Here is a 57302-nt window from a genome sequence, read left to right on the forward strand (position 1 = left end):
GAACGGTGCGCTCGCCGGACGCAGGTGACGAGCGCACCTTTCCGCCCTTGTCAGTCCCCGGTTCGGTGCGCTCACCCGGCCACGGCGCGCGAGAACACCGTTCCGGCGGATCATCCGCCGCCCCGGCCCCCGCGCAGGCTCCCGCGGCCAGCCCCCGACCGCGCCCCGAGACGGTCCCGCCAACGAGAACGGGGCGGCCGATCGGCCGCCCCGCATCCTGCGTCCATCCGGTCTCGATCAGCCCGTGATCGAGCGCACCAGCGGGGTGTAGCCGTTGGTCTGGCCGGCGTTGTTCGGGTGGTAGCTGTCGCTCGAGAGCGTGAGACCGTTCAGCCACGCGCTGCCGGAGCAGATCCCGTGCCCGACGAACGGGGAGACCGCGCTCTTGTAGGTGAACCCGGCCGCCGCGGCCCGGCCGGCGGTGACCGTGTCGATGGTGTCGACGAGGTTGTTCGCCGCCGTCACCTCCGCCGAGCTGATCCCGAGCGCGCTGAAGCAGGTGCCGCTGAACAGGCGCGGGTAGCCGAGCACGATCACTGTCGCCCCGGGGGCGCGCGTGTCGATCTGCGCGTACATCGCGTCGAGCAGCCCGGGCAGGGTCGTGGTCGCCCACGTGGCCTTGGCGTTGACGGCCGAGACGCAGTTGGCCAGCGTGCACTGGATGATCAGATCCGTGAAGCCGGCGTCGTTGCCGCCCGCCGTCACCGTCACGTAGTTCGTCGAGGCGTTGAGCGGGCCCAGCTGGCTGCTGGTCACGTCGGTCGTCTTCGCGCCCGAGCAGGCGGTGAAGCTGAGCGTGAAGCCCGTCGCCGCCGCGACCCGTGCCGGATAGGCGTTCGACGTCCGCATGCAGGCGCTGTCGAGGTCGTACGAGCCGGATCCGACCCCTGACGAGTAGCTGTCGCCGAGGGCGACGTAGTTGGTGGCCTGGGCCGCCGATGGGATCGCCACGGCGAGGGTGGCGATCGACAGGGTGGCGGCAGCGGTCAGCCGCCGCATGATGCGAGACATGGGGTTCCTCCGTTGAACAAGGTGTGGGCCACCCGTTGCACGGAAGACCCTGGTGTCCAACGAAGCTACCCCGGCCCGAAGCCGCACCGCAACGCTGATGGGTAGGCATGGGCAACCCTATCGGCGACCCCATCGGCATCCACACCGTACTTGCACACAAATAGCGCAAGCAGATGATGAGAGGATCGACAGCCGACGGCCGCGACCCGCCGCCGCAGCGCCGCCCCGAGGTCCCCCCGACGAGCCAGGCCTACCCCGCGCCCGGCCGGCTGCGGTGACGGCCACGGCGGACGTCGCCCGACGAGTCCGCGCCCGACCCCTGCCCTGCCCTGCCGACAGCCGCACGCCCGGAACTGCCCTCCACCACGAAGACGACCGGCGCCCCCATCTCTGGGGGCGCCGGTCGGTACTGCGGTAGAGGTGGAGACGGCGGGAGTTGAACCCGCGTCCGCGACTGCGCAAAGGGCAACGTCTACGAGTGTAGTCGGCGTATCTGGGTCTTACGCTCCGTCAGTCTCGTCGACCCACGTTCGGAGCGCCAGCCCTCCTGAAATGTCCCCGAATGCGCGAGGGCGTCGCGTTCGGGTAATCCGACTGAAGTGATACCGGGGATCCCCACCGTCGGCGAGCGGGGCCCGATACCTCACCAGCCTAGTTTGAGCTAGGCCGCGAGGGCGTACTCGTGAGAGTCCGCATGTGTGTGTTGTACCGGGGTTTTACGAGGCCTCCGGTACCTCGACTCGCAACCACCCCCGCGTCCAACCGCGTCGAAGCCTGTCGTCCCCGGGGTCCGTCCAACTGCGGACGAACACCCATAGTAGCGCGCCCGAGGCCGGCGAACGAGACGCCGACCGGAACCGCGCCGCGCGACCCCCACGAGCCGGCGGAATCCGGCCGGGCCGCCCCGACGGGGGACCGTGCGACCGCGCACAGGAGCCGAAACGGACTTGACGGTCCACTTGTTCGGTCGTAGCCTGACCGAGCGACTTGAAACGGACCCATGGGTCCACTTAGTCCGTTCGTTCCTCCCCCGTACCGATCGCCTTCCCGATGCCGCACGACTCGCAACGCCAACTGCTGCACCCGGCCCGGATCCTCTCGATCCTGGGCCTCGCCGCACTCGCCTTCTCGCTCGCCCAGACGATGGTCGTCCCGGCCCTGGGCACCCTCCAGGAGGAGCTCCACACCAGCGTCAGCGGGGCGACCTGGACCGTCACCGCCTACCTGCTCGCGGCGGCGGTGGCGACCCCCGTGGTCGGCCGGCTCGGCGACATGTTCGGCAAGCGCCGGCTGCTGATCGTGGCGCTCGTCGCCTTCACGCTCGGCTCGGTGGTCTCCGCGCTCGGCTCGTCGCTCGGGGTCGTCCTGACCGGCCGTGCCCTCCAGGGGATCGGCGGCGGCATCTTCCCGCTCTGCTTCGCGATCCTCCGCGACGAGCTCCCGCGGGAGAAGGTCGCCGTCGGGATCGGGATGATCTCGGCCGTGCTCGCCGTCGGCGGCGCGCTCGGGCTCGTGATCGGCGGGCTGCTGCTCGACCACGCCAGCTACCACTGGATCTTCTGGGTCGGCGCGATGCTCGGCGCGGTCGGCGCGATCGGGGCCTACCTCGGCGTGCCCGAGTCGCCGGTCAAGATCCCGGGCAAGGTCGACTACCGTGGCGCGATCGTCTTCGGGATCGGGATCGTGATCCCGCTGCTGGCGATCTCCAACGCCAACGACTGGGGCTGGGGCAGCCCCCGCGTGCTCGGGATGGTCGTCGCCGGGATCGCGATCCTCGCCGGCTGGGTCGCGCTCCAGCAGCGGACCGCCGAGCCGATCGCGCACATCCCCACGCTCCGGCAGCCCGCCGTGCTCTTCACCAACCTGGCCACCGTGCTCGTCGGCTTCGGCATGTTCGGCGCCTTCGTCGTCCTCCCCCAGCTGCTCCAGTCGCCCGAGGCGACCGGCTACGGCTTCGAGCTCGACGCGACCAAGTCCGGCCTGGTGATGGTCCCCGGCGCGCTCGTCGCGATGGTCGCCGCGCCGCTCTCCGGACGGATGAGCTCGCGACTGGGCAGCCACGTCCCGCTCGCGATCGGCGGCGTCATGGCCGCCCTCGGCCTGACGATGCTGGCCGCGTTCCACGGCACGATCCCGCTCGTCGTCTTCGGCTACGCCGTCTCCTCGGTCGGCATCGGGCTCGCCTTCGCCGCGATGCCGAACCTGATCGTGGCGGCCGTCTCGGCCGAGCGGACCGGCGAGGCGACCGGCTTCAACACCGTGATGCGCTCGGTCGGGTCCTCGATCGGATCGCAGGTCGCGGCCGCGATCCTCGCCGGCAGCGTCGTCGCCGGCAGCCCGCTGCCGACCGACGTCGGCTTCCGCGACGCGCTCGTCGCGCTGGCGATCGTGTCGCTGCTCGCCGGCGTGATCGCGGCCCTGATCCCGCGGCTCGTGCGCCGTGGGAGCGAGCGCGACGCGGTGACCGCGACCACGTCCGGGACCCGCGCGCCGGCCAGCGCGGGGCCCGCCCCGTCGGCCCCGTTGACCGGCGTCCGCCGCTGAGCCGCGGGGCGGCGGGCGCGACGGCCTACTCTCCCACGTGAGCGCCATGTCCACCCCGTCTGCCCCGCCCCCCGACGCGACCACTCCGGGCCCGCCCCCGACGGGGTCCGACGAGCCGCGGCAGCGTCGTCGCGACGCGGTCCGCAACCGCGAGCGCGTGATCGCCGCCGCGACCGAGATCTTCGGGGAGCACGGCCTCGACGCCCCGATTCCGGAGATCGCGCGGCGGGCCGGAGTCGGCAAGGGCACCGTCTACCGGAACTTCCCGACCAAGGAGCACCTCGCCGCCGCCGTCGCCGTCGACCGACTACGCGAGTTCGAGGCGGTCCTGGAGCGGGCCCCGCAGGACCCTGGCGATCCACTCGGCAGCTTCCGCACCCTGCTGATGGCGGCCGCCGAGCACCTCTCGCGCGACTGCGTGCTCGGGCAGGCCGTCGACGTGGTCGCCGACGACCCCGAGGTGCTCGAGTCCCAGCTCCGGATCCAGGCGATCGTCTCCCGCACGTTGGGCGCCGCGCAGGCCGCCGGCACGCTGCGGCCGGACGTGACCGGCGACGACATCACCGTGCTGGTGCTCAGCGTCGGCCGCGCGATCCCGCCGGTCAGCCACGGCGGTCGCACGGACCTCTGGCGGCGCTACATGCTGCTGGCCTTCGACGCGCTGCGTCCGGACGGCAGCAGCCTGCCGCCGGGCTTCGCCGACGACACCGAGACCCGCACCACCCTCCGCGCCGCCCGCACCCTCCACCGGCGCTGACGCGGTCCCGACCGGCGCGGCGCCGGCGTGCCCCGCCGGCGCGTACGGTCGCGGCTACGCCGCCGAGGTCGAGCCGCCGTCGCCGACCCCCGGGCCAGCTCCCGGTGGCCCGCCGTCGTCCGCCTCCGCATCAGTCTCCGCCAGGTCCTCCGGGGCCGGAGCGCCGACGTCCTCGTCCTCCTCGAGCCACCCCGCCCCGGCCGCGACCGCCGCCACCAGCGGGGTCGCGAGGAACGCTCCGACGATCCCCAGCAGCGCGCTCCCGGCACCGACCGCCAGCAGCACCGTCAGCGGGTGGAGCCGGACCGAACGACCGATCAGCAGCGGGTAGAGGACGTTGCCCTCGATCTGCTGGACGATCACGGTCACGATGATCGCGCCGATCATGCCCTCGACCCCGTTGGTCGAGAGCGCGACCAGGGCCGCGGTCATCCCGGCGAGGATCGCCCCGATGTAGGGCAGGAACGCGACGATGAACGTCAGCACCCCGAGCGGCAGCGCCAACGGGATGCCGAGGATCCAGAGCCCGACGCCGATCCCGATCCCGTCGATCGCCGCCACCAGCACCTGGCTGCGGACGAAGTGGGTCACGGCCGTCCACGAGCGGCGACCGCCCTGGTGCCAGGCCTCGCGCCGGTCGGCCGGGATGAAGCGCAGGAAGCCCCGCCAGAAGCCATCCCCGTCGATCAGCAGGTAGATCAGCATCATCAGCGCGAGGAAGATGCTGGCGGCGACGCTGGCCACCCCCTGGGCGGCGGAGAGCACGCCGCTGCTGAGCTGCCCGCCGATCGTGCCGATCGAGTCCTGGAGCTTGTCGGTCAGCGAGGTGGTGAACCGCTGGACGTCCGAGTCCTTCAGGCCGAGGTCGTGCAGGAGGCTCGGGAGCTGCTTGATCCCGTCCTCGACCTGGGTCGCCAGGTCCTGGGTCTGGCGGACGATGTCCGGCGTGACCCAGGTCAGGATCCCGACGACGAAGAAGATCGTCAGCAGCACGGTCACGATCGCCGCGATCCAGCGCGGCATCCGCAGCGGACCGCTCAGCCACTGCGCGAGCGGCGACAGCAGCGCCGACAGCAGCACCGCGATCGCGAACGGCAGCAGGATGAACTGGAGATCGCCCCAGACCCGCAGGATCCCGTAGCCGACGAGTCCGATCAGCCCCAGACGGAGGGCGATGAGGCTCAGCTGGTCGAGGGCCAGCCGCGGCGCGGGTTCGGACGGAGGCATGAGCGGGCAATCATGGCGGCCCGGGACGACAGATGGGCGGCAACGCGCCCGATCACCGTGCGAGCGTCGGCCTCGCCGGCCGACGGACCGGGCTGCGCCAGCGCGCCGGACGTCGTACACCGAAGCGGACGCGGCCGCTATCGTCGCGCCGATGTCCGCCACCGACCCAGAACCCGTCCGCCCCAACGCCCTGGACCCGGCCTGGGACGAGGAGCGCGTCCACCCGCGGATCGACGGCTACCGTGCGCGCCGTGCCCGCGTCGGGCGTGCCGCCGGAGCCCGGCGGCTGGGGGCCAGCGTGTTCGAGATCGGCCCCGGGCAGGCGGCCTACCCCTACCACCTGCACCTCGGCGAGGAGGAGCTGCTGGTGGTGCTGGCCGGCCGGCCGCACCTGCGCACCCCGAACGGCTGGCGGCGGCTCGCCGAGGGCGAGGTGGTCGCGTTCCCCCGCGGCGAGGCCGGAGCCCACCAGCTCGTCAACCGCGGCGAGCAGACGGTCCGCTTCCTCACCGTCTCGACCAACGGCGACCCCGACGTCGTCGTCTACCCGGACGAGGGCAAGGTCGGCCTCGCCGAGCGGCCGCCGGAGGGCGAGGGCGGCCTCTGGCTGTTCTTCGCGGAGGCTGAAGCGCGTCCCTACTGGGACGGGATCGAAGCGCCGTCGGGTCCCGACGACGGATCCGGCACGACCGACGGCACCGCGGTCTCGTCGCCGACCGGTCCCGCCTGACCGGGCTCGGGTCGGTCGACCCGCAGGACGAGCACCTCCCAGCCGGTCGGGACGTGCCGGGTCCGGCCCGTGACCCGCATCCCGAGCCGCTCGGCGACCGCCAGCGAGCGCTCGTTGTCCGGGTGGATGATGCTGATCACCTGCGCCAGCCCCAGGTCCCGCCAGCCGGACGCCAGCGCGGCCCGGGCGGCCTCGGTCGCATAGCCGTGGCCCCAGGCGTCGCGACGGAGCCGCCAGCCGATCTCGACCGCCGGCAGGACCTGCGGAAGGAAGCCGGGCACCGCCAGCCCGCAGAAGCCCAGCAGCGCCTCGTCGGAGCGCCGCTCCAGGGCCCACAGCCCGTGGCCGGTCCGGGTCCACTCGCGTCGCAGCCGGTTCAGCAGCTCGTCGCTGCCCGCCCGGCCGAGCGCCCCCGAACCGATGTGGCGCATGACCTCGGGATCGGCGTTGAGCGCCGCAAACGGCACCCGGTCGCCGGCCCGCCACTGGCGGAGCCGCAGGCGCGGGGTCTCCAACTCGCTCGGGGCAGGCACCGCCGCGACGCTACCGGTACGCCGCCGTGGTCGCCCGCGGACCAGGGAGAACGGCGGCCACCGGCGGTGATGGGAGGGGCGGTGACGGGAGGGGGCGGCGGTGACGGGGCGGGACGGTGACGGGGCGGGGGTCGCCGGTGACGGGAGGGGCGGCTGCTGATGCGGATTGACTGTCGTATAGACCCTAAATCCGCATCGGCTCGGTGCCCGCGGTCCCCGCCCCCCGCCAACCCGCGGCCCCGCCACCCCGCAGCCCTGCCAACCTGCCGCCCCGCCAACCCGCCCCCCAACCCGACCGCCGCCCCGCCACCCAGCCGCCTCCCCCGCCAACCGCCTCCGCACGACGGGCCCAACGAGCGTCCAGCGGCGCCGCGCCGTTGCTGGCGGAGCCGCGTCCGCACCCCGTAGGCTTGGGCCATGAGCACGACCGTCGAGCACACTGACGTCGCCTGGGACCTGGAGACCCTGGTCCATGGCGAGGGTCCCGACGGCGTCAAGCGGCTGCTCGACGAGGCCACCACCCACGCCGACGCGTTCGCCGCCGCCTACCAGGGCAAGGTCGCCGAGCTCGACGGCGCCGGGCTGTCGGCGGCGATCGGCGCGTTGGCCGAGCTGTCCGACCTGATCGGCCGCGCCGCCTCCTACGCCTCGCTCAAGTTCGCCGAGGACACGACCAAGCCCGAGCACGGCGCCCTGCTCGCGCTGGTCGAGGAGCGCGGGACCGCCGTCCAGACCAAGCTGCTGTTCTTCGAGCTCGAGTGGACGGCGCTCGACGACGGGCACGCCGAGCAGCTGCTCGGCGCCGACGGGCTCGAGAAGGCCCGCCACTACCTGCGGACCGTCCGCCGCGAGAAGCCGCACCTGCTGACCGAGCCCGAGGAGCGGATCCTGGCCGAGAAGGCCTCCTCCAGCCGCGGCGCCTGGGACCGGCTGTTCGACGAGCTGACGTCGGTGATCGAGGTCGACCTGTCGGAGGTCGGCGACGGCGAGACGACCACGGCGCCGCTCGACGTCGCGCTGTCGCAGCTGACCAACCCCGACCGCGAGACCCGCCGCAAGGTCGCCGAGGCGGTCACCAAGGCGCTCGCCCCCGGCCTGCGGACGCGCTCGTTCATCTTCAACACGCTGCTGCAGGACAAGGCCGTCGAGGACCGACTGCGCAAGTACCCGTCCTGGCTCGCCTCGCGCAACCTCGCCAACGAGGCCAGCGACGCGTCGGTGCAGGCGCTCGTCGACGCGGTCCAGGAGGCCTACGACGTTCCGCAGCGCTGGTACAAGCTGAAGGCCAAGATCCTCGGCGTCGACCAGCTCGCCGACTACGACCGGATGGCCTCGGTCACCGCCGCCGACGAGCAGGAGTTCTCGTGGAACGAGGCGACCGACCTCGTCTTCACCAGCTTCGACGCGTTCGCGCCGCAGATGGGTGACGTCGCGCGCAAGTTCGTCGGCGAGGGCTGGATCGACGCCCCCGTCCGCCCCGGCAAGCGCGGCGGCGCGTTCTGCTCCTACACGGTGCCGTCGCACCACCCGTACGTGCTGCTCAACTGGACCAGCCGCCGACGCGACGTGCTGACCCTCGCCCACGAGCTCGGCCACGGGATCCACGCCTACCTCGCCCGGGACCGCGGCCCGTTCGAGCAGACCACGCCGCTGACCCTGGCCGAGACCGCCTCGGTCTTCGGTGAGACGCTGGTCTTCGACCGGCTGCTGCAGGCGACGACCGAGCCGCAGGCGCGGCTGGGCTTGCTCTCGGAGCAGATCGAGGGCTCGATCGCCACGATCTTCCGGCAGACGGCGATGAACCGCTTCGAGCACGCGGTCCACACCGCCCGCCGCGAGGAGGGCGAGCTCTCGACCGAGCGCTTCGGCGAGCTCTGGCACGCCAGCCAGGAGGCGATGCTCGGCGACGCGGTCGACATCACCGACGGCTACCGCTCGTGGTGGTCGTACGTGCCCCACTTCATCGGGACCCCCGGCTACGTCTACGCCTACGCGTACGGCCAGCTGATGGCGCTCTCCGTCTACGGCCAGTACCGCAAGCAGGGGGCGTCGTTCGCCCCCAAGTACCTCGAGCTGCTGGCGGCCGGCGGATCCAAGTCGCCGGAGGACCTGGTCGCGATCGCCGGCCTCGACCTGACCGATCCCGACTTCTGGCGCAGTGGCCTGGCGCTCGTGCGCGAGCAGCTCGACCAGGCCGAGGCGGCCGCGATCGAGGCGGGCGCGATCAGCGCCTAGAGCGGCCCGTGGAGGCCGGCCCGCGGAAGCGGGCCGCCCCGCGTCCCTCGGGCGGCCCGGCGTCCTCAGGCGCCCCGGCGTCCCTCAGGCGCCCCCGCTCCCTCGGGCGCCCCGGCGCCCCGGCGCCCCGGCGCCCCGGCGCCCCGGCGCCCCTAGAGCCGTACCGGGGTGGCGGTCGCGGTCGACGCGGCCACCGCGTCGTCGCTCGGGGTCACGTCGGTGATCACGCCAGGATCCCGGCGGCGGAAGCGTGCGCGGAAGCCGCTCTCGCCCGCGGCCCCGGTCCGGAGCCACCCGCGTCGCGTCGCGGGCACGTCGAGCAGCGGGCCCTCGACCTCGGTGATCGAGAAGACCCGCCGGCGCGGCCGCCGACGCTCGATCACCGCGCCGAGCGCGGCCACGAGCACCAGCGCGCCGCCGAGGCCGCGGGTCACCCACGGATTCCCGTCGCCGTCGCCGGCACCGGCCGAACGCAGCCCGGCCGCCGACGCGTCGTCGGTGTCCTGGGTGCCGCTGACGACCGTGCCGGAGACCTCCTGACCTCCGTTGCCCGTCGTCGCCGGCTGCTCCTGCTTCTTCTTCGGGGTCGGGGCGGTCGTCTGCTCGCTGGTCGTCGAGCCGCCGGTGCCGCGCGCGCCCGAAGCCGCCCCCGTGGGGGTCGTCGAGCCGGCCGCTCCGGCCGTCGAGCCGGCGCTGCCGGACTGGGCGCCCTGGTAGACGTCGGCGCCGCTGCCACCCCCACCGGTGGTCACCCCGTCGCCCGAGCCGCTGCTGGTCGACCCGGTGCCCGCGCCCGCGCCGGCCGTCGAGGTCGGGCGGTCGCGCTCGGGCTCCTTGCGGGGCGTCGGCTTCTCCTCCGTCTTGGCCGGGGTGGCGGGTGCCCGCGCGACCGCCGCGAGCGGGAAGGTCCGGCGGTTGAGCGCCGCCGTCACCTGGGCCGTCCGCATGACCGAGCCGTCGACGCTGCCGTCCGAGGACCGACGCACGTCGCGCAGGTAGGTCAGCGCATCGGGGCCCCATGCGGACGGGTCGATCCCCGCTGCTCGCAGGCCCTGGAGCGCCCACGCGGTCGCCACCGGGTCGACCTTGCCACCGCGTTCGAGCGGGAAGCCACCGCTGCCGGACGCGTCGAGGTTCTCGCTCAGGAAGCCGTTGTTGGCCGCGTCCTTGGCCGCCTTCGTGCGCCCGACGGCGCTCAGGGCCTGGAGCACGACCCCGGTCACGTCGATCCGCTCCGGGCCGTCGGCGGTCTCCCCCCAGCCCCGCCCGAGGCCGTGGATCGACTCCAGCCAGTCGGCTCCGCGACCGGCGGCGGCCGACGCCTCGCTGCCGGAGGCTGCGGCCAGCGCCATCACGGCGAACGCGGTCGCGTCGACCCGCACCCCGTCGACCGCCGTCGCGAACGAGCCGTCGGGCTGCTGCCGGCTCTGGAGCAGCGCGACGAGGTCGATGCCGCCGACCGAGCGGCCGCTCTCGCCCGCGGCGCGGGCCACCAGCAGCAGTCGCGCCGCGTCCGCGGTGTCGTTGAGGGCGGCGGCGTTGCCGGTCAGGTACTTCCAGGCCGAGGTGCCCGTGCCGGGCTGGTCCTTCGGGTTGATCCCCGCCGACGCGAGCGCGAGCGCCGCCCACACGCTGGCGAAGGGATTCGAGAGCTTGTCCCCGGCCTTGGCCGTGAACCCACCGTCGCGCTGCTGCGCGTCCTGGAGGAACCGCAGGGTCGCGTCGATGCTGGTTCCCGAGGACGCCGCCGAGGCCGGAGCCGGACCGAGCGCCGGGACGCCGGGTGGTGTTGGGACGGCGGCCAACGTCACGACCGCGGCCGTGACCGCGAGCAGCCGGCCGGAGCGGCTGGCGAAGCGGGTCGTGGCGGGCGCGGCGTCGAACATCGGCGATCCGCGGCGGACCGATGACGACCGTCGACCGATCGCCCGGGTCACCGCTGGCACACCGACGGTAGCACAGGGTATTTGGGCGCCCTTAGTGGGTCCCCCCGGCGCACACCGTACCCCTCAGCGGTTGCTGTCGCGGATCGCCCGCTGCATCTCGCGCTGCTGGTCCCGCTCCTTCATGTCCTGGCGCTTGTCGGCGACGTTCTTGCCCCGGGCCAGCGCCACCTCGACCTTGATCCGGCGACCCTCGGGATAGATCCGGGTCGGGATCAGCGTGAGCCCGTTCTGCTTGGCCAGGCCGAGCAGCCGGTCGATCTCCCGCCGGTGGGCCAGCAGCTTGCGCGGCCGGTCCGGCTGGTGGTTGTTCATCGCGGCCGGCGCGTACGGGTCGATCCGGAGGTTGCGCAGCCACAGCTCGTCGTTGCGGACGTCGACGTAGCTGTCGCCCATCTGACAGCCGACCGAGCGCAGCGCCTTGACCTCGGTGCCCGCGAGCACGATCCCGCACTCCAGCCGCTCGAGCAGCTCGTAGCGGAAGCGCGCCTGGCGGTTGTTGCCGTAGTCGCCTCCCGACGGCTTCTTCTTGCCCTTGGCCATACGGACCGAGCGTACTGGCGCGGGGCCGCTCGCCGTCGTGCCCTCAGCCTGGTCAGCGCGGGACGGGGTTCAGCGAGACCCGCCCCCGCTCCGGCTCGACCCGGTCGACGGTCACCTCGATCGGATCGCCGATCCGCAACGTGCCGCCGGAGCGCGTCCCGACCAGGATCGTCCCGAGCTCGTCCAGCTCCCACCAGTCGCCCTCGAGCCGCCGCACGGGCACCAGCCCCTCGAACGCCTCGTCGTCGAGCGTGCCGCCCCCGAAGCGCACGAACGCGCCCGCCGGGGCCAGCCCGACGACCTCGCCCGAGAACCGCTGCTCCCAGCCGTGCTCGAACAGGACCTTGTGGAGCAGGAACGCCCGGGCGACCTGGTCGGCCGTACGCTCGATCTGCATCGCCTCGCGCTCGGTCGCCGAGCACCAGATCCCCAGCTCCTCGAGCCGACTCGACGAGCCGGCCGGGGCCGATTCCCCGGCCCCGACCAGCGAGAGGATCGCGCGGTGGGTGATCAGGTCGGGATAGCGCCGGATCGGCGACGTGAAGTGGCAGTAGTACCGCAGCCCGAGGCCCGCGTGGCCGAGGCCCTTGGGCTCGTAGCGAGCCTGCTGGAGCGCCCGCAGCACGAGGTACGAGAGACCGGCGCGGCCGTGGCCGGTGCGGCGGACGTGGGCGTCGACCCGCTTCGAGATCTCGGAGACCGCGGCGGCGGCCTGCTCACGGGTCGCGGACTCGCCGAGCAGGTCGCCGGCCGCCCCCGGGATCCCGAGCGTCGCCAGCTGCTCCGCCAACCGCTCGACCGACGAGACCTCCGGCAGCCCGTGGACCCGGTGCAGGGTCGGCACGTTGGCCTCGGTCAGCAGGCGGGCGACCTGCTCGTTGGCGGCGATCATCAAGTGCTCGATCAGCCGGTGGGCCTCGGTCGCCCGCTCGACGTGAATGCCGACCACGTGCCCGTCGTCGTCGAACCGGAACTGCGGCTCGCCGGTGTCCAGCTCGAGCGCGGTCGTGGTCTGCGTACGCCGCTCCTGGAGCGCCAGCGCAACCCGGCGGGCGACGTCCAAGGGCCCGCCCCACGGGTCCTCGGCCCGTTCGCTGCCGGCGAAGATCCGGTCGACCTGGTCGTAGTCAAGTCGCGCGTCGGAATGGATCCGCGAGCGGTAGACGGTCGCCCGCCTGACGCTGCCGCCGTCGAAGTCGAGCTCGATCGTGACCGCGAGCCGGTCGACCCCGGGGACCAGCGAGCAGGCGTCGTTGGAGAGCGCCGGCGGCAGCATCGGCTCGACGGTCCCCGGGACGTAGACGCTGGTCCCCCGCCAGCGGGCGTCGGCGTCGATCGCCCCGCCCGGCCGCACGTAGGCGGCGACGTCGGCGATGTGGACCCAGACCCGGCAACGGCGGGCGTCGTCGGGATCGACCTGCTCGGCGCTGATCGCGTCGTCGAAGTCGCGGGCGGTGACCGGGTCGATCGTGAACGTCGACAGGGCGCGCAGGTCGTGGCGCTCGATCTCGTCCTCGCCGATCGGGCCCGCGGCCACGCCCTCGGCCTCGATCCCGACCGCCCGCGCCACCCGTCGCGGCAGCCCGCGGTCGAGCAGCAGCGCCTCGAGCACGTCGCGCGCGACGTCGGGCGAGCCGATCTCGCGGACGATCCGGTGGCCCTTGGTCCGGCGACCACGCGCGGCCCGCGAGCCCCCGCTCGGCCCCAGCAGCACGATCCGGCCGTCGGCGGCGTCCTTCCCGCCGCGTCCGCCGCGGTCGACCGAGACCGAGCGGCCGCGATCGAAGAGCGGTTCGGCGACGACGAGCTTGCCGCGCCGGCGGAGCACGCCGACCACGGGGCCGCCCGGACCCTCGTCCTTCCAGACGTCGCGCGGCAGCATCGGCTGGCCGTTGCGGGTCAGCTCCGGCCCGGCCGCTGCTCCGCGGTCGCGGCGATCCCCACCCGAGCCGGCCCGGGCGGGCGGGGCACCGTCGCGGTCCCCGGGCCGTGCGTGACGACCGTCCTCCTGCTTGCGTCCCGGCTTCGGGTGCTTCGGCCCCTTGCCGCGGCTCGGCTTCTTGCCGCCCTTGCCCGCCGGTCCCTTGCCCTTCTTCGTTCCCCGGCCCTTCGGCTTGCCGGCCATCAGGAGGTCTGTTCCTTGGCGACCACGGTCAGGGCGCGGTCGACGCCCTCGTCAACCCGCGGCGTCTTCGGGTCGTCCTGCGCGACCACGTCCGGGGCGAGGCCCTGGCCGCGCTTGGTCCCCTTGCCTCCGAGGTTGCGTCCGTTGGGGGTGAAGTACTGGCCGGCGGTGATGTCGAGGGCACCGCCGCTCGAGAGCGGCACGACCCGCTGGAAGACGCCCTTGCCGTAGGTCCGGGTCCCGACGATCGTGGCCCGCTTGCGGTCCTGGAGCGCCCCGGTGACGATCTCCGCGGCCGAGGCCGAGCCCCGGTCGACGAGCACCGCCAGCGGCTGCTTCGGGAACTCCGGGTGCTTGCCCGCCGGGTAGGTCTGGGTGCCCAGGGTCCGGCCGCGCAGCGTGACCACGGTGCCGCCCTTCAGGAACAGGCTGGCGAGGCCCTGGGCCTCGTTGACCAGGCCGCCCGGGTTCGAGCGGAGGTCGAGCACGAAGCGGTCGGCGCCGCGCTTCTGGAGCTTCTCGAACGCCCGCCCGACCTGCTCGGCGGCGCCGTTGGTGAACTGCGAGAGGCGGACGACCGCGACCTGGTCCTTGCCCTCCCGCCGCATCCGCGAGGCCACGATCGGGATCTCGACCGGCTTGCGCTCGGAGGTGATCTCCAGCTGCTTCTCGCGACCGTCGACGGTGCGGACGATCCCCAGCTTCACGCGGGTGCCCGCCGGTCCGCGGACGTAGTCGGAGGCCCGGGTGCTCGGCAGGCCCTTCAAGGGCCTGCCGCCCGCCTCGACGATCAGGTCGCCGACCCGCAGCCCCGCCGCCTTCGCCGGCGAGTTGGGGTAGACCTGGGTGATCTTGAGCCCCCGCGGGTCCTGGGAGACGACCACGCCGATCCCGTCGAAGCGGTTGTCCTGGCTCTGCTGGAACTGGCGGTAGGCCTTCGGATCGAAGTAGTTCGAGAAGCGATCGTCAAGCCCCTTGACCATCCCCCCGATCGCGTCGTCGACGAGCTCGCGCTTGCCGGGATCGCGGTAGTACTCGTCGCGGATCACCCCGTACGCCTCGTTGATCGCCCCGGGGCCGTCGGCATCGACGACCCGGTCGCGGATCACGCTCGGCAGCGACTGCGGCTGGTTCGCCCCCACCCACGCCCCGGCGGAGAAGATCAGGCCTACGACGGCGAACAGCGCGAGGACGGCGAGGGTGGCGCGGAGGACCCGTGAGCTGAACGACACCACCACAGCATGCCGGACGGGACGCCCCCGCCCGTCCGGCGAGCGATCAGACCCGCAGGAAGCGGCGCAGCGAGAGCGCCGAGCCGGCGGCGGAGACCCCGACGCTGGCGACGATCAGGAGCAGGATCAGCGGCCCGAACTGGATCATGTCGGGACGCGAGATCAGGGTCGCGATCCCCTCGAGCTGGTTGAGGATCGTGAGCTTGGCGAGGCCGAGCATCAGGATCGCGATCCCGCCGCCGATCGCACCGAGCATCAGGCCCTCGATCACGAACGGCCAGCGGATGAACGAGTCGGTCGCGCCGACCAGCTTCATGACCTCGACCTCGCGCCGGCGGGAGAACAGCGAGAGCCGGATCGTGTTCGAGATCAGCAGCACCGAGGCGATGATCAGGAGCCCGCCGAGCAGACCGAGTGAGAGCTTGACCGCGCCGGTGATCTTGACGATCTTGTTGGTCTCGTTCTTGCCCGCCTTGACGCTGCCGATCGCGCTGTCGAACGGCTTCGCCTTGCCGCTGACGCTCGGCGGCTGCAGCGACGCCTCGAGCGCCGCGACGTTCGAGGCGTTGTCCGGCGTGACCCGGAAGGTGTCCGGCAGCGGGTTCTCCTTGCCCAGCAGCTGGTAGGCCTCCGGGTTCTGCTTCTTCTGCTCGGCGTAGGCCTGGGCCTTGGAGACGAACTCGACGCTCTTGACGTGCGGCGTGTCGTTCTTCAGCCGCGCCGCGACCCGGGCGACCTCGGCCTTGTCGGCCGTGGTCTTCATGAAGACGTTGACGCTGACGCGGCCGCGGACGTCGTCGGCGGCGCCGTTGGCCAGCTGGACGGCCGGGATGAAGATCCCCAGCACGAGGACCGTGATCAGCACGGCCATCAGGGCGGCGAAGCTCGGGATCGGGTTGCGTCCGATCGAGCGGAGCGCTTCCTTGAAGAAGAAGGTGACGCGGTTCATCGGGTTCCTCGGTGGGGCGAAAGGTGCGGTTCCGCTCCCCGCGCGGACGGCGGGGAGCAGGCGGGCTGGTCGGAGCGGACTACTCCGAGAACGCTTCGTCGAAGAGGTCGGCGGCATCGGCCGGCAGGACGCCGCGACGCTGCGGCGCGGGCGCCGGCTCGCCCCGCAGGAGCGCGCCGAACTCGGCGGTCGACTCGCTGGTCGGCTGGCTGCCGTAGCTGCCGGCGATCTCGTCGCGGATGATCTGGCCGCCCTGCAGCTCGATCACGCGGCGGCGCATCCGGTTGACCATGCCCTCGTCGTGGGTCGCGACGACCACCGTCGTGCCGGTCTTGTTGATGCGGTAGAGCAGCTGCATGATCCCGATCGTGGTGTCGGGATCGAGGTTGCCGGTCGGCTCGTCGGCCAGCAGCAGCGGCGGGTGGTTGACGAACGCCCGCGCGATGCTGACGCGCTGCTGCTCGCCGCCCGAGAGCTGGTGCGGGTAGTTGTGGAGCTTGGTCGAGAGCCCGGTCAGGCGCAGGACGTCGGGCACCTGGCGGCGGATCTGCTTGCGGTGCGCGCCGGTCACCTGGAGCGCGTAGGCGACGTTGTCGTAGACGGTCCGGTTCGGCAGGAGCTTGAAGTCCTGGAAGACCACGCCGAGGTTGCGGCGGTAGTACGGGACCTTCTTGCGCGTGATCTCGGAGAGGTCGCGGCCGGCGACCCGGATCAGCCCGGCGTCGGGCTCGAACTCCTTGAGCAGGAGCTTCATCAGCGTCGACTTGCCCGCACCGGTCTGGCCGACGAGGAACAGGAACTCACCGCGGTGGACGGCGAACGACGTGTCACGGACGCCGGCCGAGGTGTTGTCGTACGCCTTGGTGACGTTGCGGAACTCGATCACCGCGTCTGGGGCCCGCGAGACGATCGGGGCGGGGGCGGCGGCCGGAGAGCCGCTGAGCGTGGCAGCGTGCGCCGCCTGACGGGCAGCAGCCGCACGCTGGCGGTCGGTGGTGGAGCGCGAAGCAGCCATACAGCTCCCAGAGTTGCACCGGACGGACCGTTCTCCTGCATCCAGGAGGCCCGTGCAAGACGGATTGCGTACGCCGACGGCGGCCTGTCGCCAGCGCCCCGAAGGCGCACGCGTACGCCGACCCGAGTGCCGCCCACGGCGCTCCGCGATGCGTTGTCCACCGTGACGGTGGCAGAACGACGGCCGAACCACCCGCGGCAGGACCGGGCCGCGCTTGCCCACCCTTCGGCTCGTCCGAAGAGTCGCCGACGACCGCCGCAATCGCTCGCCCACTCTTCGGGTCGTCCGAAGAACCAACGACCGCCGCCATCGCTCGCCCACTCTTCGGGTCGTCCGAAGAACCAACGACGGCCGCCGTTGACCACTCTTCGGGTCGTCCGAAGAGTGGCCAACGACCGCCGGCGTCGGTTGGCGACGTCCGAGACCCTCGCGCCGCATCGGCGCTCGGCGACCCGATCCAGACCGGCCGCGCCCCGCGACGCGATACCGTCGTGCGAATGCCGTCGATCTCCTCCTCCGTCGCCCCCAACGGCCTGCCGGTCCACCGGATCGCCGTTCCCGGAACCCGCACCCTGACCGCCCTCGTCGCCTTCGACGCCGGGGCCCGCACCGAGCGGCCCGAGGAGAACGGCATCGCCCACTTCCTCGAGCACCTGGTGTTCAAGGGCGGGGAGATCTACGACCACTACCGCAAGGTCAACGAGACGGCCGAGCGGATGGGCGGGATGCTCAACGCCTACACCTCGCACTCGATGGTGGCGTTCCACATCACGGTCCGGGCCGAGGCCGCCGCCGAGGCGCTCGACCTGCTGACCGACTTCGCCGGGCGGCCGCTGCTCGACGCCGAGGAGCTCGACAAGGAGCGCGGCGTCGTGATCCAGGAGATCGCCCGCTACCACGACCAGCCGTCGGCGCTGGCCGAGATGCTGCTCGACCAGGCCGCCTTCGGCGACCATCCGCTCGGGCGTTCGGTGCTCGGTCCGGAGGAGCACCTGCGGACCTTCACCCGCGACCAGATCGTCGGCTTCCGCGATCGCCGTTGGTCGGGCCGGACCGGCGGCGCGTTCCTCGTCGGTGCCGTCGACCATCTGCCGGAGGAGGCCAAGCTCCACGAGCTCTTCGGCCGCTTCCCCGACCTCGGCGCACCCGAGGCCGCCGAGGCCGCCCCCGCCCCCAGCACCGACACGGTGATCGAGGAGCGCGACACCAACCAGTCGCACCTGCGGATCGCCTACCGGCCCGAGCTCGACGCCTCCGACCCGGCCACCCGCGCGGCCCTGACGATCTACGGCACCCTGCTCGGCGGGTCGATGGGCTCGCGGCTGTTCGACGAGATCCGTGAGCAGCGCGGCCTCGCCTACTCGGTCTCGGCGTCGGCCTGGTCGCTCGGCGACACCACCCAGCTCCAGCTCTCGGCCGGCCTCGACTCGACCAAGTGCGTCGAGGCCTACGGCCGGATGCGCGAGATCGTCCAGGAGCTGCACGACGACGGCCCGACCGCCGAGGAGGTCGACCGCGCTCGTGCCTACACCGCGGGCCGGCTGGTGCTGGCCTTCGAGAACAGCGGTGCGGTCGCCCGCCACGCCGCCAGCCAATCGATCGTCCACGGTGAGGAGTTCGACACCGACCGGACGATCGCCGAGCTCGACGCCGTCACCCTCGACGACGTCCGCGAGGTCGCCCGCCGGATCGACCCGGCGATCGCCTCGGTCGCCTGCGTCGGCCCCCAGAAGGCCGACGACTTCGGCTGGTCGGCTTAAGGACCCACCCGCCCGGCTTCCCCGGGCCGACCCGGTCTGCGGGCCGACCCGGTCTGCGGGCCGACCCGGTCTGCGGGTCGGACCGGTCCCCGGCGGCCACCCGGCCCCCGCGCCTCCCCGGGTCGACCCCGGTCTGCCTCGGTCCTCAGCCGCCGCCGGACCCCTAGGGCACGACCCGCCACGGTCCGGTGGCGCAATCGGCCGCCGGACCGCCGCCGGGACTAGGGCACGACCCGGAAGCCGACCCGGCTGGTCGGCGAGCGCTGGCCCGCCGCGTCGGTCGCGTAGACCGTCAGGCGGTAGCGCCCGATCGGCAGCGCGCGACCGTTCAGCCGAGCCCGGAACATCGCCCGGTAGTCGCCCGCCGCCGCCCGGCGGGTGAACGCGCCGTCCAGCGACCGGTACTCGACGCAGGCGCGGCCCGTGCCGGAGCTCCGACCGATCCGGCAGCGTCCCCCCACGGTCCGGCCCTCGTCGACCCGCTGGACCACGAACGTCAACGTCGCGGGCGCCGAGAGCCTCAGCGTCACGCTGCTCGCCCGCCGCTCGCCGGCCGCGACCCGCGGCACGGCCGTGACCGTCGAGCCGTCGCCAGACGGCGCCAGCCGGGTCCACGACAGCGCCAGCCCCTCGAGCTTCGGAGCCGGGCCGCGGTCGGCGACCGGCGGAGCAGGCGCCGGGCGGGTCGACTCGACCGGCGGCACGGCGACGACGAGCTCGCGGACCGCGGGCGTCGGATCGGCATTGCCGACCGCGTCGACCGCGCGGACCTCGAAGCGGTAGCTGCCGTCAGCCAGCCCGGCGAAGCTGCGGCCGCCGGCCGGGCAGCTCGCGAAGGTCTCCGCGTTGGGGCTCCCGACCAGCCGGCACTCGAACCCCTCGACGTCAGCCGTCGGCGTCCCGGCGTAGGCGAACGCCGCGTCGCGAACGACGATCGTGCCGGACGGGCCGGCGGCGATCTCGGTCTCCGGGGCCGTCGTGTCGACCGTGAAGTCGCGACCGGCCGGCGTCGGATCGGCGTTGCCGACCGCATCGACCGCGCGGACCTCGAAGCGGTGATCGCCGTCGGCCAGCTCCGTCAAGGTCGTCTCGTCGTCCGCGCAGGCCGCGAAGGCCGCGTCGTCGACCCGGCACTCGAGATGGTCGACCTCATCGGCCGGCGTCCCGCGGTGGCCGAACGTCGCCTCGTCCCGGGCGATCGGTCCCTCCGGCCCCGACGTGATCTCGGTGTCCGGGGCCGTGGTGTCGACCGTGAAGTCGCGACCGGCCGGCGTCGGATCGGCGTTGCCGACCGCATCGACCGCCCGCACCTCGAAGCGATGCTCACCGTCGGCGAGCTCCGCGAGCGTCGTCTCGCCGTCCGCGCAGGCCGCGAAGGCCGCGTCGTCGACCCGGCACTCGAACCGGTCGACGTCGGCGGTCGGCGCCCCCGCGTAGGCGAAGGTCGGCGTGGTGTCGTCCGTCGTGCCGCTCGGCCCCGACGTGATCTCCGTGTCCGGGGCCGTGGTGTCGACCGTGAAGTCGCGACCGGCCGGCGTCGGATCGGCGTTGCCGACCGCATCGACCGCCCGCACCTCGAAGCGGTGAGCGCCGTCGCTCAGCCCGGAGAACGACGTGCCCGCGTCGGGGCAGGTCGCGAAGACGGCGTCGTCGATCCGGCACTCGAAGCGGGCGACCTCGGCCGTCGGCGTCCCGGCGTAGGTGAACGTCGCGTCCGCGGACGCGACCGTCCCGCTCGGCCCCGAGCTGAGCTGCGTGTCCGGCGGTGTCGTGTCGACCGTGAACTGGCGAGTGGCCGGCGTCGGGTCGAGGTTGTCGCCGTGGCTGACCGCGCGGACCTCGAAGCTGTAGTCGCCGTCGGCGAGGCCGGTGTAGCTCTTGGTGGGCCCCGGGCAGTCGGCGAAGGTCGCCGGGCTCGCACCGACCAGCCGGCACTCGTAGCCCTTGATCCCCGGTGCCGGGGTACCCGAGAAGCCGAACGTGGCGTTGCTCGATGCGACCGCTCCGGTCGGTCCCGAGCCGATCGTGGTCTCCGGGATCACGTCGTCGGGCTCATCGCTGAGGGCGATCGTGTCGATCCCGATGTAGTCGCTGAAGCTGGCGCTCGGCCCGGCCGACGTCACGTGGTAGCGGAAGGCGAAGCAGCCGCTGGCCGGCGCCATCGGCGCCAGGGTGCCCGAGAACCTCGTCCAGCTGAACGGATAGCCGGTGGTCGTCAGGGTCGGGTTGATCTCCTGGAGCACGGTCGTGAAGTCGCCGACGCTGCCGGGCCCCGTCCCCGGGGAGCAGGAGCCGTTGGTCGACAGGCGGACCTCGAGCCGGTCCGGGTAGATCGTGCCCACACCCGGAACACGGGTGTAGAACGACCACGCGTCGCCACTGGTGAGGTCGGACTGGAGCGGGGTGATCAGCCAGTTGCTGATCGTGCCCGTCCCCCCGGTGGTGTTGTTGAAGTTCGCCGTGATGTAGGCGTCGTTCGCACCCTCGTGGGCGTTGAACGGACCGGTGGGCGGCGGCACGCCGCGCGACCAGCCGGTGCTGCCGAGCGGCGCGCTGTTGTTGACCCCCGACCAGCCGGTCGGGACGATCCCGACGTCGAAGTTCTCGGTCAGGGTCCCCGCCGTCGCCGTGGTGGCCGTCAGCGCCAGCGACGCGGCCACCACCAGTCCTAGAGCCCCCCACCGCCCCCGGGATGGACGTTCGCGGAAGCAAGCACCATGCGCCATGGCGGCGAGTTATAGCGGGGTCGACCACCTTCCCCGGCCACCCCGCTCCCGCCCTACGACACCTGTCTACCGCAAACACCGCGGCGCCTCGTGCGGGCCGCACCCCCACACACGCGCCGCGTACCCGCTACTCGCCCCCGAGCGGCGCGTTCGCGTCGCGGCCGATCGAGATCATCCGCTCGATCGGCAGCTGGGCCCGCTGGGCGATCTCCTCGGGGACCTTGACCACGCCGGTCCCGTCGCGCAGGCAGTCCCGGACCTTCTCCAGCGTGATCATCTTCATGTAGCCGCAGGAGGCGTCGACGTTCGCGGGGATGAAGTCGACCTCCGGCGCGGCCATCCGCAGCGGGTGCAGCATCCCGGTCTCGGTCGCCACGATCGCGGTCCGGCGACCCGACGCCGGAACCGGCTTGGCCGCCTCGGCCTCGGCGAAGTCGAGCATCCCGCCGGTCGAGAGCATGTGGACGCCGGAGGAGTCGATGTCGCCCGAGGCGACGTACTCCATCGCCTGGGTCGAGCAGCCGCACTCGGGGTGGATCAGGAACTCGGCGTCGGGGTGCTCGCCGCGGACGCGGTCGATGTCCGACGGGCGGATCCCCGCGTGGACGTGGCACTCCCCGTCCCAGACGTGGAAGCTGCCCTCGCGGTGGGGCACCTGCTTGGCCACGTAGGAGCCGAGGAACATGTCCGGCCCGAACAGGATCTCGGTCTCGGGCCCGTGCTCGCGGTAGATCTCCTGGACCACGGGGACCGCGTTGGACGAGGTCACGCAGTAGTCGGTCAGGGCCTTGACGTCCGCCGTCGTGTTGACGTACATCACCGTGATCGCGCCGGGGTGCTTGGCCTGCCACTCGCGCAGCTGGTCGGCGGTGATCGAGTCGGCCAGCGAGCAGCCGGCGTCGACGTCCGGGATCTGGACGGTCTTCTCCGGGCTCAGCACCGACGCCGACTCGGCCATGAAGTGCACGCCGCAGAAGACGATCACCCGGGCGTCGGTCTTCGCGGCCTCGATCGAGAGGCCGAGCGAGTCGCCGACGACGTCGGCGACGCCCTGGATCTCCGGCAGCTGGTAGTTGTGGGCCAGGATGACCGCGTCCTTGGCGGCCGCGAGGGCGCGGATCTCCTCGTGCAGCGCGCGAAGCTCGTCCGCGGGCAGCGGGGGAACGCCGGCCCGGACGGGATCGTCGGCCATCGGCAACGGGGTGGTCACGAGAGCGACTCCAGAATCAACGACAGGTCCAGCACGGGCGCAGAATGGGTGAGCGCACCGGCCGAGATGAAGTCTACGCCGGTCGCCGCGATCTCCCCGATCGTCTCCAGCGAGACGTTGCCCGAGGCCTCCAGCGGCACCCGTCCGGCCGACAGCGCGACGGCGGCCCGCAGCTGGTCGAGGGTCATGTTGTCGAGCAGGATCCGGAAGCGCTCGATGCCCGCACCGGCCTCGAGCGCGGCGGCGACCTCGTCGAGGTCCTGGCACTCGACCTCGAGCGGCAGGTCGGGACGGTGGGCGTGGGCGGCCGCCACGGCCACCGCCACGCCGCCGGCCATCTCGGCGTGGTTCTCCTTGATCAGGATCTGGTCGAAGAGCCCGATCCGGTGGTTCGCGCCGCCACCGGTGACCACGGCCTGCTTCTCGAGCAGCCGCATCCCCGGGGTCGTCTTGCGGGTGTCGAGCACGACCGCACGGGTGCCCGCGACGGCGTCGACGTAGCGCCGGGTCATCGTCGCCACGCCGGAGAGCCGGCCGAGGATGTTCAGGGCGGTCCGCTCGGCGGCCACGATCGAGCGCGCGGAGCCCTCGATCTCCAGCACCGGCCCGGCGTCGCGCCACGGGCCCTGCTCGGTCGGGTCGGTGACCAGCAGCGTCGGGTCGACGGTCTCGAAGACGCGGATCGCGGCGTTCAGCCCGGCGATCACGCCCGGCGCCTTCTGGGTGATGATCGCGCGGGCGCGCAGGCCCTCCGGCACGGTCGCCTGGGCGGTCACGTCACCGTCGCCGAGGTCTTCGGCGAGCGCACGGGCGATCAGGTCGTCGAGCGCGGCCTGGGGATCGAGGACGGTCATCACCACCAAGGATAGGACGGCGCCGCACCAGCCGGTCGTTGACGGGGGGACCGACCCGACGGTCGGCCGGGGCCGGCCAGGCCCCTCCCGCTCCCTCGGCCTAGATTCCGGGAATGGCGATCGGAGACAGGGACTCGTACGACAGGACCCCCGACGCCGGAATCAGCTGCGGAGGGCATCCGGTCGCCTGGTAGGACAACCCCGTGACGTTCAGGCCGACGTTGCCCAGCAGGTAGGAGATGCCTCCCGACGAGGTCTGGGGTCCCTCGACGACCACGTCACACCCAACCGCCGGAAACCGAACGGTGAGTCGACTACCAAACGGAATCACCAGATTGCCCGCGGTCGCCGAGGTCAGTGAGATCTGAAACGGAAGTCCGGAGGCGAATACCGAGGCGGCGAGCCCGAGAGGCCCGATGCACGTGCTGACCACCGGAACGAACGGACTCACACCCGAACCGTTTGCATCCCCGTTGTACGTCGCAGCCGAACAGTTCACCACGCCGCCGGTCGCGATCGTGAACTTGTGCATGCCCGCCGGGGCGCTATACGGCACCGCACCAGCCGAGGACACGGTGATCCCGAAACCCGCCAACGCCACGACAGCGACTGACAAAGAACGCTTCAAAGACATACGACATTCCGTTCATTTGAATCTTGCTCTACACGAATCGAGCAGACCAGATCAAGCGAACGCTGTCAAGCACCAGGGAGGCCTCGAAGAGTCACGACACTCTCGAAGCACCTCCCATTCCAACACTCACCGCAGACACCCCAAACCGACCGACCGCGACCGCCGGAACGATGCCCGGACGACTCGCCGCCGCACGACGGCTAGAGCCCCATCGTCTTGGCGATGATGTTGCGCTGGATGTCGTTGGTGCCGCCGAACGTGCAGGCGACCATCGACTGGGTGATCTGACGCGAGACGTTGTACTCGGTCGCGTAGCCGTAGCCGCCGTGGATCTTGAACGCGGCGTTGACGGTCCGCTCGGCGGTCTCCGTCGCCCAGACCTTGGCCATCGAGGCCTCACGCGGGAACAGCGCCGTCGGATTGCGGTCGACGTCGGCGGCGACCTTGTAGACCAGCAGCCGCGCCAGCTCGACCTCGGTCGCCATATCCGCCAGCCGGTGCTGCTGGACCTGGAAGCTGCCGATCGGACGGCCGAACTGCCTGCGGTCCTTGGCGTACTGGAGCGCCTCCCCCAGCGCTTGCTCGGCCTGCCCCAACGCGAGCGCAGCGATGATCAGCCGCTCGACGTTGAGCCCCGCCATCAGCTGCGCCCAGCCGTTGCCCGGCTCGCCGAGGACCGCATCGTCGGTCACGAAGACGTCGTCGAGGTAGACGTAGTTGACCTCGCGGTGGCCGCTGATCGTGTCGATCCCGTCGATCCGCACGCCCTCGGCCTCGCGGTCGACCCAGATCATGCAGAGCCCCTCGTGCTTCGCGGTGACCGGGACCCCGCCCACTCCCGTCGTTGCGGCGTCACGGCAGACGATCAGGATCCGGTCCGCGATGTGCGCGTTGGAGATCCAGACCTTGACGCCGTTGAGGACCCAGCCGCCGTCGACCCGCTTGGCCGAGGTGGTCAGCGAGGCGACGTCGGAGCCGGATTCGGGCTCGGACATCGCGATCGCCTCGACCCCGCCGGCGGCGACGTTGCCGAGGATCAGGCGCTGCTGCTCGGGGCTCCCGAACTTCTGGGTCGCTCCCGCGACGATCAGGGAGACGGCGTAGGCCCCGATCGGCGCCAGGCTCCGCATCATCTCCTCGAGCAGGATCATCTCCTCGACGACGCCGGCCCCACCGCCGCCGAGCTCGTCAGCGACGCTCGGCGCCAGCAGCCCGGCCGCGCCCAGCTTGCGGCTCAGCTCGTCGCTGTGGTGGACCGTGTGGCCCGCTGTCAGCCGCTCCAGCTGCTCCGCGCTGCCGACCTCGCGCTGGAACGTGTCGCGCAGCGCGTCCCGGTAGGCCTGCTGCTCGTCGGTGAAGCTGAAGTCGATGGCCATGCGGGCTCCGGTCCGGAACGGCCAGCCCCGGAGGCTCGCCGAAGTACCCCGGGAAGATTACTGGCTGGCTAGCCAGCCGGATCCACGACGTGCGCGATGCGATCGTACGGCGCACGCTTCCGAGCCGGCGTCAGAACCGCCCGAACGGGGACGCCATACGCTCGGACGCGGCCGATATACCCTGAGGATGCGTACCCTGACGTGCTCCCCCCACGGTCGTTCCAGGCCCCCGCGAACGCTCCCGATAGCGCTGGCGCTCGCCTCGCTCCTCGCGCTCGGCACCCCCGCCGGCGCGAACGCGGCCAAGAGCTCCACGCCGGCAGCACAGCCCTCGGTGCTCTACGCCTGCGTGACCGGCTCCTACCGGACGCTGAACATGTCGACCAAGCAGGCGCGGTGCCCAAGCGGCCAGCTCAAGGTCGCCTGGAACACCCGCGGCCTGCGCGGGAAGAACGGGGCGACCGGCCCCAACGGCGGGAAGGGCCCGGTCGGCCCCGTAGGCGCGGCCGGTCCTGTTGGCGCGACGGGTCCTGTCGGCGCCGCGGGTGAGAAGGGCCCGATCGGACCGGAGGGTCCCGTCGGACCGATCGGGCCCCAGGGCGACGCCGGATCGCCGGACACCGCAGCGCAGATCCTGGCGAAGCTCAAGACCGTCGACGGCGTCGGCTCCGGCCTCGACGCCGACCTCTTCGGCGGCCAGCCGTTCTCCGCCTTCCAGCAGCGCGTCACCGGCACCTGCGCCGCCGGCACCTACGTGCGAGCGATCGGCGCCGACGGCACGGTGACCTGCGGCACCGACGCCGACTCGCCGGTGCCTGTCCCGCTCAACCTGACCCAGAGCGGAGACACCGACGGCGTGCTCACCGCCTCGATCACCAACTCCGGCAGCGGTGCCCGCGCGATCGACGTCAACAACGCCGGCGCCGGTCCCGGCATCTTCGTCAACGCCAGGGGCAACGGCGTCTGGGCGGCCGGTCCGACCGTCTCGAGCGCGGCCGTGATCGGCGACTCGAGCACGGGCGAAGCCGTGGTCGCCCGTCAGAACGGGGCGGTCTGCGAGAGGAACATCGGCAAGTGCAACGGGCTGGGCGCGCTCGTCGGCCGCCACGACGGCGAGGGTGGCTTCGGCGTCCGTGGGTTCGTGACCGATCCGAACGGCGGGATCGGCGTGATCGGCCAGGCCGGGATCAGCGGCGGCACCGGCACCGGCGTCCGCGGCGAGAACGTCAACGCCGCCAACAGCGGCAACGCCGTCGAGGGCGTGACGAACGGGACCGGGGCGGCGATCTTCGGCCAAGGCACCACGGCCGGCCGCTTCAACGGCAACGTCGTGATCAACGGCGACCTGACCGTCACCGGGGTCAAGTCCGGCTTCAAGATCGACGATCCGCGCGCCCCGAAGGCCCGGACCCTCACCCACACCCCGGTCGAGACCGACGAGCTGACCGTCGTCTACACGGGCAACGTCCGGACCGACGGCAGCGGCCGCGCGACCGTCGAGCTGCCCGACTACGCGACCACCCTCGCCGGGGACTGGCGCTACCAGCTGACCCCGGTCGGCCAGTTCGGCCAGGTGATCGTCGCCAAGGAGGTCGACGCCGACGGCCGCTTCGTGGTCCGCTCGGAGCGGCCCCGCACGAAGGTCTCGTGGTCGGTGACCGGCGTCCGCCACGACCCGCAGGCCAAGCGCGACGCGATCGTCCCCGTGACGGCGAAGACCAAGCAGGAGCAGCGACGCTACCTCGACCCGGCGCTCTACGGCGCGTCGAAGCGCCAGGCCGCGCAGCCGCCGGTCGCGCCGGCGACCTCCGAGGACGGCACGGTCGGCGGCCGCCAGGTGGCCTCGAGCAAGTAGCCCCGGCATCCGCGGGGAGGCCAACCGGCCTCCCCGTCAGCCGGGCCCCGAACCGCGCCGCGACCGTGACCGTGACTCAGTCCGCGGTCTGCGGCGCCGCTTCGCTCTGGCCCGCCTGCTGCAGCAGCCAGGCGCGGACGAACTCGTCGAGGTTGCCCTCGAGCACGAGCTGGACGTTGCCGGTCTCGACCCCGGTCCGCAGGTCCTTGACCATCGTGTAGGGGTTGAGCACGTAGGAGCGGATCTGGGAGCCCCAGCCGACGTCCTGCGACTCGCCCTTCTCCTTGGCGATCTCCTCGGCCCGCTCGCGCTCGGCCTGCTCGACGATCTTGCCGTAGAGCATCTTCATCGCCATCACCTTGTTGGCGGTCTGCGAACGCTCCTGCTGGCAGGCCACCACGAGGCCGGTCGGCAGGTGCGTCAGGCGCACGGCCGAGTCGGTCTTGTTGACGTGCTGCCCGCCGGCTCCGGAGGCGCGGTAGGTGTCGACGCGGAGGTCCTCGTCGCGGATCTCGATGTCCCCGATCTCCTCGACGACCGGGGCGACCTCGAGCCCGGCGAACGCCGTCTGACGGCGGCCCTGCGAGTCGTAGGGCGAGATCCGGACCAGCCGGTGGACGCCGCGCTCGGCGCCGAACAGACCGTAGGCGTGGTCCCCCGCGGCGCGGAAGGTCGCGGACTTGATCCCTGCCTGCTCACCGGCCGAGGCCTCGAGCAGGTCGACCTTGAAGCCGCGGCTCTCGGCCCACTTCATCTCCATCCGCAGGACCATCTCGGCCCAGTCCTGCGCGTCGGTGCCCCCGGCACCGGCGTTGATCGTGACCAGCGCATCGCCGGCGTCGTACTCGCCGGTGAACAGCCGCTCCTCCTCGAGCCCCGCCAGCCGCCGCTCGACCGAGTCGAGCAGCGTGACCAGCTCGGCGCCGAGGTCGTCGTCGTCCTCGGCCAGCTCGAGCAGCCCGTCGAGGTCGTCGAGGTCGGAAACGAGGCTGTCGTGGACCTGCAGCTTGCTGGTCGCCCGCGAGTGCTCGGCGTTGATCTTCGTCGCCGCCTCCTGGTCGTCCCAGAACCCGGACTTCGCCATCGCCTGTTCGAGCTCGGCGACGCGGGCCCGGAGCTCGTCCGGGCGCAGGTGCGGCTCGAGGTCGACGAACCGCTGACGGGCGGTGCTGATGCGTTCAGGAGCAGATTCGGGGACGGCCATTCCGACAGCGACGCTAGCAGCCGCGGGCGCTACGCCGAGGGCGGCCACCGCCTCAGCTGACGGAGATCCGCCCGCCGCCGAGCTCCGCCCGCCGCTCGGGGGCGCGCTCGGCCGCGACGTCGCTGCGCAGCAGGCCGTAGACCGCCACGTTCGGACGCCGCCCCCCGCCGAGGCGATCGATCACCGCACCCCGCAGGGTCCCCTCGTGGGCGAAGCCAGCCTTCTCCGCGGCCCGGCGGGAGGCGACGTTCTCCTCCCAGATCCGGAGCTCCGCCCGTTCCAGTCCGAGCGGCCCGAGCGCCCAGCGGGAGAGCAGCCGCAGCGCAGTGCTGGCCACGTCCTGCCCGCGGACCTCCGGCGTCACCCAGTAGCCGATCTCGCCGACCCGCTGGTGCCAGTCGAGGCTGACCACCCCGATCGCCCCGATCAGGAGTCCGGTCCGCGCATCGGCGATCGCCAGCTCGAGCGCCTCGCCCCCGCGCTCGCGGGCCCGCATCGCCGCGATCCAGCCGCGAGCGTCGGACTCCCGGTACGGCGACGGCACCCGCGTCCAGCGCTGGATGTCCGGATCCTGGCAGGCGATCGTGATCGCCGGCACGTCCGGCCCACGCAGCGCCCGCAGCATCACGCCGTCGGAACGCAGCGGGGGGCTCGGGGTACGAAGCGGCATACGTCCCCAGGATAGGCACCGCGCCGGGTGACGCCGCCACCCGGCGACGTCACCCCTCGGGGGCTACGCCCCGTGGCAGCGCTTGTACTTGCGGCCGGAGCCGCACCAGCAGAGGTCGTTGCGCCCCGGCTCGTTGCCGCTGACGGTCCGCTGCTGGACGGCCGGGGCCGCCTGCTCCTCGCCGTTGTCGTAGGCGGCCAGAGCGGCCGCGTCGACGTCGCCGGAAGCGACGGCCTCGAGGTTCGTCGGCTGCCCGTTGCCCCCGGAGTAGTTGAGCTGCTGCTGGCCGTTGCCGTTCCCACCCGCGGCCGGATCGAGACCCGGATCCTCGAGCTCGACCTCGACGTGGAAGACGAGCTTCGAGAAGTCGCCCCAGATCGAGGCCATCAGGTCCTGGAAGAGGTCGAAGGCCTCGTTCTTGTACGCGACGATCGGCTCGATCTGGGCGTACCCGCGGAGGTGGATGCCCTCGCGCAGGTAGTCCATGTCGTACAGGTGCTCGCGCCAGCGCTGGTCGATGATCGACAGCAGCAGGTAGCGCTCGACCTGACGCATCAGGTCGTCGCCGAGCTCGGTCTCGCGCACGTCGTAGGCCGCGATCGCGTCCTCGTGCAGCCGCCGGTGCAGGACCTCGCGGTCGATCTGGTCGGGATCGAGCTCGTCGCGATCGAGCGAGACCGGCCAGATCTCGCCGAGCGCGTTGAACAGGGCGTCGGTGTCCCACCGCTCGAAGTCGTCGGCGGGCAGGTACTCGTCGAGCGCGCGGGAGATCACGTTGCCGATCTCCTCCTTCGCGTCGCCGCTCATGTCGCGACCCTCGAGGATCTGGTCGCGGTAGGCGTAGACGACGCGGCGCTGCTCGTTGATGACGTCGTCGTACTCGAGGACGCGCTTGCGGATCAGGAAGTTCCGCTCCTCGACGGTGCTCTGGGCCTTCTCGATCTGCTTGGTCAGCATCCCGGCCGAGATCGGCAGCTCGTTGCCGTCGTCGTCGGTCGACGGGAAGCGGTCGAGGATCTTGTAGATCCGGTCGCCCGCGAAGATCCGGACCAGGTCGTCCTGGGCCGAGAGGAAGAACCGCGACTCGCCGGGATCGCCCTGACGGCCGGCGCGACCGCGCAGCTGGTTGTCGATCCGGCGCGACTCGTGCCGCTCGGTGCCGGCGATGAACAGGCCGCCCGCCTCGAGCACGACCTCGCGGTCGTTCTCGCAGCGCTCACGGACCGCCGGCAGACGGGCCTCGAACTGCTCGTCGTAGCCCTCGTCCTCCGGGGTCAGGCCCTCCTGCCGCAGCTCCTTGCGCAGCAGGTGCTCCGGATCGCCGCCGAGCTTGATGTCGACGCCACGACCGGCCATGTTGGTCGCGATCGTGACCGCCCCGGGGCGGCCGGCCTCGGCGACGGTCTCGCCCTCGCTGGCCGCGTTCTCCGGCTTCGCGTTGAGGACGGTGTGCTTGATGCCGGCCTTCCGGAAGAGGCCCGAGAGCAGCTCGGAGACCTCGACCGAGACGGTCCCGACCAGGACCGGCTGCTGCTTGGCGTGGCGCTCGACGACCTCGCGGGTGACCGCGGCCCACTTGCCGTCCTTGGTCTTGAAGACATCGTCGTTGCGGTCGACGCGCTGGACCGTGCGGTTGGTCGGAACCGGATCCACGCCGAGCTTGTAGATCTTCATGAACTCGGTGGCCTCGGTCAGGGCCGTACCGGTCATGCCCGCAAGCTTCTTGTACATGCGGAAGTAGTTCTGGAGCGTGACGTTGGCGAGCGTCTGGTTCTCCTCCTGGATCGCCACGCCCTCCTTCGCCTCGACCGCCTGGTGCAGCCCCTCGGACCAGCGACGGCCCTCGAGGATCCGGCCGGTGTGCTCGTCGATGATCGCGACCTCGCCGTCGATCACGGCGTAGTCCTTGTCACGGAAGTAGAGCGCCTGCGCCTTCAACGACTGGTGCAGGTGGTTGACGAGGTGCCCGTTCTCCGCCCGGTAGAGGTGGTCGATGCCGAGGAACCGCTCGGCCTTCTCGACCCCGCGCTCGGAGACGGCGATCGTCTTGTGCTTCTCGTCGAACTCGAAGTCGAAGTCGGCGACGAACTCCTTCTTCGTCTTCGGGTCCATCCCCTCCGGCTTCTTGCCCGCGACCATCGTCTTGGCGAGCTTGGCGAAGGTGACGTAGAGGTCCGCGGCCTTCTCCGGCTGCCCGGAGATGATCAGCGGGGTCCGCGCCTCGTCGATCAGGATGTTGTCGACCTCGTCGACGATCGCGAAGTTGTGCATCGCGGTGACGCGACCGTCCTCGCCGATCCGGCCGCCGTGCTGGACCTTCTCCTCCATCGTCTGCGCCATGTTGTCGCGCAGGTAGTCGAAGCCGAACTCGGAGTTCGTGCCGTACGTGATGTCGGCGGCGTAGGCGGCGCGCTTCTCCTCGTACTCCTGCATGTTCTGCAGGACGCCGATCGAGAGACCGAGCGCGTTGTAGAGCCGCCCCATCCACTCGGCATCGCGCTTGGCGAGGTAGTCGTTGACCGTGACCAGGTGGACGCCCTTGCCCTCGAGCGCGTTCAGCGCGACGGCCAGCGTCGCGGTCAGGGTCTTGCCCTCGCCGGTCCGCATCTCGGCGATCGTCCCGTTGTGGAGGACCTGACCGCCGATCAGCTGGACGTCGAAGTGCCGCATGCCGAGGACGCGCTTGGACATCTCGCGCACGATCGCGAACGTCTCCGGAAGCAGGTCGTCGAGACTCCGCCCCTCGACCGCCTCCTCGCGCAGGCCCGCGAACCGCTCGCGCAGCTCCTCGTCCGAAGCCAGCTCCAGCTCGGGCTCGAAGTCGTTGATGCGCCCGAGGCGCTTCTCGTACTCGCGTAGCTTCTTGCCCTCGCCGATGCTCAGCGCGCGCGAAAGGATCCCCATCGGCTGAGCGTATCAATGGAATCCGCTCGCTCCACGGTTCCCTAGGAGCTTCTGGACGGCTGTTCGCACCACCGCCACGACCGAGGCCGTGGAGCCTCTCCCAGGCGGCTACGGAAGATCTAAAGACAGCCTGATCCTGGGATTAGGAAATCGGTCGTCCGGGACGGGCCCCCCAGCCCATCCCCGGCCCCGACCGCGGGCCGACCGCGGGCCGACTCCCCCAGAACGCGGTCGAGCCGCAGCTTGCGCCGCGGCTCGATCCACGAACTGCTTCGACGGACGCCGGGTCACCCCCGCGCCACGTCGACGAGTGCGGGTCAGGTGGCGGGCTCAGCCCCCGACGGCGGGGCGCCGCCCGCTCGCTGCGACTGCACGATCCGCCGGGCGTCCCGGCGGTGCCGGCGCTGGACCCGGTGACGCTTGACCTGGCGTGAGAGCTCTTCCTCGACGAGATGGATGGCGTGCTTCATGTCCCGGCTCGCATCGTGCGAACGGAGGGTCACGCCCTTCAGCCTGAGCGTCGCCGAGGCCGTGAACGGCTCGGCGATCGCCGGGTTCTTGGCTTCCGCGAGCTCGACTTCGAGCTCCGCGAACTCCGAGACCTGGGCATCGACCTTTCGGAAGCGGCGCGTGATGAACTCACGCACCTCCTCGGTGATCGGGACGTTGCGACCCTTCACATCGATCCGCATGGCGCTCCTTTTTGGGTGGGAATCCAGCGGTAGAGCGACCGTAACGCGAGCCCCGGACAAAAGCAAGGGGCGGCCGACATCCCCCCCACGCATCTGCTATGTACACATGTCAGGGGTCATCGCGCGGGGTTCGTGCTATACCCAACGTCGCTCAGCCGGTGCGACCGCAGACCGGGCAGGTGTCGCCCGCGACCGGCGCATCGGCGCAGGCCGGGCAGCTGTCGATCGACTCCAGCGCGCCGAGGATCTCTCCCACGCGGCAGACGAGCAAGCGCTCCTCCTCGACGTCGACCCAGGCCCCGGCGGCCGCCGGGAAGACGACGTGGTCTCCCGGCTTGACCGGCATCTGCACCCCCGCCTGCTGCCACCAGTCGAGCCCCGGCCCGACCCGCAGGACGATCCCGTGCTGGGGCGGGGGCTCGTGACTGCCGGGAGGAACCACCAGGCCCGAGCGTCGAACCCGGTCGGGCTCGAGCTCCTTGATCACGACACGGTCGAAGAGGGGGCGCAGCAGCTGCTTCATCGCGCCCCGCAAGGTAGCCGACCGCCGACCCGAACCTGCCCCGCACGCCGCCGAGCGACGTGGGACGATCGAACGCAGAATATCCCGTCCAACCAGACTTGACATGTAGTCTGACGCTATGTCGACATTCACGGGTCCAGAGCCGGTGTCGAACAATCCGCTCTGGCGGATCGTCGAGGACCTCCAGCGCGAACGGCGCCAGAGCGGCCCCTGGCCTCCCGGCCGGATGGCGCCCGATCCCCGCGCGACATGGCAGGTCGTCCGCAACCCGCTACCGCTGCTGCTCGAGGCGTACCGGCGCTACGGCCCGGTCTTCACCCTCCGGCTGCTGCACGAGCCGGTGATCTGGGCGATCGGCCCCGAGGCGACGCACCAGCTGCTGGTGACCAAGGCCGACGACCTGCACTGGCGCCACGGACACTTCGGCGACCTGATCCCCCTGCTCGGCGACGGGCTGCTGACCGTCGACGAGCAGTTCCACCGTCAATCGCGCCGGGCGATGCTCCCCGCCTTCCACCGGGAGCGGATCGCTGCCTCGACGGTCCTGATCGAGGAGGAGGCCGCCGCCGCGGTCGCCGCGCTCGTCCCCGGCGAGACGATCGACATCTACGCCTGGACCCGCCGGCTCGCGCTGCGGATCGCGCTCCGCGCCCTGTTCGGGATCGCTCCCGACCGCGACGGCCAGCGGGAGGTCGAGCTGGCCGAGGCGTTCGAGGCCAGCCTCGCGTTCTACTCGACCGACACCGTCCTCCAGCTGCTGCGCGGACCCGGCACGCCGTGGGCGCGGATGCAACGGGCCCGCCGCACGCTCGACCGGATCATCTACACCGAGATCGACGCCCGTCGCGGGCGCACCGACCACGGCGACGACCTGCTCGGGCTGCTGCTCGACAGCCGCGACGAGGAGGGCCTGGGCCTCAGCAACCGGCTCGTGCGCGACGAGGTCATGACCCTGCTCTTCGCCGGCCACGACACGACCACGGCGACCGTCTCGTTCCTCTTCCACGAGCTCTCGCTGCACCCCGAGGTGATCGACGACGACGGGATCGAGCGCCAGTGGCTGATCGACGAGGCGCTCCGCCTCTACCCGCCCGCGTGGGTGGGCCCGCGGCGGGCGGTCCGCGAGACCGAGCTCGACGAGCACCGGATCCCCGCCGGCGCGGCCGTCCACTACTCCTCGTGGGTCACGCACCGGTTGCCGGACGTCTGGGAGGAGCCCGACGCGTTCCGTCCGCACCGGTTCGCCCCCGAGGCGGCCAAGCGGATCCCGCGCGGCGCCTACGTCCCGTTCGGCGGCGGTCAGCGCAAGTGCATCGGGATGCGCTTCGGCCTGGCCGAGGTCGACGTGATCAGCCGGCTGCTGCTCGAGCGGTTCCGGCCCGAGCCGGTCCCCGACTTCGTCCTGCGGATCAACCAGGCCCCGACCCTGACCCCCCGCGACGGACTGCCGCTGCGGCTGGTCGCCCGCTGAGGCGGCCGGCTCAACGCAGGGTCCGCAGGCCGGTCAGGACCACCACCCGGCCGGCACCGGCCGCCCGCAGCGTCTCCGCCGCGGCCCGCAACGTCGCGCCGGTCGTGTGCACGTCGTCGACGAGCAGCACCGTCGACGGTGGGCGGGCGACGACCGTCGGCGCGACCACCGTCAGCCGTCCCGCCCGATCGCGGTGGTGCTGTGCCGCCCCGGACGCCCCGCGCACGAGCAGCCGGCGGACCTGCAGGCCCAGGCCGCGGCCGACCGCCTCGGCGATCAGCCGCGCGTGGTCCTCCCCACGCCGCCGTCGACGGACCGGGTCGGCGGCGACCGGCACGACCGCCTCGACCCCGTCCAGCAGGGCGCCTGGCGCGCGGGCGACCATCGCCGCCCCCAGCCAGCTCGCGACCCGACGCGCCGCCCGGTCCTTCCCCGCCAGTGCCAGCGCGCGGGCCGGGCCCTCGTAGGCGAGCGGCGCCCAGGCCGCCGCGAACGCCGCCCCACGGGCCGGACAGCGCCCCGCGCGACAGCGTTCGGGCAGCCCGCAGCGGGGGCAGCCGTCGACCGGCAGCCACGCCAGCCCCCGCCGGCAGCCGTCGCACAGGAGCGCGCCGCTGCGCGCCGGTTCGCGACAGTCGAGACAGCGGTCCGGAGCGACCGCGGCGGCGAGCAGGTCCGTGAGGCGGAGCACACACCGATGGTCCCGCAGCAGGGCGAGCCGAGAAAAGGGGCGGAATGCCAAACTTCGGTGTCGTGTCACCGCCGATTACGTGGAGCCTCGAACCTGCGCCGGTCGCCCTGGCGCTGATCCTGCTCGCGGTCTACGTACCGCGCTGGATCCGGGTCCGCCGCTCGAGCGACCGCGACCAGGCCCCGATCTGGCGCCTCTGCTCCTGGGTCGGCGGCACGCTGGTGCTGATCACGGCACAGGGCAATCCGATCGATGGCCTCGGCGACCACCTGCTGGTCATGCACATGGTCCAGCACCTGATGCTGCTGGACATCATGCCGCTGCTGCTGCTGTTCGGGCTCAACCGCGTGATCATGCGTCCGATCACCCGCCGGGTCCAGTACCTCGAGCAGCGGGTCGGGTTCCTGGCCAAGCCCTGGTTCGGCCTCGTCGGCTACACGCTCGGCATGTGGATCTGGCACATCCCGCCGCTCTACAACGCGGCGGCCCGCTCGGACTCGGTCCACCTGCTCGAGCACATGACCTTCACCGCGGTCGGCTTCCTCTACTGGTGGCACCTGCTGCGCCCGATCCCGGCCCGCGACCGGATGACCTCGATGGGCCCTGTCGCCTACATGGGGATCACCAAGGTCACCGTCGGCCTGCTCGGCATGGCCCTGACCTTCGCCCCCAAGGGCATGTACGCGTTCTACAACGACCAGCCGTCGTACTGGGGCCTGAGCCCGGTCGCCGACCAGGCGATGGCCGGCGCGTTGATGGCCACCGAGCAGGTCCTGATCATGGGCGTCGCCTTCGGCGTGCTGTTCATCCGCGGTCTCAAGGAGTCCGAGACCAAGGCCCGCCGCGAGGAGCGCCTGATGGACCGTGCCGCCGCCAGCGGCACCGAGCCGGGCACCCCGGAGTCGGACCCCGCCAAGCCCGCCACGCCGGTCCGTACCGCCGACCGGATGCGGATCTGAGCCACGGGACCCGCGGAGCGTCCGTCACCCGACGGACGCGCTGCGCTGGGGCCCAGCGGAGACGCTGCGGCCGGGCGCCGGCCGGCAGCGTGTCCGCCCATCGGGGACGCGCTCCGCGTCCCCGGCCCGGCGGCCCCTCGGGCGCCTCGGCCTAGTCCCTCGGGCGCCTAGGAGATCCGCGTCTCCGCCCGCGGGCGGAGCGCCGCGACGATCCCGGTCTGGCCGGTGATCGCCTCGATCAGGATCGTGCTCGGCTGGATCGTCGTCCCCGGCAGCACGATCGAGCGCTTGATCGCCGCGCCCTCGCCGACGGTCACGCCGTCACCGAGCACGAGCGGACCCTGCAGGCGGACGCCGGCGCCGATCGTCACGTTGCGACCGACCCAGACCGGCCCCTCGACCAGCTCGGCCGCGTCGAGCGACGAGCCCTCCCCGACCATGATCGCCTCGGGCCCCGCGTCCGGCAGGGCCTCGAGCGTGAGCGCACCGCTGAGCGCGTCGAAGGTGCCGTTGCGCAGCTCGTCGAGCGATCCGACGTCGTTCCAGTACTCGTCCAGCTCGTGGATGTGGAACGGGACGTCGTGCTCCAGCAGCCGCGGGAAGACGTCGTTGGCGAAGTCGACGAACGGCGTGTCCGGGAAGTAGTCGAAGATCTCCGGCGAGAAGATGTACATCCCGCAGTTGGCGAGGTCGGACAGCGCCTCGTCCGGGTGCGGCTTCTCCTGGAAGCCGGTGACCCGTCCCTCGTCGTCGTGCAGGACCACGCCGTACTCGCTGGTCGCCTCGACCTTGGTCACGCAGAGCGTCGCGATCCCGCCCGCGGCCTTGTGGCGCGCGACCAGGCGACCGACGTCGAGGTCGGTCAGCGCGTCGCCGGAGATCACCAGGAACGACTCATCGCCGAAGAACGCGCGGGCGTTGCGCACGCCTCCGGCGGTACCGAGCAGCTCGGCTTCCTCGACGTACGTCAGCTCGTCGCCGAAGTAGTCGCGGATCGTGTCCGGGAAGTAGTGCAGGTTGGCGACGATCCGGTCGACCCCGTGACGGTGCAGGAGGTCGATCGTGTGGGCCATTGCTGGCCGATCGAGCAGCGGCACCATCGGCTTGGGCAGCTCGAAGGTGAGCGGCCGCAAGCGGGTTCCGAGACCGGCGGCGAGGACCATGGCGGGCAACACGCGCGGAACGCTACCGCACGGCTGCGCGATCCCGCCCGCCGGAGCGAGCGGGAGCCGCGATCTCGGCCGGGAACGGGCGTTCGCCCGACCCCGGTCGGGACTCACACGTCTTCGGCGAGCCGCTCCTTGAGCCGCTCGATGACGTCGACCGGCGCCGGGTCGGTGCCCCGCAGGACCGCCATGTAGACCGAGACGAGGTCCCCGAGCAGCACCAGCGACAGGACCCGCTCGACGGCGGTCTCCCCGCGCGACTGGACGCGATGGACGCCCGCCGCCTGGTCCGCGATCAGCTCGACCGTCAGCTCGCCGCGGCGGGCCAGCCGCGGGTGCGCGTCGCAGTCCTCGAGCAGCACGGCCGAGAGCCGGCCGACGCTGGCGGCGCTGCCCCAGCCCACGATCTCGTTGTGGTTGATCTCCGGCAGCTCGCCCCAGAACGCCGGGACCTCGGCGTTCTCGTTGACCTGGCACTTCCAGCGGTAGGCGACCGGCGCGGTCAGGCCCATACCGGTGAAGACCGGGATCGTGCCGTGCAGGGCCCGCGCGAGGGTCTTGGCCTCGCCGTCGTCGGGGCCGCCCGGCCCCCACTCGCCGGCCAGCTTGTCGAGCGCGTCGGCGGCGACGTCCAGCTCGGCTCGCAGCGAGGGGCCGGCACCGCACGCGGCGGCCGTCTCCAGGACCGCGACGAGCATGTAGCCGACCGCAGCGCGGGGCTGCAGGCCACCGGCGACCGGGATCACGGGCACGCCCTCCTCGCGGGCGAGGCGACCGAGCTCCCCGCCGGAGGTCACCACGACCCGCCGGGCGCCGATCACGCCGGCCGCCTCGAAGCAGGCGAGGGTCTCCTCGGTGTTGCCGCTGTAGCTGGCGCAGAGGACCGTCGTGTCGTCGGTCGTCCACGGCGGCAGCTCGTAGCCCTTCGCCGACAGGATCGGCCGGCCGGCCTGGTCGGCGAGCGCCGCCCGGGCGAGGATCCCGCCGACGGCGGAACCGCCCATGCCGGCGACGACCAGCCCACCTGGGCTGTCCCACGACCCGAGGCCGGCCGACTCGGCCTTCCACATCGCGTCGCGCAGGTGGTCGCCGACCGCCAGCGTGTCGGCGACTTGATCGGTCGTGTCGACCGCGGCAACGGCGGCGACGTCCAGGTCAGGAAGCTCGGTCATCGTGATGGCTCTCGGGTCGGGACGGGAACGGGATGAAGCCTAGAATCGCACGGCACGGGCCGGGAGAACGACGCCAGGGGCGATCCGGATGCCCCCGGCCAGGGCGTTGTGCGCCCCGATGGTGGAGTGATCGCCGACCATCGAGGCCTCAGCCATGCTGGTGCCCTCGCCGATCGTGGCGTGGGCACCGACGACGCAGTCGCGCAGCCGGCAGCCGGCAGCGATCGTGGCGCCCTCGAGGACGACCGCGTTCTCGAGGATGACGTCCTCCGCGATCGTGACGGCGGGGCCGATCACGCTGCCCTGACCGACGGTGACGCGCGCGCCGATCGTGGCGTCGCGGTCGACCAGCGCGGTCCGGGCGACGACCGAGCCGGCCGCGACGGTCGCGGTCGGGTCGACCGAGCCGTGGGCCAGGCGATCCATGACGCGGGTCCGGACGCGGCCGGCGAGGATGTCGGCCGTGCCCTCGAGGTAGCGGTGCGGGGTCCCGATGTCCATCCAGTAGGCGCCACGGTGGACGCAGCCGGAGAGCCCGTCGCCGACCAGCCGCGGCCAGACCTCGCGCTCGATCGAGACCATCCGGTCCGGCGGGATCATGTCGAGCACCGAACGCTCGAGCACGTAGACCCCGGCGGAGATCAGGTCGGTGTCGATCTCGTCCGGGTTCGGCTTCTCGAGGAAGCCCTTGACCGAGCTGTCGCCGTTCAGCCGCACCAGGCCGTAGGAGCTCGGGTCCTCGACCGGCACCAGGCCCAGCGTCCCGGTCGCCCCGACGCGCTCGTGGAGCGCCATCTGGGCCGTCAGGTCGAGGTCGGTGAGGACGTCCCCGTTGAGCATCACGAAGCGGTCGTGGAGGTGCTCCTCGGCCAGCTTCAGGGCTCCTGCGGTACCGCGCGGCTCCGGCTCCTGGACCCAGGTCAGCCGGACCCCGAAGCGCGAGCCGTCGCCGAGCTCCTCGACCATCGCGTCGGCCAGGAAGCCGCAGCACATGATCACGTCGTCGATCCCGTGCGACGCGACCCACTCGAGCATGTAGGCCATGAACGGCCGATCGACGAGGGGGACGATCGGCTTTGGCCGGTTCGTGGTGAGGGGCTGCAGGCGCGTGCCCTGGCCCCCGACGAGAATGACTGCCTGCACCGGTGCTTCTCCGGCCGCCCTAGACCCCGGCGGGGGTCGGAGTCGGCATCAGGGCGGGTCGTCCGATGCCCTCGTAGCGGAAGCCGGCCGCGGCAGCCGCGGCCGCGTCGAGCGCGTTGCGGCCGTCGATCAGCACGTCTCCGGCCATGCCCTGGCGCAGCGCGCGCAGGTCGAGGTCCCGGAACTCCTGCCACTCGGTGACGAGGACGACGGCGTCGGCCCCCTGGACCGCCGCGATCGGATCGTCGGCGAGCTGCACGCCGCGCAGCATCGGCCGCGCGATCTCGGCCGAGATCGGGTCGTGGGCGACGACCGTCGCACCGGCGGCCTGGAGGCGCGCAGCGAGGACCAGCGAGCTGGCCTCGCGCATGTCGTCGGTGTTCGGCTTGAAGGCCAGGCCGAGCAGCGCGATCCGCTTGCCGACCAGCCCACCGAGGTGCTTCTCGAGCTTGCCGATCACGCGCCGCTTCTGCAGCTCGTTGACCTCGATCACCGAGTTCAGCAGCTGGAAGTGGTAGCCGGAGTTGCCGGCGAGCTGCTTGAGGGCGGTGACGTCCTTCGGGAAGCAGGAGCCCCCGAAGCCGATCCCGGCGTTGAGGAACTTCGGGCCGATCCGCTCGTCGAGGCCCATCCCGCGGGCGACCTCGATCACGTCGGCGCCGGTCTCCTCGCAGACGTTGGCGATCTCGTTGATGAACGAGATCTTGGTCGCCAGGAAGGCGTTCGAGGCGAGCTTGACCATCTCGGCCGAGGCGATGTCGGTCCGGACCAGCTGGCCGACGCCGCTGCCCCCCTCGTCGGGCACCAGCAGCGGGCGGTAGAGGTCGACGACCGCGTCGCCGGCCCAGTCGCCGTCGTCGCCGACGACCACGCGGTCGGGCCGCAGGAAGTCCGCGACCGCGGTGCCCTCCTTGAGGAACTCCGGGCAGGAGACGTAGCGGAAGCCGCCCTTGCCCTGCTCCTCGAAGATCCGCTTGGTGGAGACGCCGGTCCCGACCGGGACCGTCGACTTCATCACCAGCGCGTGACGGTCGGAGGCCGGCATCGACGCGATCACGGCGTGGACGGCCGACAGGTCGGCGTCCCCGGAGTAGGTCGGCGGGGTACCGACGGCGACGAACAGGATCCGGGCGCGCTCCAGCGCGACGGCGAGGTCGGTCGTGAAGGTCAGCCGGTCGCGGTTCTTCGCGACCAGCTCGGCCAGGCCGGGCTCGTAGATCGGGATCTCGCCACGCTCGAGCCGGGCGATCTTGTCGGCGTCGATGTCGACGCAGACCACATCGTTGCCGAGCTCGGCAAATCCGGCCGCCGTGACGAGTCCGACGTAGCCGGTCCCGATGACGCCGATGGGCTCTCGTGCTGCGGACATAAGAACGCGGAGGCTACAGGTCCCGGCGCGTGAACCGCCCCGCCACGGACAGAGAACCGTGTTTCGGAATCAGTGGTGGTCTGGGGTGGTCGTTCGAGCGAGCAGAGCGTGCCCCACTGCCCACCCACCCCGCAAGAGCCAGACTGATGGTCTGACCTAGGGCTCGGACACCGCTCCGGAGACGCCGCAGCGGCCGTCGCCGACGGCCGATCATTCCGAAACAGGGCCCGGCCCGGAACCGGGCTCAGCGGCCGTAGCGGGTGAGCGACCGGGCGAGCGCGCGCATCTCGTCGTTGCCCATGCCGTTGTTGAGGGTGTTGGTCACCCAGTAGGTGCCCTTCGGGCCCTGCCACATCAGCCGGCGGATCCGCTTGCCGTCGTACTGGACCTGGAACGTCCGTCCGCCGAGCGACTCCTCGTCGTCGGCGAGCTTGAGGATCGGCGGATCCTTCCAGGTGGTGCCCTCGACCCCGTAGTACTGGCCTCCGCCGGGCTCGCCGGCGAGCACCACCAGCCGGTACGCCTTCCACGGGTAGGCCATGCCGCCGGGCGACTGGATGTCGTACTGCCGTGACTGGTTCTCCGGGTAGCGGGCGCGCGTGGCCATCAGCTTCGGGTAGTAGATCGGCAGCCCGCGCAGCTTCGGCGCGATGTCGGCCGCGATCGCGGTCCGCGCGGCAGCGGGGTTGGCGAACATCGTCGGCGGGACCTTGGCCCCGGAGCGCTTGGCCTTCCTGCCCTTCTTGGCCTGCTTCGCCTTCGGCCTCGGGGTCGGCGTGGAGCCGCTCGTGGTCGTCCCGGAGGCGGCGCGTTCGGCGGTCGTCCCCGTCTCCTTCGCGGCCTTCGCCTCGGCGGCCTTCGCGGCCCGCACGGCGCCGCCCGGGACCCGCTCCGGGTGCAGGAACTGCTGGGCCGCCTGGACCAGGCTCGCCGGGGTCGTGCGGACGTCGCCGCTCTCGGTGATGCTGACGTCGAGCGGGACCCGCTGGGTCGGGTGCCCGACCACGTTGACCGCGAGCTTGATCACGCCGAGCAGGCCGTTGGCGGACATCCGGTCGGTCTTGATGTAGGGCCGGATCGCCCGCAGCAGGTCGTTGCGCTCGTTGAACAGCGTCGAGCCCGCGATCTGGGCGCGCGCCTCGGCCAGGTAGTTGGTCTGGCGCGCCTCGCGGACGAGGTCGCTGTCGAGATGCCGGAACCGCACGTAGTCGAGCGAGTCCTCCCCGCACAGCCGCTGGTAGCCCGAGTCGACGTCGATCGTGGCGTAGTTGTCGCCGGGACCGGTGTTGTCGTTGAAGTACTTGCGGTCGATGTCGGCGTAGAAGCAGCCGAACTTGTTGACCGCCTTCGCGAACGCGGTGAAGCGGACCGACACGAAGTGGTGGATCGGGAAGGGCTCCTCGGGGGTGCTGAGGATCCGCTTGAGGGTCTCGATCAGCTGCTGGGGCCCGCCCCCGTACGAGGCGTTGAGCTTCGCGCCGCCGCTGGCGTCGGCCAGGATCAGGTCGCGCGGCAGCGAGAGCATCGTCGTCGCGTTCGCCTTGGGATCGAGCCGCAGCAGGATCATCGTGTCCGACCGGGTCGGGTCGTCCTTCGGCGTCGGGCTGCCGTCCTCGGTCTTGTAGCGGTGGTCGTCGCCGACGAGCAGGATCGTCTGCGGCGCCCCCGACTTGACCTCGGTCAGGGCGTCGCCGGTCTTCGCCTCCGGACCGTCGTCGAGGATCCTGACCGTGACCTCGGCCTCGTGCCGGATCACGGTCGCGACCGCGGTCCCCGACACGACGAGCACGATGATCCCGGCCAGCAGGAACCGCAGGGCGAAGCGGACGCCGGGTCGGGGCGGCCGCTCGGATGATCCGACGCTCATCCGGAGTAGCGGGTCAGCGACCGGGCCAGCGCGCGCATCTCCGCGTTGCTGAGCCCGTTGTTGAGCGAGTTGCTGATCCAGTAGGTGCCCTTGGGCGTCTTCCAGATCAGCTGGCGGATCTGGTTGCCGTCGTAGACCACCTGGAACTTGCGGCCGCCGAGCGATTCCGTGCCGTCGGCGAGCTTGAGGATCGGCGGATCCTTCCAGGTGGTGCCCTGGACCCCGTAGTACTGGCCGGGGCCCGACTCACCGCCGGCCAGCGAGACCACGAGGCGGTACGCCTGCCACGGGAAGACCTTGCCGCCCGGGGACTGGATGTCGTAGGCGCGCGAGTGGGTCGGCTGGTACCGAGCCCGATGCTGCATCAGCTTCGGGTAGTAGATCGGCAGCCCGCGCAGCTTCGGCGCGATGCTCTCGGCGATCGCCTGGCGCGGCGCCGTCGAGTCCGCCGTCAACGTCGCGGGGACGGACGGGCCGGCCTTCTTCCGCTTCGCCTTCTTGCGCTTGGTCGTGGTGCTCGTGCGCTTGGCCGGGGCCGTCGCCTCCGCCCGCCGGACCGTCGTCGGGTGGAGGAACTCGTTGGCGGCCCTGGCCAGGTTCTCCGGGGTCGTCACGACGTCGCCGCTCTGGGTGTCGGAGACCTTCAGCACGATCCGCTTGGTCGGCTTCTGGACGACGTTGACGGCCAGCTTGACCACGCCGAGCAGGCCCTTCTCGGACTGGATGTCGGTCTTGATGTACTTGCTGATCGCCCGCAGCAGCTCGTTGCGCTTGCTCAGCAGCGTCGAGTCGGCGATCTGGGCCCGTGCCTCGGACAGGAAGTGCGTCTGACGGGCCTCGCGAACCAGGTCGCTGTCGAGGTGCCGGAAGCGGACGTAGGAGAGCGACTGCTCGCCGCACAGCCGCTGGTAGCCGGCGGGCACGTCGATCGTCGCGTAGGCGCCACCGCCGCCGGCCGGCGGGTTGTTGTCGTTGAAGTAGCGGCGGTCGATGTCGGCGTAGAAGCAGCCGAAGGTGTTGACCGCCTGCGAGAACGCCGTGAACCGGATCGAGACGAAGTGGTTGATCTCGAACGGCTCGTCCGGGGTGCTGAGGATCCGCTTGAGCGTCTCGATCAGCCCCTTCGGACCGCTCGAGTACGCGCCGTTGAGCTTGGTCGGTGCCCCGGCCCCGGGCTGACTGACCAGCAGGTCGCGCGGCAGCGACAGCATCGTCGTCGCCTTCGCGTCCGGATCCAGCCGGACCAGGATCATCGTGTCCGAGCGCTGACCGCCGGCCCCGCCCTCGGAGAAGCGGTGGTCGTCGCCGACCAGCAGCATCGTCTGCGGCTTGCCGGAGGCGACGTCGTCGAGCGCCCCGACCGTCGCCGCGTCGACCTTCGAGTGCTTCTGGAACTCGTCGACGATCGCCGTCGCCTCGCGCTCGATCGTCGAGGCGACGGCGACGCCGGCCACGACGAGCACGATCAGGCCGGCGAGCAGGAACCGCAGCGCGAAGCTCAGGCCGGGCCGCGGCGGACGGTCCCCCTCGGGGCGCACGAGGCTCACCGTGCGGGCTCCCCCGTCGTGGTGCTCGCAGCCGCCGCCGCGCGTACCTGCTCCGCGGCTCCCGGGACCAGGTGGGCGAAGGCGACCAGCGCGCGCCGGTAGCGGGCCAGTGAGCTGATCGAGACCCACTCGTCGGGACCGTGGTGGCCGTTGCCGGAGGGCCCGAACTCGACCGCGGGGATCCCCGCCTCGAGGAAGGAGAAGGCGTCCGAGGCGCCGTCGCGCCCGACCGCCAGCCCGGCGCCGTCACCGGTGGTGCCGACCGCCTCGCCGAGAGCGACCACGTACGGGTGCGTGTGCGGGACCACGGCCGGGCCGCGCTCCAGCTCGCGCAGGATCTCGACGTCAGGGATCGCCCGGATCTGCCGGAGGATCTCCTGCGGGTCCTGACCGGGGACGTAGCGGATGTCGATCGTCAGCTCGCACCGATCGGGGACCATGTTGAACGCCTCGCCCGCCGCGATCCGCGCGAGGTTGATCGAGGGTCGGTCGTAGAGGTCGCTGCTCTGGCGGCTGAACGGGAGCGTCTCGATCCGCCGGAAGACGTCGAACGCCTTCAGCACCGCGTTGTCCCCGAGCCACGGCGTCGAGCCGTGGGCGGCGATCCCGTGGACCGCCATCCGGATCGCCAGCACGCCCTTCGCCTGGACGCCGATCTGGAGCTGGGTCGGCTCGCCGGTGATCGCGAAGTCGCCGCGCAGGACGCCCTCCTTGACCAGCGCGTCGGTCGAGCGACGGTCGACCTGCTCGCTCTCCTCGTCGGGCACGACCACCAGCTGGATCCGTGCGCCCTGGTCGGGGTGGAGCCCCTGGCTGGCCCACTCGGCCGCGTAGTCGCGGACGGCGCAGAGCATCGCCGCCAGTCCGCCCTTCATGTCGTAGGTCCCGCGCCCGTAGAGGCGGTCGCCGTCGATCTGGGGCACGAACTGCGCCGCCGGGGCGGGCACGACGTCGAGGTGACCGTGGAAGATCACGGTCGGCACCTCGGGCCCGTCCGGTCCGACCGTCGCCAGGAGCACGGGCAGCCCCTCGTGATCGCGCTCGTGTGCGTCGATCCCGTGCGACTCCAGCCAGCCCTTGACGAACCCTCCGGCGGCACGCAGGCCGTCCGCGCGAGAGGTGTCGTACCCGACCAGCCGCTCCGTGAGCAGCCGTTCGTCCATGGGACACAGAATAGGGATCCGACCCGACCGGTCCGCCGGTCACCGTCGGACAGGGTCCGCCACCGGTGTCGACCGGGGCTGTCGCGCGGCCCCGTTCACGTCGCTCGTACCGCGCTCCCCCGCCGCTCAGCCGGCGACGGTCCGCTCCGCGTGCGATGATCGGTCGTCCGCATTCCCGACGAAGGTCCTTCGCAGATGAGCGCCGAACACGACGACAAGCAGCCCGCCACGATCTCCCTCGTCCCGAGCCTGCTCGCGTTCGGCGTGAGCACCGTCGCGGCGCTCGGTGGCATGGTCCTGATCATGCTCTACAACTACAACGGCGGCTTCTAGCGGGTGGCCTGAGGCGGCCGTGGACGCGGCGCATCTCGGCGCGCGAGGGCCTCGGCAGTGCTGGCGCACAGCTCTCGGCCCACCCGCACCGACCTGCTTGGTCCACGACCACCTCAGACGCACCCGCGCGTCATCCAACTACGACGAAGGGCCCGGATCAGCGCGATCCGGGCCCTTCGTCGTTGTGGCTCCCGCCGCGCCCGAGGGCGCGGCGGGGACCGGACCGCGAGGACCAGGTCCTACAGGCGGTCGGCGATCTTGACCAGCGCGTCGGCGCGACGCTTGCCGGCCGTCGCGAGGCGGTGGGCCTCGGTGCCGGGCTCGGCGGCGCTGAGCCGCTCGACGGCCTCGCGCTGCTGCTCCTCGGCCTTGGCCTTGTCGTACTCCTCGACCGGGTACGCCTCCTCGACCAGCAGCAGGACGTTGCCGTCCTGCGCGACCTGGACGTAGCCACCGGTCTGGACGAAGCGCTTGACCTCGCCCGCCTCGCCCGGGAGCGTGAGCCGCAGCTCGGCCGGTTCGAGCCGGCCCAGCAGCGGGGCGTGCTTGGCGAGGATGCCGATCTCGCCCGACACCGTGCGGGTGGAGACCTGCTGCACCTCGCCGGCGAACAGCTCGCCCTCAGGGGTGAGGACGTCGGTGCGGAACGGCGTGTAGGCCACCTCGATCAGCCCTTCTTGGCGGCAGCGACGACGTCGTCGATCGAGCCCTTCAGGAGGAACGCGGACTCGGGCAGGTCGTCGTGCTTGCCCTCGAGCAGCTCCTTGAAGGAGCGAACCGTCTCGGCGATCGGCACGTACTGGCCCGGGGCGCCGGTGAACTGCTCGGCGACGTGGAACGGCTGCGACAGGAAACGCTCGATCTTGCGGGCGCGCTGCACGAGGATCTTGTCCTCTTCGCCGAGCTCGTCGATACCGAGGATGGCGATGATGTCCTGCAGCTCCTTGTAGCGCTGGAGGACCTCCTTCACCCGGTTGGCGACGTCGTAGTGCTCCTGGCCGACGACCTCGGGCTTGAGGATCGTCGACGTCGAGTCGAGCGGATCGACGGCCGGGTAGATGCCCTTCTCCGAGATCGCACGCGACAGCGAGGTCGTGGCGTTCAGGTGCGCGAACACCGAGGCCGGAGCCGGGTCGGTCAGGTCGTCCGCCGGCACGTACACGGCCTGCACCGAGGTGACCGAGCCCTGGCGGGTCGACGTGATCCGCTCCTGGAGCTGACCCATCTCCGACTCGAGGGTCGGCTGGTAGCCGACCTGCGACGGCATACGACCGAGCAGCGCCGAGACCTCGGAGCCGGCCTGGACGAAGCGGAAGATGTTGTCGATGAAGAGCAGCACGTCCTGGCCGCCCTGCTCACGGAAGTACTCCGCCATCGTCAGACCCGTCAGGGCCACGCGCATGCGGGCTCCGGGCGGCTCGTTCATCTGGCCGAAGACGAGCATCGTCTTGTCCAGGACGCCCGACTCCTCCATCTCGAGGTAGAGGTCGGTGCCCTCACGCGAGCGCTCGCCGACGCCGCAGAAGGCCGACAGGCCGCCGTGCTCCTGGGCGAGGTTGTTGATGAGCTCCTGGATCAGGACGGTCTTGCCGACGCCGGCGCCGCCGAACAGGCCGATCTTGCCGCCCTTGGCGTACGGGGCCAGCAGGTCGATGACCTTGATGCCGGTCTCGAACATCTCGGTCGTCGGCGTCAGGTCCTCGACCTTCGGCGCCGGACGGTGGATGCCCCAGGTCTCGTGCTCGCCGAGCTCCGGGCCGTCGTCGATGGTCTCGCCGAGGACGTTGAAGATCCGGCCGAGGACGGCCTTGCCGACGGGGACGCTGATCGGGCCGCCGAGGTCGCGGACCTCGACCCCACGGGCCAGGCCGTCGGTCGAGTCCATCGCCACGGCGCGGACGCGGTTGTCGCCGAGGTGCTGCTGCACCTCGAGCACCAGGCGCGTGCCGTCAGGCAGCGTGGTCTCGATCGCGTAGTTGATCTCGGGCAGCTTCTCCGGGAACACCGCCTCGATGACGACGCCCTGGATCTGCTCGATCCGACCGGTGTTGGTCGCGGTTGCGGCTTCCATCAGTTCCTCTTCTCGAAATTGCGGGCGTGGTGTTGGGGGTTGATGGCAGGCATCAGTTCAATGCCTCGGCGCCCGCAACGACTTCCATGATCTCTTGGGTGATCTCCGCCTGGCGCGCACGGTTCATCGCCAGCGTCAACGTCTCGATGACCTCCGCGGCGTTCTCCGACGCGCTGCTCATCGCCGTCATACGCGCACCGTGCTCGGACGCTGCCGACTCCAGCAGCGCGCGGAGCAGCGAGATCTGCACGAACTCGGGAACCAGCTCGGCAAGCAGCTCGGCCGGATCGTCGGGCTCGTACTCGACCATCGCCTTCGCGCCACCGGTGGCCTCGGCCTCCGGCTCGTCCGCGACCTCGTCGTCACCGACGACGCTCGCCGCGGCCAGCGGCAGCAGGGTCTCGCGCTTGACCTCCTGGACCAGCGGCGAGACATAGCTGTTGTAGATGACCTCGACGCGGTCGATCTTCTCGTCGACGAACGAGCCGACGAGATCCACGGCGACGCGGCTCGCGTCGGCGTGTGCCGGCGCGTCCGTGAAGCCCGTGTACTCACCGTCGATCGGCTTGTTGCGGAAGGTCAGCGAGGAGACACCGCGACGGCCGGTGGCCCAGTAACGGACCTCCTTGCCCTCGGCCTCGAGCTCCGCGGCACGGTTCAGACCGGCGCGCAGGATCTGCGAGTTGAAGGCACCGGCCAGGCCGCGGTCGGCCGTGACCAGCAGCAGCCCGACGACGCGCTCCTCGTCGTGCGTCCGCAGCACCGGCTGCGCCTGGAGCTCACCCGCGCCGGCCGCCGCAGCGGCCTGACGGGTCATCCGGCGCAGGGCGTCGGCGTACGGACGCAGCGACGCTGCGCGCTCCTCGGCCTTGCGCAGGCGCGCGGCCGAGACCATCTCCATGGCCCGCGTGATCTTGCGGATGTTCTGGACCGAAGCGATCCGGATCTTGACGTCACTCTGCGCCATGGCTCAGGAGCTCCTGGGTCGAAGGGCCGGGGTTCATCAGACGGTCGCGGGCTCGAGCAGCTCGCCGTCTTCGTCGAGCTCGTACCCGAAGTCCTGCTCGGTGAAGTCGGCGACGAACTGCTTGACCGCGGCCTGCGTCTCGTCCGACCAGTCGCCGCCCGCGATCTTCTCGCGCACGGGACCGAGCGAGCCGTGGGCGGCCTCGGTCAGCCGCGTCAGGTACTCCTCGACGCGGTCGGTGGTGACGCGATCGAGGTAGCCGTTGGTCGCAGCGAAGATCTGCACGACCTGGTCCTCGACGGGCAGCGGGGACCGCTCGCCCTGGTTCAGCGTCTTCACGAGCCGCTCGCCACGCGACAGCGTCGCGCGGGTGTCGGCGTCGAGGTCGGAGCCGAACTGCGCGAACGCCTCGAGCTCACGGAACTGCGAGAGCGCCAGCTTCAGGCCGCCCTGGACCTTCTTCATCGGCTTCGTCTGCGCCGACGAACCGACGCGCGAGACCGAGATGCCGACGTTGATCGCCGGGCGAACGCCCGCGTAGAACAGCTTCGGCTCGAGGAAGATCTGACCGTCGGTGATCGAGATCACGTTGGTCGGGATGTACGCCGAGACGTCGCCGGCCTGCGTCTCGATGATCGGCAGCGCCGTCATCGAACCGCCACCGAGCTTGTCGGACAGCTTGACCGAGCGCTCCAGCAGGCGCGAGTGCAGGTAGAACACGTCGCCCGGGTACGCCTCACGGCCCGGCGGACGACGCAGCAGCAGGGACATCTGCCGGTACGCGAACGCGTGCTTGGTGAGGTCGTCGTAGACGGCCAGGGTGTGGCCACCGTTGTAGAGGAAGTGCTCCGCCATCGCGGCCCCGGCGTAGGGGGCGATGAACTTGATCGGAGCGGCCTCGTCGGCCGACGCGGCGACGATGATCGTCGAGTCGAGCGCGCCGTTCTCGGCGAGCGTCTGCGCGATCTGCACGACCGACGCCATGCGCTGCCCGATCGCGACGTAGACGGAGATGACGCCCGACGCCTTGTTGTTGATGATCGTGTCGATCGCCACGGACGTCTTGCCCGTCTGGCGGTCGCCGATGATCAGCTCGCGCTGGCCACGGCCGATCGGGATCATGGCGTCGATCGCCTTGATGCCGGTCTGCAGCGGCTCGGTGACCGGCTTACGCGAGATGATGCCCGGAGCCTTGAACTCCAGCGGGCGGGTCTCGGTCGTCGCGATCGGCCCCTTGCCGTCCAGCGGCACGCCGAGCGGCGACACGATCCGGCCGAGCAATGCCTCGCCGACCGGGATCTCGAGCTGCTTGCCGGTGCGCTTGACGGTGTCGCCCTCGACGATCCGCTGCCAATCACCGAACAGCACGGCGCCGACGTTGTCGGAATCGAGGTTCAGTGCCAGGCCGGTGACGCCGTGCGGAAGTTCGAGCATCTCGAACGAGCCGGCGTTGTCGAGGCCGTGGATGCGGGCGATGCCGTCGGCGACCGACAGCACCGTTCCGACCTCGGTCAGTGACGCCGTGCCGGCGTCGAGCCCCTCGATGCGGCTCTTGAGGATGCTGGTGATCTCATCGGGCTTGATCTGCATGGGTGCAGGACTCCTACGGAAGTAGCGATCAGCGACGGCGACTACGCCGTCGCCACCTGTCGACGCAGGTTTTCGAGACGTTGGCGGATCGAGGCGTCGAGGATCGAGTTGCCGACGCGCAGCACGATGCCCCCGACGAGGTCGGGATCGACCTCGGCGGTGAGCTGCACTTCGCGACCGGTTCCCCGACCGACCTCTTCCCCGATCCGGGCGGTCGTCGCCTCGTCCAGGGGGACCGCGGTGGTGATCCGCACGGGCAGCACCCGATGCAGATCGTCATACAGCTCGTCGAACGCACGACGAACCTCGGGCAGGAGCTGCAGACGGCCGTTGTCGACCAGCACGTCGAGCAGGTTCTCGACGATCGGGTCAGCGCCCTCGATCGCCCGACGCAGCCCGTCGCGCTTCTCCGCGGAGGAGAATTGCGGCGAGAACAGGAACAGCTGCAGGTCACGACTCGCGTCGAGCCCCTCGGCGAGCTGCCCGATCTGCTCACGGACGCGGTCGACGGCGTCGCGATCGACGGCGACCTCGAACAGCGACCGAGCGTATACGCGGGAGATCTGGTCCATCTGGGGCTACCTCCGCCCGTCGCCGCTCAGCGCGGAGAAGTCGAGGCCATCGAGCGCTTCCTCGACGAGACGACGCTGGTCGTCCGTGTCGAGCGTCTTGCCGGTGACCTTGGTGGTGGCCAGGATCGTGAGGTCGGCGACCTCCGAGCGGATCTCACTGATCGCTCGACGGGTCTCCGCCGCAATGTCGTTCCGGGCCTGGGAGAGGATCTCCTCGCCCTGGACCTTGGCGGCCGAACGGGCCTCCGTCTCGTGAGCCTCTGCCGACTTGCGGGCGCGGACGAGGATCTCCTCGGCCTGCGAACGCGCGGCGAGCAGGTGCTCACGGGTCTCGGCGGCCAGCTTCTCCGCTTCCTTCTGGTTGCGCTCCGCGGCGTCGATCGTCTCCGTGATCATGGCCTGGCGCTTGTCCAGCGCCTCGGAGATCTTCGGGAACGCCACCTTGGCCAGGATGACCCAGGCGATGACGAAGACCAGCAAGGTCCAGATCATCGTCCCGGTGGTCGGGGACACGAGGAAGCTTCCTCCGCTGTCCCCCCCTTCGGCCGCGGCAAGCGCGGTGGTGTGCAGGAGCGTGCTCATGTCGGCCTAGAGGAAGAAGGCCAGGAGGCCCGCGACGAGGCCGTAGAAGAACACGGCCTCCGTCAGGGCGAAGCCCAGCCACTGGATGCTGGTGATCTCGTCCTTCAGCTCCGGCTGGCGCACGAGCGCCTGCACGACGCTGCCGAAGAGGTACCCGATGCCGATGCCGGCGCCGGCGGCACCAAGACCGCCACCGAGGGCGAGCGCGATGGCCTTGCCCGCGTCGGAGCCGTCGTCGACGGCGGCAAGCTGCGTGATGATCGTCAGGTCCACGGTATTGCTCCTTTAGTTACTCAGTGGGACTCGGCCACTGCGCCACCGAGATAGATGGCCGTGAGGGTGGCGAAGATGAAGGCCTGCAGGGTGGCGACCAGCCCAACCTCGAAGAGGTAGAGCAGGATGCCGGCGGGCAGGGCGATGACCCCGACCACTTCGAGTCCGAGCAGGACGGCGAGGCCGCCGCTCATGAACAAGATGATGAGGTGGCCGGCGAGGATGTTCGCGAACAGACGCACCGAGAGCGAGATCAGGCGCATGAAGTTCGACATCAGCTCGAGGACCCAGATGAACGCGGCCATCGGGCCGTGGACGCCGGCCGGGACGAGGCTCTTGAAGTAGCCGAAGAAGCCCTTCGCCCGGATGCCCTCCGCCGTGTAGAACACGAACACGATGATCGCCAGCACGAGCGGCACCGAGAGGTTCGCCGTGGCGGCGAACAGCGCGAAGCTCGGGACGTCGACGCCGAGCACGTTGAACGTGTGCTCGGTGTTGGTCGGCAGCGGCAGGTAGCCGATCAGGTTCGAGAACCAGATGAACAGGAACAGCGTGCCGATGAAGGGGAACCACTTCGCGGCGAGCTTGTTGTCCATGTTCGCGCCGGTGATGTTGTCGCGCATCGTCGTGAAGAGGATCTCGACGATCGTCTGCACGCGGTTCGGCTTCGCCTGCATCCGGTTGGCGATGAAGACCATCGTGCCGACCGTCAGGATGCCCGCGATCAGCAGGTACATGACGGCCTTGTTGATCGACATGAAGCCGAGGTCGACCCACGTGTCGAGCTTGAACTCGTTCTCGGGCTTGAACGGCGAATCTTCAATCCGGCTGAAGCCGAAGATGAAGACGGTTGCGACGATCAGTACGAGGTACAGCCCTAGGCCGATCAGGGCCTTCGCGCGGGAGTTCATGCGTGGACAGACTTCCTGTCGAGGGTGCGGGATACGAGCGTGACGGTGATGTAGACCGTGAACGCGGCGAGCATCGTCGCCGCGGCGGCGGCACCGTCGGGCCGACTGATCGCGACGCCACAGATGACGATCGCGAGGCAGATCAGCCAGACGCGGATCATCAGGCCGGCGAAGTTCAGCTTCAGCGCGGTACGCGCGTCTTCCTGAGCCATCGCCCGACGCTCGATCTGGATGGCCACGATCCGCTGGATGGTCCAGACGACGGTGGCGATGATGCAGCCGGCGGCCGGCGCTCCGAGGAGCAGCGCGACCGGCAGGCAGAGAAGGACGACGAAGACGTCGAGGTAGCGCATGTCGTTCAACCCTCCACCGGGACTACAGGTCCCGGAACCGAACGATGACCGCGGCCGTTCCCCCGGCCAAGCCGACGAACGCCCCCACGATCAAGCCCAGACCGACGGCCCCGACGAGCGCCCCGATTCCCCCGCAGATCGCCAGACCGAGAATCATCGCGGTCACGATCGTCATGCCCGCCACTGCACCACGCGCAGGTGGTTGCTTTGGAGCCGGCAAAACGGATCTCGCAGGGGTCGTGTGGAAACAACGTCATGGGAGCGGAACGCCGCGTCGCACGCCGCCCGAAGGCGAGGAGCAATGCGAAGAGACCCTCACGGCTCCGTCGGCAGCGACGGGGTCGGAAGGGGCGGCGACGGGACGGACCTTATAGCAAGCTCGGCGCCCGTGCCAGCACGCCCCAAGGCCAGGATTCCCCGTTCGTACGGGGGCGTACGAGGGGTTGTGCTAGCTCGCATCATCGCTCGTGCGCTGCGTCACAAACATGGCGCACAGACAGTCATCGGCCGGGCGGACGCTCGACCGGCGACGGCGAGCCCCGAAGGCCGTCGACGGCGACCCCCGGATTCCTGCCCACGACTCGTCCGGAAGCGGTCCGGTCAGGCCGCGCAGGCGCCGATGACTTCCTGCCACCAGCCCGCGTCGGCGTCGTCGTTCGCCCGTTCGAGCCGCCGTCGCGCCTGCTGCTGGACCGCCTGGCGCGAGCCGACGATCACGATCGCTCCCGAGACCGCGTAGCGGCCGTCGGAGAGCACCAGCAGCGTCCCCGGCCGATCGCGCCGGATCCGCAGCCGCTCGACGATCTCGAGCCCGCCGACCGTCCGCGGGTCGCTCGCATCGCCGTCTCGCTCGTCCCACGGGCCGGTCCGGAAGATCGGCGCGATCGAGACGTAGCGCCGGGTCGGCCGCACCGCGGGGCCGACCGGGCCCTCGCGCCAGCGCTCGACCAGCGACGGGATCTGGCCGGCGACCTCGCGACGGACCATCAGGTGGAGACGGTCATCGACCTCGAGTCGGGTCGATCCGCGCGGGAGCAGCGCCTCGTCGCCGCGGACGAGCACGCTCACCAGCGCGTCCCGGGGCAGGCCCAGGTCCTTGACCCGGGCTCCGACCATCGCGTCGCCCTGGCGCGCCCGGACCTCGACGACCTCCGCCCCCAGCTCGCGCACGGCCATCACCTCGACCAGCGGCCGGTCGATCGCCGGGCGGGTCGTCGTCACCCGCAGCCGCTGCGCGATCCCCTCGAAGGTGACCCCCTGGAGGATGGTCGTCAGCAGCACGACGAAGAAGACGATCGCCAGGTACTCCTCCGCCCGCGGGATGTGGGCGATCACCGGGAAGGTCGCGAAGACGATCGGGACCGCCCCCTTCAGGCCCGCCCACGAGATCGCGATCTGCTCGTTGCGCGAGAACCTCAGCGGGGTCAGGATCAGGAAGACCGCCAGCGGGCGGGCGAGCAGCAGCAGCGCGGCGGTGATCACGAGCGCCTTGACCCAGACCCCGGGCAGCGCGTGCGGCGAGACCAGCAGCCCCAGCGCGAGGAACATGCCCAGCTGGGCGACCCAGGCGATCCCGTCGTGGAAGGCCATGATCGAGCGCTTGCCGTGGATCGTCGCCGACCCCAGCATCAGGCCGGCGAGGTAGGCCGACAGCAGACCCGAGCCGTGGAGGTTGGCCGCGACCGCGTAGGCGAGGATCGCCGTCGCCAGCGAGGCGACCGGGTACAGCCCCTCGCTCGCCAGCCGGGCCCGCTTGAACGCCTGGACGGCGAGCAGGCCGATCAGGCTGCCGACCACCGCGTCGACGGCCAGCTCCTGGATCATGTGGGTGAAGATGTCCAGGACCGTGTAGCCCGGCTCCTGCTGGAGGGCGATCAACCCGATCACCAGCAGCGCCGTGACCGGGTCGTTCATCCCGGCCTCCCCCTCGAGGGTCCGCGCCAACCGCCGTCGCAGCGTCGAGCCGCGGAGCAGGGCGAAGATCGCCGCGCCGTCGGTCGAGGCGACGATCGCCCCGAGCAGCAGGCCCTCGTCGAACGAGACGTCGAAGACCGCGTAGGTGATCGCGCCGACCACGACCGTCGTGATCAGGACGCCGAGCGTGGAGAGCAACGCCGCCGGGACGATCACCGGACGGATCTCGCGGACGCCCGAGGCCAGGCCGCCCTCGAAGAGGATCAGGACCAGCGCGACGAGCCCGATGTCGCGGATCAGCGTGACGTCGCGGATCTCGACGATGTTGAGCGCGTCGGTCCCCGCGACCATCCCCAGCAGCAGGAAGACGACCAGCGCTGGAACACGTAGTCGGCCGGCGAACAACGAGGCCGCGAGGCCGGCAACGAGGAGCAGCCCCGCCAGGAGCAGGATCTTCTCCAGCACCTAAAGCATCCTAACGGGCCGACGAGGCTCCCCCAGTTGCGTGTGAGGTACACGTAGGCCGAGCCGGCGCGGCCGGCAAGCAGCCGACGCCCGCAGCCACAGCCCCGTCTACGGAGACCTGCGGTCTTGGTCGGTCCTAATCGAACGGAACGAACTCGCGCTTGCGCGCGCCGCAGACCGGGCAGCACCAGCCGTCGGGGATGTCCTCGAAGGCAGTTCCGGGCGGAATGCCGCCGTCGGGGTCGCCTTCGGCCGGGTCGTAGATGAACCCGCAGGGCTCACAGATCCATTGCTGCACGCCCTAGGTATATCGAGTTCGACCGCCCTTACACCTGCTGCCACGACTCGCCGCCGCAGCCACGCGAGCCGGCGATCGGCGCTCGGTGACGCGCTAGGCTCGCTCGGTGCCCCCGACTCCCCGCAACGCCGAGAGCACCAGCAAGCGTGCCCGGGTCCAGGCCGACGTCCTGCAGGCGATGGAAGAGCTGCTGACCGAGGGCGAGACCTACGGCGACCTCAACGTCGAGCGGCTGGCCGGCCGGGCCGGGATCTCGCGGACCTCGTTCTACTTCTACTTCCGTGACAAGCGCGAGGTGCTCGAGCGGCTGACGGTGACCGTCGCCGACCAGCTCTACGCGGCGGCCGACGTCTGGTGGTCGGCGACCGGCGTCCGCCAGGACGTCCTGCGAACCGCGATCGAGAACATCTCGAACCTCTTCACCCAGCACGGGCCCCTGCTGCGCGCGATCGTCGAGGTCGGCACCTACGAGCGCGAGGTCGCCGAGCACTGGCGCGGGCTGATCGGACGCTTCATCGACGCCACCGAGCAGCGGATCATCGCCGAGCAGGCGGCCGGCAACGCGCCCGACTATCCCCCCGGCCCGACGGCGTTCGCGCTCGTCTGGGGCGTCGAGCGGACCTTCTACCAGCAGTTCGTGCAGGAGTCGGCCTACTCGACCGCCGAGCTGGTCGAGGCGCTGTCGAGCGCCTGGCTGCGGACGATCTACGGTCGGCCCGACCCGCGGGTCACGACCGCCTGAGCCGATCGCGCCGCGGATCCGCGGCTAGCGGCGCTCGTCGCGGGCGACGATCGCGGAGTGCTCGCCGGTGATCGCGTCGATCTCGCCGGTGACCAGGGCGCGGGTCACGTCGGCGTCGATCTCGGCGTCGGTCGCGTCGGGCCGGATCCGCCGCAGGCGCAGCGCGTCGATCCGGCGCAGCTTGACGATCTCGAGCACGAAGACCAGGTAGACGCTGACCGCCAGCACGATCAGCACGATCACGGCCAGGACCGACGTCCAGAGCGGGTTGAAGTGGCCGTGGTCGTCGCTGTACGGCACGAACCGCAGCGCGACGGCGAGGCTCGCGAGCGCCGCCGTCCAGGCGTAGAGGTACAGCACCGAGCGCCGTTGGCTGAAGCCGAGCCGCCCGAGCCGGTGGTGGAAGTGGTTCTGGTCCGCCGACCACGGCA

The 57302-nt window shown here is 71.4% G+C and carries 50 protein-coding genes and 1 other RNA gene (1 of these 51 running past the window's edge); 10 read left to right on the plus strand and 41 right to left on the minus strand.

The features are described from left to right. Positions 1-237: 237 nt before the first annotated feature. Together ACVUH9_RS11095 and ssrA are read right to left on the minus strand one after the other, a co-directional pair. Positions 238-1011, minus strand: coding sequence for an SGNH/GDSL hydrolase family protein (locus ACVUH9_RS11095; protein WP_475756830.1), 774 nt, complete (start codon positions 1009-1011; stop codon positions 238-240). 418 nt (positions 1012-1429) lie between these two features. Further along, positions 1430-1796: a transfer-messenger RNA gene (ssrA, locus tag ACVUH9_RS11100) on the minus strand. Between the two features lie 265 nt (positions 1797-2061). On the opposite strand from ssrA, the gene ACVUH9_RS11105 reads away from it, so the two are divergent. Continuing rightward, positions 2062-3555, plus strand: a complete 1494-nt coding sequence (locus ACVUH9_RS11105) for an MFS transporter (RefSeq protein ID WP_475756832.1) — start codon at positions 2062-2064, stop codon at positions 3553-3555. A 46-nt stretch (positions 3556-3601) separates the two neighbouring features. Continuing rightward, positions 3602-4312 carry a TetR/AcrR family transcriptional regulator gene (locus tag ACVUH9_RS11110; protein WP_475756834.1) on the plus strand — a complete coding sequence of 237 codons (711 nt, stop codon included), beginning with the start codon at positions 3602-3604 and terminating at the stop codon, positions 4310-4312. 54 nt (positions 4313-4366) lie between these two features. Here the strand turns inward: ACVUH9_RS11110 and ACVUH9_RS11115 are convergent, their stop codons facing one another. Continuing rightward, positions 4367-5539, minus strand: a complete 1173-nt coding sequence (locus tag ACVUH9_RS11115) for an AI-2E family transporter (RefSeq protein WP_475756836.1) — start codon at positions 5537-5539, stop codon at positions 4367-4369. 151 nt (positions 5540-5690) lie between these two features. Between ACVUH9_RS11115 and ACVUH9_RS11120 the strand changes: the two genes are divergently transcribed. After that, complete coding sequence (locus tag ACVUH9_RS11120) at positions 5691-6269, plus strand: cupin domain-containing protein (protein ID WP_475756838.1); 579 nt, start codon at positions 5691-5693, stop codon at positions 6267-6269. Here ACVUH9_RS11120 and ACVUH9_RS11125 read toward each other — a convergent pair. Further along, on the minus strand, positions 6176-6802 hold the full coding sequence (locus tag ACVUH9_RS11125; protein WP_475756840.1) for a GNAT family N-acetyltransferase: 627 nt from the start codon (positions 6800-6802) through the stop codon (positions 6176-6178). The genes ACVUH9_RS11120 and ACVUH9_RS11125 overlap by 94 nt on opposite strands. 417 nt (positions 6803-7219) lie before the next feature. On the opposite strand from ACVUH9_RS11125, the gene ACVUH9_RS11130 reads away from it, so the two are divergent. After that, positions 7220-9037 (plus strand): M3 family oligoendopeptidase, encoded by a 1818-nt coding sequence (locus ACVUH9_RS11130; protein ID WP_475756842.1) that lies wholly within the window; start codon positions 7220-7222, stop codon positions 9035-9037. Between the two features lie 152 nt (positions 9038-9189). Here the strand turns inward: ACVUH9_RS11130 and ACVUH9_RS11135 are convergent, their stop codons facing one another. The 6 genes from ACVUH9_RS11135 to ftsE all read right to left on the minus strand — a co-directional run bounded on the left by ACVUH9_RS11135 (position 9190) and on the right by ftsE (position 16844). Continuing rightward, positions 9190-10923: a prenyltransferase/squalene oxidase repeat-containing protein gene (locus tag ACVUH9_RS11135; RefSeq protein WP_475756844.1), complete on the minus strand. Its 1734-nt coding sequence runs from the start codon at positions 10921-10923 to the stop codon at positions 9190-9192. A gap of 123 nt (positions 10924-11046) precedes the next feature. After that, on the minus strand, positions 11047-11523 hold the full coding sequence (smpB, locus tag ACVUH9_RS11140; protein WP_475756846.1) for an SsrA-binding protein SmpB: 477 nt from the start codon (positions 11521-11523) through the stop codon (positions 11047-11049). Positions 11524-11575: 52 nt separating this feature from the next. After that, positions 11576-13648 (minus strand): ribonuclease R family protein, encoded by a 2073-nt coding sequence (locus tag ACVUH9_RS11145; protein ID WP_475756848.1) that lies wholly within the window; start codon positions 13646-13648, stop codon positions 11576-11578. Continuing rightward, positions 13648-14880 carry a S41 family peptidase gene (locus ACVUH9_RS11150; protein WP_475756850.1) on the minus strand — a complete coding sequence of 411 codons (1233 nt, stop codon included), beginning with the start codon at positions 14878-14880 and terminating at the stop codon, positions 13648-13650. The genes ACVUH9_RS11145 and ACVUH9_RS11150 overlap by 1 nt, the downstream gene beginning before the upstream one ends. 46 nt (positions 14881-14926) lie before the next feature. Next, positions 14927-15829: a permease-like cell division protein FtsX gene (locus tag ACVUH9_RS11155; RefSeq protein ID WP_475756851.1), complete on the minus strand. Its 903-nt coding sequence runs from the start codon at positions 15827-15829 to the stop codon at positions 14927-14929. 79 nt (positions 15830-15908) lie between these two features. Then, positions 15909-16844, minus strand: coding sequence for a cell division ATP-binding protein FtsE (gene ftsE / locus ACVUH9_RS11160; protein WP_475756853.1), 936 nt, complete (start codon positions 16842-16844; stop codon positions 15909-15911). A 497-nt stretch (positions 16845-17341) separates the two neighbouring features. Here ftsE and ACVUH9_RS11165 point away from each other — a divergent pair, with 497 nt between their 5' ends. Then, positions 17342-18604, plus strand: coding sequence for a M16 family metallopeptidase (locus ACVUH9_RS11165; protein ID WP_475756855.1), 1263 nt, complete (start codon positions 17342-17344; stop codon positions 18602-18604). A 221-nt stretch (positions 18605-18825) separates the two neighbouring features. On the opposite strand, the gene ACVUH9_RS11170 is transcribed toward ACVUH9_RS11165, so the two are convergent. From ACVUH9_RS11170 to ACVUH9_RS11190, 5 genes are all read right to left on the minus strand, one after another. Further along, positions 18826-21264 (minus strand): choice-of-anchor J domain-containing protein, encoded by a 2439-nt coding sequence (locus ACVUH9_RS11170; RefSeq protein WP_475756857.1) that lies wholly within the window; start codon positions 21262-21264, stop codon positions 18826-18828. A 193-nt stretch (positions 21265-21457) separates the two neighbouring features. Beyond that, positions 21458-22522 (minus strand): quinolinate synthase NadA, encoded by a 1065-nt coding sequence (gene nadA / locus ACVUH9_RS11175; protein ID WP_475756965.1) that lies wholly within the window; start codon positions 22520-22522, stop codon positions 21458-21460. A 14-nt stretch (positions 22523-22536) separates the two neighbouring features. After that, positions 22537-23394, minus strand: a complete 858-nt coding sequence (gene nadC, locus ACVUH9_RS11180) for a carboxylating nicotinate-nucleotide diphosphorylase (protein ID WP_475756858.1) — start codon at positions 23392-23394, stop codon at positions 22537-22539. A 100-nt stretch (positions 23395-23494) separates the two neighbouring features. Next, positions 23495-24028, minus strand: a complete 534-nt coding sequence (locus tag ACVUH9_RS11185; RefSeq protein ID WP_475756860.1) for a hypothetical protein — start codon at positions 24026-24028, stop codon at positions 23495-23497. 200 nt (positions 24029-24228) lie between these two features. Then, positions 24229-25404, minus strand: coding sequence for an acyl-CoA dehydrogenase family protein (locus tag ACVUH9_RS11190; protein WP_475756861.1), 1176 nt, complete (start codon positions 25402-25404; stop codon positions 24229-24231). A gap of 187 nt (positions 25405-25591) precedes the next feature. On the opposite strand from ACVUH9_RS11190, the gene ACVUH9_RS11195 reads away from it, so the two are divergent. Continuing rightward, on the plus strand, positions 25592-27259 hold the full coding sequence (locus ACVUH9_RS11195) for a hypothetical protein (protein ID WP_475756863.1): 1668 nt from the start codon (positions 25592-25594) through the stop codon (positions 27257-27259). A 76-nt stretch (positions 27260-27335) separates the two neighbouring features. Here the strand turns inward: ACVUH9_RS11195 and prfB are convergent, their stop codons facing one another. From prfB to ACVUH9_RS11220, 5 genes are all read right to left on the minus strand, one after another. Further along, complete coding sequence (gene prfB, locus ACVUH9_RS11200; protein ID WP_475756865.1) at positions 27336-28463, minus strand: peptide chain release factor 2; 1128 nt, start codon at positions 28461-28463, stop codon at positions 27336-27338. A 52-nt stretch (positions 28464-28515) separates the two neighbouring features. After that, positions 28516-29133, minus strand: coding sequence for a GNAT family N-acetyltransferase (locus tag ACVUH9_RS11205; protein WP_475756867.1), 618 nt, complete (start codon positions 29131-29133; stop codon positions 28516-28518). 63 nt (positions 29134-29196) lie between these two features. Continuing rightward, complete coding sequence (secA, locus tag ACVUH9_RS11210; RefSeq protein ID WP_475756868.1) at positions 29197-32037, minus strand: preprotein translocase subunit SecA; 2841 nt, start codon at positions 32035-32037, stop codon at positions 29197-29199. A 317-nt stretch (positions 32038-32354) separates the two neighbouring features. Beyond that, the gene (hpf, locus tag ACVUH9_RS11215) at positions 32355-32729 is read right to left on the minus strand and encodes a ribosome hibernation-promoting factor, HPF/YfiA family (RefSeq protein ID WP_475756870.1); all 375 of its coding nucleotides are present in this window, start codon (positions 32727-32729) and stop codon (positions 32355-32357) included. Between the two features lie 151 nt (positions 32730-32880). Beyond that, a complete protein-coding gene (locus ACVUH9_RS11220) occupies positions 32881-33252 on the minus strand; it encodes a co-chaperone GroES (RefSeq protein ID WP_475756872.1) in 372 nt (123 codons plus the stop codon). Between the two features lie 145 nt (positions 33253-33397). On the opposite strand from ACVUH9_RS11220, the gene ACVUH9_RS11225 reads away from it, so the two are divergent. Next, positions 33398-34723: a cytochrome P450 gene (locus tag ACVUH9_RS11225; protein ID WP_475756873.1), complete on the plus strand. Its 1326-nt coding sequence runs from the start codon at positions 33398-33400 to the stop codon at positions 34721-34723. A gap of 10 nt (positions 34724-34733) precedes the next feature. Here ACVUH9_RS11225 and ACVUH9_RS11230 read toward each other — a convergent pair whose 3' ends face one another. Continuing rightward, on the minus strand, positions 34734-35414 hold the full coding sequence (locus ACVUH9_RS11230; RefSeq protein ID WP_475756875.1) for a ComF family protein: 681 nt from the start codon (positions 35412-35414) through the stop codon (positions 34734-34736). Between the two features lie 62 nt (positions 35415-35476). Here ACVUH9_RS11230 and ACVUH9_RS11235 point away from each other — a divergent pair, with 62 nt between their 5' ends. After that, entirely contained in the window at positions 35477-36373 is an 897-nt protein-coding gene (locus ACVUH9_RS11235; RefSeq protein ID WP_475756877.1) for a cytochrome c oxidase assembly protein, read from the plus strand. Positions 36374-36540: 167 nt separating this feature from the next. Here ACVUH9_RS11235 and ACVUH9_RS11240 read toward each other — a convergent pair whose 3' ends face one another. The 7 genes from ACVUH9_RS11240 to ACVUH9_RS11270 all read right to left on the minus strand — a co-directional run bounded on the left by ACVUH9_RS11240 (position 36541) and on the right by ACVUH9_RS11270 (position 45800). After that, on the minus strand, positions 36541-37548 hold the full coding sequence (locus ACVUH9_RS11240) for a nucleotidyltransferase family protein (protein WP_475756879.1): 1008 nt from the start codon (positions 37546-37548) through the stop codon (positions 36541-36543). Between the two features lie 101 nt (positions 37549-37649). Then, entirely contained in the window at positions 37650-38711 is a 1062-nt protein-coding gene (locus ACVUH9_RS11245) for a bifunctional phosphoglucose/phosphomannose isomerase (protein ID WP_475756881.1), read from the minus strand. Positions 38712-38750: 39 nt separating this feature from the next. Further along, positions 38751-39854 (minus strand): nucleotidyltransferase family protein, encoded by a 1104-nt coding sequence (locus tag ACVUH9_RS11250; protein ID WP_475756883.1) that lies wholly within the window; start codon positions 39852-39854, stop codon positions 38751-38753. A gap of 19 nt (positions 39855-39873) precedes the next feature. Beyond that, complete coding sequence (locus ACVUH9_RS11255) at positions 39874-41223, minus strand: UDP-glucose dehydrogenase family protein (RefSeq protein ID WP_475756885.1); 1350 nt, start codon at positions 41221-41223, stop codon at positions 39874-39876. Between the two features lie 244 nt (positions 41224-41467). Continuing rightward, the gene (locus tag ACVUH9_RS11260; protein ID WP_475756887.1) at positions 41468-43090 is read right to left on the minus strand and encodes an LCP family protein; all 1623 of its coding nucleotides are present in this window, start codon (positions 43088-43090) and stop codon (positions 41468-41470) included. Beyond that, positions 43087-44637 carry an LCP family protein gene (locus ACVUH9_RS11265; protein ID WP_475756889.1) on the minus strand — a complete coding sequence of 517 codons (1551 nt, stop codon included), beginning with the start codon at positions 44635-44637 and terminating at the stop codon, positions 43087-43089. The genes ACVUH9_RS11260 and ACVUH9_RS11265 overlap by 4 nt, the downstream gene beginning before the upstream one ends. Next, on the minus strand, positions 44634-45800 hold the full coding sequence (locus tag ACVUH9_RS11270) for a M20 family metallopeptidase (protein ID WP_475756891.1): 1167 nt from the start codon (positions 45798-45800) through the stop codon (positions 44634-44636). The genes ACVUH9_RS11265 and ACVUH9_RS11270 overlap by 4 nt, the downstream gene beginning before the upstream one ends. A gap of 195 nt (positions 45801-45995) precedes the next feature. On the opposite strand from ACVUH9_RS11270, the gene ACVUH9_RS11275 reads away from it, so the two are divergent. Continuing rightward, positions 45996-46133, plus strand: a complete 138-nt coding sequence (locus ACVUH9_RS11275; RefSeq protein WP_475756892.1) for a hypothetical protein — start codon at positions 45996-45998, stop codon at positions 46131-46133. 239 nt (positions 46134-46372) lie between these two features. Here ACVUH9_RS11275 and atpC read toward each other — a convergent pair whose 3' ends face one another. From atpC to ACVUH9_RS11335, 12 genes are all read right to left on the minus strand, one after another. Then, on the minus strand, positions 46373-46795 hold the full coding sequence (gene atpC, locus ACVUH9_RS11280) for an ATP synthase F1 subunit epsilon (protein ID WP_475756894.1): 423 nt from the start codon (positions 46793-46795) through the stop codon (positions 46373-46375). A 5-nt stretch (positions 46796-46800) separates the two neighbouring features. Continuing rightward, the gene (gene atpD, locus ACVUH9_RS11285; protein WP_475756896.1) at positions 46801-48204 is read right to left on the minus strand and encodes a F0F1 ATP synthase subunit beta; all 1404 of its coding nucleotides are present in this window, start codon (positions 48202-48204) and stop codon (positions 46801-46803) included. Positions 48205-48256: 52 nt separating this feature from the next. Continuing rightward, complete coding sequence (atpG, locus tag ACVUH9_RS11290) at positions 48257-49171, minus strand: ATP synthase F1 subunit gamma (protein ID WP_475756898.1); 915 nt, start codon at positions 49169-49171, stop codon at positions 48257-48259. A 36-nt stretch (positions 49172-49207) separates the two neighbouring features. After that, positions 49208-50761 (minus strand): F0F1 ATP synthase subunit alpha, encoded by a 1554-nt coding sequence (gene atpA / locus ACVUH9_RS11295; protein ID WP_475756900.1) that lies wholly within the window; start codon positions 50759-50761, stop codon positions 49208-49210. A 41-nt stretch (positions 50762-50802) separates the two neighbouring features. Further along, positions 50803-51333, minus strand: a complete 531-nt coding sequence (atpH, locus tag ACVUH9_RS11300; protein WP_475756902.1) for an ATP synthase F1 subunit delta — start codon at positions 51331-51333, stop codon at positions 50803-50805. Positions 51334-51339: 6 nt separating this feature from the next. Then, on the minus strand, positions 51340-51915 hold the full coding sequence (atpF, locus tag ACVUH9_RS11305) for a F0F1 ATP synthase subunit B (RefSeq protein ID WP_475756904.1): 576 nt from the start codon (positions 51913-51915) through the stop codon (positions 51340-51342). 6 nt (positions 51916-51921) lie between these two features. Further along, complete coding sequence (locus tag ACVUH9_RS11310) at positions 51922-52188, minus strand: ATP synthase F0 subunit C (RefSeq protein WP_475756906.1); 267 nt, start codon at positions 52186-52188, stop codon at positions 51922-51924. A gap of 20 nt (positions 52189-52208) precedes the next feature. Beyond that, positions 52209-53099, minus strand: coding sequence for a F0F1 ATP synthase subunit A (gene atpB, locus ACVUH9_RS11315; protein ID WP_475756908.1), 891 nt, complete (start codon positions 53097-53099; stop codon positions 52209-52211). Next, positions 53096-53452 (minus strand): hypothetical protein, encoded by a 357-nt coding sequence (locus tag ACVUH9_RS11320; RefSeq protein ID WP_475756910.1) that lies wholly within the window; start codon positions 53450-53452, stop codon positions 53096-53098. The genes atpB and ACVUH9_RS11320 overlap by 4 nt, the downstream gene beginning before the upstream one ends. Before the next feature lie 22 nt (positions 53453-53474). Beyond that, the gene (locus ACVUH9_RS11325) at positions 53475-53627 is read right to left on the minus strand and encodes a hypothetical protein (RefSeq protein WP_475756911.1); all 153 of its coding nucleotides are present in this window, start codon (positions 53625-53627) and stop codon (positions 53475-53477) included. A 425-nt stretch (positions 53628-54052) separates the two neighbouring features. Beyond that, positions 54053-55831 (minus strand): potassium/proton antiporter, encoded by a 1779-nt coding sequence (locus ACVUH9_RS11330; RefSeq protein ID WP_475756913.1) that lies wholly within the window; start codon positions 55829-55831, stop codon positions 54053-54055. Positions 55832-55967: 136 nt separating this feature from the next. After that, entirely contained in the window at positions 55968-56129 is a 162-nt protein-coding gene (locus ACVUH9_RS11335; protein WP_475756914.1) for a rubredoxin, read from the minus strand. Positions 56130-56235: 106 nt separating this feature from the next. Between ACVUH9_RS11335 and ACVUH9_RS11340 the strand changes: the two genes are divergently transcribed. Then, complete coding sequence (locus ACVUH9_RS11340) at positions 56236-56871, plus strand: TetR/AcrR family transcriptional regulator (RefSeq protein ID WP_475756916.1); 636 nt, start codon at positions 56236-56238, stop codon at positions 56869-56871. A gap of 24 nt (positions 56872-56895) precedes the next feature. Here the strand turns inward: ACVUH9_RS11340 and ACVUH9_RS11345 are convergent, their stop codons facing one another. Beyond that, positions 56896-57302 carry the end of a glycosyltransferase family 4 protein gene (locus ACVUH9_RS11345; protein WP_475756918.1) on the minus strand. It continues 805 nt past the right edge of the window, so the window shows 407 of its 1212 coding nt (coding positions 806-1212); its start codon lies off the right edge, out of view — the gene reads right to left on this strand; the stop codon is at positions 56896-56898.

This window comes from Patulibacter ginsengiterrae (assembly GCF_056269115.1).

Excerpts from the sequence above, each read along its gene's own strand:
- ACVUH9_RS11095 (WP_475756830.1), bottom strand. The coding sequence starts at position 1,011 with ATGTCTCGCATCATGCGGCGGCTGACCGCTGCCGCCACCCTGTCGATC.
- ACVUH9_RS11105 (WP_475756832.1), top strand. The coding sequence starts at position 2,062 with ATGCCGCACGACTCGCAACGCCAACTGCTGCACCCGGCCCGGATCCTC.
- ACVUH9_RS11110 (WP_475756834.1), top strand. The coding sequence starts at position 3,602 with ATGTCCACCCCGTCTGCCCCGCCCCCCGACGCGACCACTCCGGGCCCG.
- ACVUH9_RS11115 (WP_475756836.1), bottom strand. The coding sequence starts at position 5,539 with ATGCCTCCGTCCGAACCCGCGCCGCGGCTGGCCCTCGACCAGCTGAGC.
- ACVUH9_RS11120 (WP_475756838.1), top strand. The coding sequence starts at position 5,691 with ATGTCCGCCACCGACCCAGAACCCGTCCGCCCCAACGCCCTGGACCCG.
- ACVUH9_RS11130 (WP_475756842.1), top strand. The coding sequence starts at position 7,220 with ATGAGCACGACCGTCGAGCACACTGACGTCGCCTGGGACCTGGAGACC.
- ACVUH9_RS11135 (WP_475756844.1), bottom strand. The coding sequence starts at position 10,923 with ATGTTCGACGCCGCGCCCGCCACGACCCGCTTCGCCAGCCGCTCCGGC.
- smpB (WP_475756846.1), bottom strand. The coding sequence starts at position 11,523 with ATGGCCAAGGGCAAGAAGAAGCCGTCGGGAGGCGACTACGGCAACAAC.
- ACVUH9_RS11145 (WP_475756848.1), bottom strand. The coding sequence starts at position 13,648 with ATGGCCGGCAAGCCGAAGGGCCGGGGAACGAAGAAGGGCAAGGGACCG.
- ACVUH9_RS11155 (WP_475756851.1), bottom strand. The coding sequence starts at position 15,829 with ATGAACCGCGTCACCTTCTTCTTCAAGGAAGCGCTCCGCTCGATCGGA.
- ftsE (WP_475756853.1), bottom strand. The coding sequence starts at position 16,844 with ATGGCTGCTTCGCGCTCCACCACCGACCGCCAGCGTGCGGCTGCTGCC.
- ACVUH9_RS11165 (WP_475756855.1), top strand. The coding sequence starts at position 17,342 with ATGCCGTCGATCTCCTCCTCCGTCGCCCCCAACGGCCTGCCGGTCCAC.
- nadA (WP_475756965.1), bottom strand. The coding sequence starts at position 22,522 with ATGGCCGACGATCCCGTCCGGGCCGGCGTTCCCCCGCTGCCCGCGGAC.
- nadC (WP_475756858.1), bottom strand. The coding sequence starts at position 23,394 with ATGACCGTCCTCGATCCCCAGGCCGCGCTCGACGACCTGATCGCCCGT.
- ACVUH9_RS11185 (WP_475756860.1), bottom strand. The coding sequence starts at position 24,028 with ATGTCTTTGAAGCGTTCTTTGTCAGTCGCTGTCGTGGCGTTGGCGGGT.
- ACVUH9_RS11190 (WP_475756861.1), bottom strand. The coding sequence starts at position 25,404 with ATGGCCATCGACTTCAGCTTCACCGACGAGCAGCAGGCCTACCGGGAC.
- ACVUH9_RS11195 (WP_475756863.1), top strand. The coding sequence starts at position 25,592 with ATGCGTACCCTGACGTGCTCCCCCCACGGTCGTTCCAGGCCCCCGCGA.
- prfB (WP_475756865.1), bottom strand. The coding sequence starts at position 28,463 with ATGGCCGTCCCCGAATCTGCTCCTGAACGCATCAGCACCGCCCGTCAG.
- ACVUH9_RS11205 (WP_475756867.1), bottom strand. The coding sequence starts at position 29,133 with ATGCCGCTTCGTACCCCGAGCCCCCCGCTGCGTTCCGACGGCGTGATG.
- secA (WP_475756868.1), bottom strand. The coding sequence starts at position 32,037 with ATGGGGATCCTTTCGCGCGCGCTGAGCATCGGCGAGGGCAAGAAGCTA.
- hpf (WP_475756870.1), bottom strand. The coding sequence starts at position 32,729 with ATGCGGATCGATGTGAAGGGTCGCAACGTCCCGATCACCGAGGAGGTG.
- ACVUH9_RS11220 (WP_475756872.1), bottom strand. The coding sequence starts at position 33,252 with ATGAAGCAGCTGCTGCGCCCCCTCTTCGACCGTGTCGTGATCAAGGAG.
- ACVUH9_RS11245 (WP_475756881.1), bottom strand. The coding sequence starts at position 38,711 with ATGACCGAGCTTCCTGACCTGGACGTCGCCGCCGTTGCCGCGGTCGAC.
- ACVUH9_RS11255 (WP_475756885.1), bottom strand. The coding sequence starts at position 41,223 with ATGTCCGCAGCACGAGAGCCCATCGGCGTCATCGGGACCGGCTACGTC.
- ACVUH9_RS11260 (WP_475756887.1), bottom strand. The coding sequence starts at position 43,090 with ATGAGCGTCGGATCATCCGAGCGGCCGCCCCGACCCGGCGTCCGCTTC.
- ACVUH9_RS11270 (WP_475756891.1), bottom strand. The coding sequence starts at position 45,800 with ATGGACGAACGGCTGCTCACGGAGCGGCTGGTCGGGTACGACACCTCT.
- ACVUH9_RS11275 (WP_475756892.1), top strand. The coding sequence starts at position 45,996 with ATGAGCGCCGAACACGACGACAAGCAGCCCGCCACGATCTCCCTCGTC.
- atpD (WP_475756896.1), bottom strand. The coding sequence starts at position 48,204 with ATGGAAGCCGCAACCGCGACCAACACCGGTCGGATCGAGCAGATCCAG.
- atpG (WP_475756898.1), bottom strand. The coding sequence starts at position 49,171 with ATGGCGCAGAGTGACGTCAAGATCCGGATCGCTTCGGTCCAGAACATC.
- atpA (WP_475756900.1), bottom strand. The coding sequence starts at position 50,761 with ATGCAGATCAAGCCCGATGAGATCACCAGCATCCTCAAGAGCCGCATC.
- atpH (WP_475756902.1), bottom strand. The coding sequence starts at position 51,333 with ATGGACCAGATCTCCCGCGTATACGCTCGGTCGCTGTTCGAGGTCGCC.
- atpF (WP_475756904.1), bottom strand. The coding sequence starts at position 51,915 with ATGAGCACGCTCCTGCACACCACCGCGCTTGCCGCGGCCGAAGGGGGG.
- atpB (WP_475756908.1), bottom strand. The coding sequence starts at position 53,099 with ATGAACTCCCGCGCGAAGGCCCTGATCGGCCTAGGGCTGTACCTCGTA.
- ACVUH9_RS11320 (WP_475756910.1), bottom strand. The coding sequence starts at position 53,452 with ATGCGCTACCTCGACGTCTTCGTCGTCCTTCTCTGCCTGCCGGTCGCG.
- ACVUH9_RS11325 (WP_475756911.1), bottom strand. The coding sequence starts at position 53,627 with ATGACGATCGTGACCGCGATGATTCTCGGTCTGGCGATCTGCGGGGGA.